The following is a 55,898-nucleotide window of genomic DNA, read 5'->3' as shown; positions in this document are numbered from 1 at the left end:
TCTTCAGGCGGAAGCGGACTTCCTTGAGGATCGTGTTCGCCTGGTTGCGGCGGGCTTCCTTCGCCTTCTGGGCAGCCTCGTACTTGAACTTGCCGTAGTCCATGATCTTGACCACGGGCGGCTTCGAGTTGGGTGCCACCTCGACGAGGTCGAGGTCGGCTTCCTGCGCAAGGCGCAGCGCCGCCTCGATGCGGACGACGCCGATCTGCTCACCCGCGGGGCCGACGAGGCGGACCTCGGGGACGCGGATGCGCTCATTGGTGCGGGGATCGCTGATGCGGAACTCCTTAGACGATGGTTTCGGCCACCAGGATGCTGTCGGCATCCTGGGCGAAATCAGACTCGTCTCCCACCCGCCGGCATTTCAGACAGCCGGCGGCACCCTGTCTACCGGCTCGTCTTTCGAACGGAGCCGGCGGAGTGCAAGACCCGGTAGCCTGGAACGGCAAGCGCGGGTGGGAAGTGAATCCTCTTTCGTACCGGAACAAAACGTTCCGGAGCCCGGCACAGTCTAACAGAAGGCAAGGCGAAGTGACGACTCAGGCAGCAGGCGACGACCACCGGCACGAGGAGTGGGCGAGGCAGGAGGACGCCGCCACCGCCGCATCCCGGGACATCGCCGATGTCCCTGCCGTCGAGGTCATCACCACCACCGCCGTGCACCTGATGAGCGCGGCGGCCGTCAAGCTCGGCCTCGCCGACGACCCGGACACCCAGCTCGACCTCGACGAGGCGCGCAAGCTCATCAACGCGCTGGCCGGACTCATCAACGCGGGGGCTCCCGAGATCAGCGATATGCACGCCCGCTCGCTGCGCGACGGTCTGCGCTCCCTGCAGCTCGCATTCCGCGAGGCCTCGGCGATCCCCGACCCGATCGGCAAGGGCCCGGGCGAGAAGTGGACCGGTCCGGTCACCTGAGACGCGCCTCCCCCACCCGCTCGTCGAGCGAGCCCCACCCGTTCGTGAGCGAGCGAAGCGAGCCGAAACGCTCCCACCCGTTCGTCGAGCGAGCCCCACCCGTTCGTTGAGCGAGCGAAGCGAGTCGAAACGTGCTCACCCGCGGACTCCGATTCAGCCGCCCAGAACGATGGGATCGGCGATCGAGGGGCCACCGCACGCCTCGGTCGAATGCGTCCAGTCGACGGCGTGTTCGGTCTCGTCGGTCAGCGCGCCCGCCCGATAGACCCGTACGGTGACGTTCTCCGGCGTGCTCAAGTCGATGAAGCCGAACGACCAGGTGTGCTCGTCCGTGGTGACCGTGATCGCCGGAGCATCCGCCTCACTCGAATCGGGCGCCGGCGAGCACGTCGCATTCACGCAGAGCTGCACGAACACGGCATCTCCGACTGCCGTGGCGTCCACCTCGACGACGCTGATCCAGCCGATCGCCGGACATGCCTGCGGTGCGCACCCCGTCGCGGCTGCGAGCATGCCGAGCCCCAGCATCCCGACGGCCATCGCCCTGCGCATGGGTCGACCATAGCGGTCGTCAGACGCTGCGGCGGAGCTTGACCGTCAGGGAGTCCGCGAGCACGGCGATGCGGTCATCGGCTGCCCATCGCTGCGCGAGCCGCGCCAGCACAGCGTCGAGGACCTCGCGCTCCAGTCCGTCCACGAGCTCGAGGATGACGACGAGCTCCGGACCCCGCAGTCGCGCATCCGGGTCGCCCGCGGCGACCGCGACGTCGATCACCGCGAGTTCGTGCGCGACGCTCTCCTGAAGAGCGGCGAACACCTCGGGCGACAGGAAGCTCGGCTCCCACCGCTGGCCCTGCGCCACCGCCCACACCGCCGGTCGCCGGAGCACGAACTCGGTGTCCGACGTCGGGTCCAGCACGATGAGGTCGGTGTCCTCGGCCGACGCCGCCAGCGCCGCCCGGACCGCCTCGACCGGGATCGGCCGTGCCGAGGCATCCCAGTTCCGCATCGCCTCGACCGAGGAGAACACCGGCTGAACGCGGCGGCCGTCCGGTGCCGCGACCGTGACGATGGACAGTTCCTGGGTCTTGTCGACGGTCAGCCCGCTCGGTGCCGTCCCCTCCTCGCCCTTCTCCGCGATGAGGGGGATCAGGACGCGGGCCCGGCGGAACGCGTCGACGACCTCCGCCTGGCTGCCGTCGCCGGCACGGAAGCGCACCAGCGCGTCGAGCAGCGCGGGGTCGGCGGACCCGTCATCCGCGACGTGCGGATTGGCCTCGAAGCTGCGCCCCTCCCACGGGACCCCGGCGGAATCGCCGGACCCGGACGGAGACGGTCGACCGGCGGGGGCGCCGTGATCGCAGGGGTCAGTCTCCTGCGACATCCAGTGCCTCGGCCAGCGTGAAGGCGCCCGCGTAGAGCGCCTTGCCCACGATGGCGCCCTCGACGCCCAGCGGCACCAGGTCGCGGAGCGCCGCGATGTCGTCCAGGCTCGAGATGCCGCCCGAGGCGACGACCGGCTTCGGGGTGCGCGAGGTCACCTCGCGCAGCAGATCGAGGTTCGGACCGCGCAGAGTGCCGTCCTTGGTGACGTCCGTCACCACGTAGCGGCTGCAGCCGGCCTCCTCGAGGCGGTCCAGCACCTCCCAGAGGTCGCCGCCTTCCTTCGTCCAGCCGCGCGCTGCGAGCGTCGTGCCGCGCACGTCCAGACCGACGGCGACGGCCTCGCCGTACCGGCTGATCACGTCGGCAGCCCACTCGGGGTTCTCCAGGGCTGCGGTGCCGAGGTTGATGCGTGCGGCGCCGGTCTCGAGCGCGGCCTCCAGGCTCGCATCATCGCGGATGCCACCGGAGAGCTCCACGTTGACCGAGCGGAACTGCTTGATCACCTTGCGCAGGATGCCCGCGTTCGATCCTCGGCCGAACGCGGCGTCGAGGTCGACGAGGTGGATCCACTGCGCGCCCTGATCGACCCACTCGCCCGCAGCGTCCAGCGGGTCGCCGTAGCTCGTCTCGCTGCCGGCCTCACCCTGGGTGAGCCGCACCGCCTTGCCGCCCGCCACGTCGACGGCCGGGAGAAGGGTCAGACTGGGGGTTGACGCGAAGTCGTTCATGTCGTCCTCGGGTGGGATGGAGGTGCTCCGTTCGCGGGCACGAGACACGAGACTAGTCCGCCGGGCCGTACGGTTCAAAACGATGACGCCGGAGTGACGTCGCCCGACGGTGGATCAGAGGCTGCCGACCCAGTTGCGCAGCAGCTGGATGCCCGCTTCTCCGGATTTCTCGGGGTGGAACTGCGTGGCGGACAGCGGGCCGTTCTCGACGGCGGCGAGGAAGGGCGAGCCGTAGGTGGTCCAGGTCAGCCGTGGCTCGGGGAACGGAGGCATGACCTCGAGCTCCCAGCGCTGAGCGGCGAAGGAGTGCACGAAGTAGAACCGTTCCTGCTCGATGCCGCGGAACAGCACGCTCCCCTCGTCCGGGGTCACGGTGTTCCATCCCATGTGGGGCAGGACCGGGGCGTCGAGCTCCGTGACCACGCCGGGCCACTCCCCCAGCCCTTCGGTGTCGACACCGCGCTCGACGCCGTGCTCGAACAGCACCTGCATGCCGACGCAGATGCCGAGGACCGCGCGGCCGCCGGCGAGCCGGCGTTCGATGATCTCATCGCCGCCGTGCGCCGCGAGCGCCTCTCGAACCGCAGCGAACGCTCCCACCCCGGGGACGACCAGCCCGTCGGCCTCCAGCGCCGCCGTGCGGTCGCCGGTGAGCACGGCGTCGGCACCCGCGGCGACGAGCGCCTTGACGGCCGAGTGGACGTTGCCCGACTCGTAGTCGAAGACGGCGACGCTCGGGCGGTCGGTCACAGCGCGCCCTTGGTGGACGGGATGCCCGAGACCAGCGGATCCAGGGCCTTCGCCTGACGGAACGCACGGGCGAACGCCTTGAACTCCGCCTCGGCGATGTGGTGCGGGTCCCGACCGCCGAGCACCCGCACATGCACGGTCAGGCCGGCGTTGAAGGCGATCGCCTCGAAGCAGTGGCGCACGAGCGAGCCCGTGAAGTGCCCGCCGATCAGGTGGTGCTCGAACCCGGCAGGCTCTCCCGAGTGAACGAGGTACGGTCGGCCGCTGATGTCGACGACCGCCTGCGCGAGCGCTTCGTCCAGTGGCACGAGCGCATCGCCGTAGCGGGAGATGCCCGACTTGTCCCCCAGCGCCTCCCGGATCGTCTGGCCGAGCACGATCGAGATGTCCTCGACGGTGTGGTGGGCGTCGATGTCGGTGTCCCCCGAGGCGCGGACCGTGAGATCTGTGAGCGAGTGCTTCGCGAACGCCGTCAGCAGGTGGTCGAAGAACGGCACCGAGGTGTCGATCTGGCTCGCGCCGGTGCCGTCCAAGTTCAGGTCGAGTTCGACGGAGGACTCGGACGTGCTGCGGCTGCGGCGGGCGGTGCGACTCATGTGGCCGATTCTATCGAGGCCAGCGCGTCCAGGAACGCCGTGGTCTCGGCCTCGGTCCCGGCCGTGACGCGCAGGTGCCCGGGGATGCCCACGTCGCGCACGAGGATCCCCTTGTTGTAGAGCGACTGCCAGGTCGCCTTCGGATCGGCGACGCCTCCGAACAGGACGAAGTTCGACCACGACTCGTGCGGCTGATAGCCGAGCGCTTCGAGCGTCGCCGTGATCCGGTCGCGCTGCTCGACGATCTCGTCCACCATCGCGAGCATCGTGTCCGCGTTGCGCAGCGCGGCCACCGCGGCAGCCTGAGTGAGCGCGCTCAGGTGGTAGGGAAGGCGCACGAGGCGCAGGGCGTCGATGAACGCCGGATCCGCCGCGAGATACCCGACCCGGGCGCCGGCGAACGCGAACGCCTTGCTCATGGTCCGGGACACGGCCAGTCGCGGTCGGCCCTCGAGAAGAGTCAGAGCGGACGGCGCGTCGCGGGGGGCGAACTCCTGATACGCCTCGTCCACGACGACGATCCCACGAGCCGCGTCGTAGACGGCTTCGACGACATCGAGTCCGAGCGGGGTCCCGGTGGGATTGTTCGGGGTGCAGAGCAGGACGATGTCGGGATCCGCGGACCGGACCTGCTCGGCGGCCTCCTCCGGGCTGATCGTGTGGTCCGGGTGCCGGGTGCCCGCGATCCAGGTGGATCCGACTCCCTGCGTGATGAGCGGATACATGGAGTACGTCGGCGCGAAGCCGAACGCCGTGCGCCCCGGTCCGCCGAAGGCCTGCAGGATGTGCTGCAGCACCTCGTTGGAGCCGTTACCGGCCCAGATCCCGTCAGCCGCGAGGTCGTGGCCCAGGTACTCGGCGAAACTCTCCCTGAGAGCGGTGAACTCCCGATCCGGATAGCGGTTCACATCTCGGAGTGCGACGGCGATGTCGTCGAGGATGTCGCTGGCCACGGCATCCGGAACCGGGTGGGTGTTCTCGTTGACGTTCAGCGCGACCGGCAGCGGGGCCTGAGGGGCTCCGTACGGGGTGAGACCGCGCAGATCGTCGCGGAGGGGAAGGTCTTCGAGGGAAGTCACCCTCCCCATGCTAGCGAGGGCGCGCGAGGCGGAGCGCCGCGGGTCAGCCGGCGTAGGCCGCGGGGATCGCGAGCTCCTCGCCGACCATGAGCACGCCGCCGTCGAGCAGGTTGAGCTGCCGCAGTGCGTCGACGACCTCGCGGGGATCGACGCCCGGGGCGACGTCCTCGGCGATCGACCACAGCGTGTCACCGGGCATGACCGTGACCGTCTCGAACGACGCGGTCACCTCATCGCCGCCGGCGTAGGCGGATCCGCCGCTGAGTGCGGCGAAGGCCAGGCCGATCGCGAGCGGAAGCGCGGCCAGGGCGAGCAGCACGCGACGACCGCGCGCCGTCAGACGCAGGCGCGTGGCGGCTGCGGGGCGACGGATGGACGGTGCCGTGACGGTGATGCTGCTCATGATGCTGCTCCTCGTGCTCTTCTCCCCGGTGGGGCTTTGGCGTAGCGTTCGCATTCCCCGCTCGGCCGGGAGCGGGGGATGCGAAGCTACGTACCGAATGTATCTTCGATTTCGAATCGATGTCAAGTCTTCTTCGAAATCGCATCCTCGGATCCTCCGACACGCTCGAACAGATCTTCCGCAAGCCCGGATTCTCGGATACGGTTTCGCTGTAGACACCACACCACGGGCCTCCGACATCGGCGCGGGAGCACCGGACCGGCCCACGAAGGAGCAGCCATGAGCGACGCAACAGCCCCCGGCAGCGAGGCACCGCGCACTCGTCGACGCAAGAGCCTCAGCGCCAAGCAGATGGCGATCCTCGAGGTCATCCAGACCTCGATCGCGCGGCACGGCTACCCGCCCAGCATGCGCGAGATCGGCGACGCCGTGGGTCTCAAGTCGCTCTCCAGCGTCACCCATCAGCTCGGCCAGTTGGAACTGAGCGGCTACCTGCGACGCGACCCGGGCAAGACCCGCGCCATGGAGGTGCTGATCGATCTGCCGGGCACGGGTGTCGAGAACCCCGCGGACGCCGCCCCGCCGGTCGGGGACGCCGCGCTCGTCCCCCTGGTCGGACAGATCGCCGCCGGCGTGCCGATCACGGCGGAGCAGCAGGTCGAGGAGATCTTCCCGCTGCCACGGCAACTCGTGGGCAAGGGCGATCTGTTCATGCTGAAGGTCAACGGCGAGTCGATGATCGACGCCGCTATCTGCGACGGCGACTGGGTCGTAGTGCGCACCCAGAACACCGCCGAGAACGGCGAGATCGTGGCCGCCATGCTCGACGGCGAGGCCACCGTCAAGACGTTCCGCCGCCGCGACGGCCACACCTGGCTTCTCCCCCGCAACTCCGCGTTCGAACCGATCCTCGGTGACGACGCGACGGTCCTCGGCAAGGTCGTGGCGGTGCTGCGCGCCGTCTGATCTCCCGCGAACGACGAAAGGTCCCTCCCGGGCGGGAGGGACCTTTCGTCGTGTAACAGCCGTCAGGCCGGGACGGACACGTCCTCGCGCACGTGCCGGGTCGCCTCGACGATGTTGCGCAGCGACGCGGTGGTCTCGTCGTACCCGCGCGTCTTGAGGCCGCAGTCCGGGTTCACCCACAGCTGCCGGTTCGGGATCGCGGCGGCCGCACGTCGCAGCAGCGATTCGATCTCATCCGTGCCGGGGACGCGCGGCGAATGGATGTCGTAGACACCAGGGCCGATGCCGTGGTCGAACCCGACCTCGGCAATGTCGTCCACGACGTCCATGCGGCTGCGGGCCGCCTCGATCGACGTGACGTCCGCGTCGAGGGCCCGGATCGCGTCGATCACGACACCGAACTCGGAATAGCACAGGTGCGTGTGCACCTGGGTGGCGGCCGCCGCTCCGCCGGTCGCGAGTCGGAACGAGTTCACCGACCAGTCCAGGTAGGCAGGCTGATCGGCCTTCTTCAGGGGCAGCAGCTCGCGCAGCGCCGGCTCATCGACCTGGATGATCGCGATGCCGGCGTTCTCGAGATCCGCGATCTCCTCGCGCAGGGCCAGGGCGACCTGATTCGCCGTCTCCCCCAGGGGCTGGTCGTCGCGCACGAAGGACCACGCGAGGATCGTGACCGGTCCGGTCAGCATGCCCTTCATGTGCTTCTCGGTGCGCGACTGCGCGTACGTCGACCAGGCGACCGTGATGGGCGCGGGGCGGGACACGTCTCCCCACAGGATCGACGGGCGCGTCGCCCGCGAGCCGTAGGACTGCACCCAGCCGTTCTCCGTGACGGCGAATCCGTCGAGGTTCTCGGCGAAATACTGCACCATGTCATTCCGCTCGGGCTCGCCGTGGACGAGGACATCCAGGCCGAGCTCCTCCTGCAGCGCAACGACACTGTCGATCTCGGCCCGGAGGAAGTCCTCGTACTCGGCCTCGGTGATCTCCCCGCGGGTGAAACGGGCACGGGCACGGCGGATGTCGCCGGTCTGGGGGAAGGACCCGATTGTCGTCAGCGGCAGAGCCGGCAGTCCGAGCGCCGCCTCCTGAGCCGCCTCTCGTTCCGGATACGAGACCCGCGCGAAGTCGGCATCCGAGAGCGAGCGCTCGCGCACGGCGCCGTCGCGGACGCCCGGAGCCGACAGCCGGTCGGCGAGCGCCGCGGATGCCGCGTCGAGGTCGGCTTGGATCGCTGCGCGTCCTTCGCCGAGACCTCGTGCGAGCGTCACGACCTGCGCGACCTTCTGGTCCGCGAAGGCGAGCCACGACACCAGGCGCTCGTCCAGCTTCGACTCGTCGGCGACGTCGTGCGGGACGTGCAGCAGCGAGGTCGACGTGGCGGCCGCGACCCGAGCGGCACCCAGGGCGCGCAGCTCCTCGAGCGTGCTGAACGCCGCAGCGAGGTCGCCGCGCCAGATGTTGTGGCCGTCGATCACGCCGCCGACGAGGATCTTGTCCTCCAGCCCCGCCGCGGCGGCCGGAACCGAACCGCGCACCAGGTCGACGGCGATCGCCTCGACCGGCGCAGCGGCGAGGACCGGGAACACGGCGTCCAGGGCGGCGTAGGGCGCCGCGACGAGGATCGACGGGCGGTCGGCCGCCCCTCCCAGGACCGCCAGTGCGCGCTCCGCCGCGGCAGCCAGCTGGTCGGTGGATGCGGGCAGCGACTCGCTGACGAGCGCGGGTTCGTCGAGCTGGACCCACTCCGCTCCGGCTGCGCGCAGGCGGCCCAGGAGCTCGACGTAGACGGGAAGCACGTCCTCGAGGCGCGACAGCGGGTCGAAGCCCTCCGGCGCGTCGTCCGACGCCTTGGCGAGAGCGAGCAGCGTGACCGGACCGACAACGACGGGGCGGGTCACGAACCCGGTGGATGCGGCCTCGGCGACCTCTCGGACGAGACGGTCGCTGGAGAGGGAGAAGGACGTCTCCGGTCCGATCTCGGGGACGAGGTAGTGGTAGTTGGAGTCGAACCACTTGGTCATCTCGAGAGGGGCGCGGTCTCCCTCGCCTCGGGCGACCGTGAAGTACGCGGGCAGCCCGATCGTGCCGTCTGTCTCACGGAGGTCCTCGAAGCGCGCCGGGATCGCGCCGACCGTGATCGCGGCATCCAGGACCTGGTCGTAGTACGAGAACGACTCCGGGATCGCGGAGTCGTCGCGCCCCAGTCCCAGCGACGCGAGGCGCTCACGGGTCGCGGCACGCAGGTCCGCGCTCGTCGCCTTGAGCTCCTGCTCGTCGATCCGGCCGGCCCAGAACGCCTCGACGGCCTTCTTCAGCTCGCGACGGCGCCCGATCCGGGGGTAGCCGAGGATGGTGCCCTCGGGGAATGCGGTCATGGTGGGTCCTTTCAGAGGGGGCTAGCGGTGAAGCGCGGGAAGGATGTCGGCGGATTCGAGGACGTCCAGCACGGTCTCGTGCTGGTTGAACGCGTACAGGTGCACGCCGGGGGCTCCCCCGGCGACGACCTCGCGGGCCAGATCCGCCGCCCAGTCGACGCCGATCCGCCGGCGTCCTTCGACGGTCGGCTCGACTTCGAGGGCGACCTGGAGCTCCCCCGGGATCTCCTCTCCGGTCAGCTCCAGCACACGCGCCAGCCGGGCGGGCGAGGTGATCGGCATGATGCCGGGGAGGATGGGGATCGTGACGCCGGCGCGCCGGGCGCGCTCGACGAACGCCAGGTAGTCGTCCGGGTGGAAGAACAACTGCGTGATCGCGAACGTGGCGCCGGCCGCCTGCTTGGCCAGCAGGGCCTCGACGTCCTGCGTGCGGTGCGTGGAACGGGGGTGACCCTTCGGGAAGGCTGCGACGGCGATGCTCACCTTGCGCCGGGGCGCAACGCGGGCGGCTCCCGGGATGCCGGGGACGGGCGACTCCTCGTAAGGGGCGCGCTCCGCCTGCACGCGGTCGATCAGCTGCACCAGCTGGGCCGCGCTCTCGAGGTCCCCGAGGAACGGCTGCTCCTGCCCGGCGGGCGGGTCGCCGCGCAGTGCGAGGAAGCTGCGGATTCCGGCATCCAGGAACTCGCGGATCAGCCGGCCGGCGCCCTCATAGGTGTTGCCGACGCAGGTGAGGTGCGCGAGCGGCTCGACGTCGGTGTGCTCGCGGATGTAGCGGAGCACTTCGAGCGAACGCCCTCCCGTGGATCCCCCGGCCCCGTACGTGACCGACAGGAACGCGGGTCCCGCGGCCGCCAGGCGGCGCACGGTCTCGTGCAGCGCGTCCTCGCTGGACGGGGTGCGAGGCGGGTACAGCTCGAAGGAGAACGGCACGCGCGAGGCACCGGCGGTGGTGGAGTCCTCGGAGGACATGTTTCTCTCCTGTGACAGGGCGGACACGGGGCGGCCGCGAAAGGCGCTGCGCTTCGCGGGCGGATGCCGGGCTCGGCTGTCGCTCCACGCTCCAGTGCGAACGGGGCGTTTCCATGACGGTAGGGCACCCCGCGCTCCCGGCGCATCTGTGTGACGCCATGTGTCGGGGCCGGTGGCCGCGCAGATCCCGCATCGACCGGGCCCATCTCCTAGGCTCGAGAAATGCCCCAGCCGTTCGGTACCTGGCCTTCTCCGTTCCACGCCGTCGACATCGCGGGTGCCGCACCGAGGATCGACGGCGCGCGCTTCGTCCGCGACGAGGTCTGGTGGGGCGAGTCCGTGCCCGCCGAAGGAGGACGCATCACGGTGCGCAGCTCGGCAGGACACGAAGTCCTCCCCGCACCGTGGAGCGCTCGATCCCGCGTTCACGAATACGGCGGCGGGGCTTGGACGGCGGACGCGCACGGCATCCTCTACTTCGTCGAGGCCCGGGACCAGCGTGTGCACCGGCTCGTCCCCGGCGGCGAGCCGGAACCGCTGACGGCGGCCGGACCCGCCCACGGTGGACTGCGCGTGCAGGACGGACGTCTCCTCGCCGTGCGGGAGGACCTCACGGCCGAACCGCACCGGCGGGCGATCGTGGAGATCCCGCTCGACGGTTCGGCGGCCGGGGACGCTGCTGCGACGATCGTCCACGCCGAAGGGCCGGGGTTCTTCGCCCACCCCGCGCTCTCGCCGGACGGCACACGGATCGCCTGGGTGCAGTGGTCGGGAGAGCGGATGCCGTGGGAGAGCGCTCAGGTGCATGTCGCCTCCGTCGGTGCGGACGACGACGCCGTGCTGCCTTCGCACGCCGCCCTGCAGCCGGAATGGGCGGACGACCGCACGCTGCTGTACTCGGACATCCCGGACGACCGCTGGACGCTGCATCGGATCGCGCTCGATGGCGTCTCACCCGCCGGAACCGCTGCACCGGTCGGCCCGAGCGACGCGGACACCGGGTACGGCCTGTGGGTGCTGGGCAACCGCTGGTACCGGCCGCTCGCCGACGGTCGCATCGTCGCGGTGCGCACGAACGGGCGGGATGAGGTCGTGGTGATCGATCGCGACGGGGATATCCGCCCTCTGGGCCTGCCCTGCGACGGACACGTCAGCATCGACGATGTCTCCGGAACCCGCGTGCTGGTCACGGGCAACGGCTCGACCGTCGCGCCCGGCGTGTGGTCCGTCGAGGTCGATTCCGGCGAGACGGTCGCCGTCGTCGGAGGCGGACCGGTCGACTCCGCCTGGATGCCGGCGGCGATGCGGATCGTCGTGGACGGAGCGTCGGGCCCGGTGCACGCGTTCGCGTACCCGCCGGCGAACCCGGAGATCGCCCCGCCCGCGGACGAGCTGCCGCCCTACATCGTGTTCGTGCACGGCGGACCGACCGCGCACGTCACGGGAGCAGCGTCGGCGGCCATCTCCTACTACACGAGCCGAGGCATCGGCGTCCTGGACGTGAACTACGGCGGATCGACCGGATACGGACGCGCCTATCGCGAACGCCTCGACGGGAAGTGGGGCATCGCGGACGTGGACGACGTGCTGGCGGCGGCGCGCGGTCTCGCGGAGGCCGGCCTCGCCGACCCGGACCGCCTGGCCATCCGAGGCAGTTCGGCCGGAGGCTGGACCGTGCTGTGCGCGCTCGTGCGCGGCGGCGTGTTCGCCGCGGGGATCAGCCGCTACGGCGTCACGGACCTGCGCGCTCTCGCCGCGGACACTCACGACTTCGAGAAGAACTACCTCGACGGACTCGTCGGTCCCCTCCCCGAGGCCGAGGCCGTCTACGTGGAGAGATCGCCGCTGACGAACGCGGATCGGATCGACGTCCCCGTGCTGCTGCTGCAGGGCGCGGACGACCCCGTGGTGCCGCCGTCGCAGTCCGAGGGCGTCCGCGACGCCCTCGCGGCACGCGGCATCGATCACGAATACGTGCTGTATCCGGGCGAAGGACACGGTTTCCGCAGTGCGGAGACGATCGTCGACGCTCTGGAACGAGAACTGGGCTTCCTCGGCCGGGTGTTCGGCTTCACTTCGACTCGCTGACGCGAGCGACCGTCCTACTCCCCCAGCCGGTTGCGCAGCCGCATGGCGCGCTCGGCCTCGCGGCTGTCCTGACGCTCGCGCAGCGCCTGACGCTTGTCGTACTCGCGCTTGCCCTTGGCCAGCGCGATCTCGACCTTCGCCCTGCCGTCCGAGAAGTACAGCTTCAGCGGTACGAGCGTGTACCCGCCGGCCGACACCGCGTGCTGCAGCTTCTGGATCTCCTCGCGGTGAAGCAGCAGCTTGCGCACGCGCTTGGCGGCGTGGTTGGTCCAGTGCCCCTGGGAGTACTCCGGGATGTGCACGGCGTCGAGGAACGCCTCGTTGCCCTTGATGAACGCGTACCCGTCGGTGAGGTTCGCCCGCCCCTGGCGCAGCGACTTCACCTCGGTGCCGGTGAGCACGAGTCCCGCTTCGTACGACTTCTCGATCGTGTAGTCGTGACGTGCGCGACGATTGGTCGCGACGACCTTCTCCCCGCGTTCCCTGGGCATGGTGCTCTCCTGACTCCCCGCCGTGCGGGCGCACGGCAGCCTGTCAGCCTATCAGGTGCGCAGCCAGCGACGGATCGCGAACCCGGCGGACAGCGCCGCCAGCACGACGCCGATCGCGATGAGGATCGGCACCACCAAGGCGGCATCCTGCATCGTCACCCAGGTCGTGATCGAGGGGACGCGACCCCGCAGATAGCCGTTCACCCCGAAGTGGACGCCGGCCACGACCGCTGCGCTCGCGAGCGCGGAGCCCAGGAAGGCCGCGAAGACGCCCTCCAGCACGAACGGCGTCTGGATCACCCGGTTCGACGCGCCCACCAGGCGCATGATCCCGATCTCCTTGCGCCGCGCGTACGCCGACAGTCGGATCGTCGTCGCGATGAGCAGCACGGCGGCCACGAGCATGAGCACGGCGATGCCGACCGCGATGTACGTGGCCACGGTCAGCGCGGAGAAGAGCGGATCGAGGTACTTCAGCTGATCGACGACCTCCTCGACCCCCTGCACGCCGGTGAACGACTCGGCGATGACGCGCGACTGCGCGGGATCCTTCAGGGTCACCCAGAAGCTCTGCTGCATCTGATCCTCGGTGAGCACGCTCGCCTGGTCGTCGCCGAGCAGCTCAACGAGGTTCGCGTAGGCCTCGGCCTTGTCCTCGAAGCGCACGCTGCTGATCAGGGGCGACAGCGCGTCGCCGTCCAGCTCGGCCTGCACGGCATCCAGCTGATCCTGCGTCGCCTCGCCCTCGGTGCACGTGCCGGTCTCGGAGACCGGGGAGCACATGTAGACCGCGACCTGCGCACGCTCGGACCAGTAGGCCCGCATGGTGGAGATCTGCTCCTGCATCAGGATCGCCGCGCCGACGAAGGTGAGGGACACGAAGGTCACCAGCACGACGGAGATGACCATGGAGGCGTTGCGCCGCAGGCCCACCAGGGCCTCGGTCAGAATGAGTCCGATCCTCATGATGTCGGCCCCACTTCGTCGTCGTCCTTGTCCACGAGCCCGAGACGATCAGCCACCCCCACCTCGGCGATGTCGACCTCGGGGAGGGCGATCGGGTGGGTGCGGGGCGTCTCGGGCGTCGGGCCGGTGTCACCGGATGCCGCGGAGACGGGCGCCTGTGCGGCCCCTGCGCCCGCAGCGGGCGGCGTCGTCAGTGCCGGGGTCGCGGCGGCGCGTCCCTTGGCCTCCTGCATCCGCGCGATCGTGGCCGAATCCAGCGGCGGGATCGACGCCGTCTCCCGCTGGACCTCCTGCACGGCGGTGAGGGCCGCGGCCGCGGCCGCGCCGCGCTCCTGCTCAGGCGTCAGCAGCGGGATCGCGGAGGTGTCGCCGTATCCGCCGTGCACCTCGTCGCGGACCATCTCGCCGTCGCGCAGCTCGATCACGCGACGCTGCATCTGGTCGACGAACGCCGCCTCGTGCGTCGCCATGAGCACGGTCGTCCCGCCGGCGTTGATGCGGGCGAGCAGCTGCATGATGCCCACCGAGGTGGCGGGGTCGAGGTTTCCGGTCGGCTCGTCCGCGAGAAGCACCTGCGGCCGGTTCACGATGGCGCGCGCGATCGCGACGCGCTGCTGCTCACCACCCGACAGCTCATGCGGCATCCGCTTCTGCTTGCCGTCCAGACCCACCAGGGCCAGCGCCTCCGGCACCGCCTGCTGGATGAAGCCGCGCGACGAACCGGTCACCTGGAGCGTGAACGCGACGTTCTGGTACACGGTCTTGGACGGCAGCAGCCGGAAGTCCTGGAAGACGGAGCCGATGTGGCGCCGGAAGTACGGCACCTTGCGGTTCGCGAGCGAACGGAGGTCGCGGCCGAGGACGGCGACGCGACCCGTGGTCGGAACCTCCTCGCGCAGGATGAGGCGCAGGCAGGTCGACTTGCCGGAGCCCGAGGCGCCGACGAGGAAGACGAACTCCCCGCGCTGCACTTCGAAGTCGACCCCCGACAGGGCAGGGCGTTTGGTGCCCCGATAGCGTTTGGTGACGTTCTCGAACCGAATCATGGCGCTACGAGCCTAAGCGCGAGGAGCGCGCGCCCCGCGAGCGACACCCCTCCCGGGGCGCGCTCGCCCGCACTCACAGATGTCTCATAGGACTGGTATAGATGAGGGAGGGCGCCCGGGAGGGGCGAGCCCTGCGTCCGTGCCGCGCACAGCAACCGGCGCGAGAACTCGAGGAGACATGAGCACCCCTGCAGGCTGGTACGACGACGGTTCGGGCCGTCAGCGCTGGTGGGACGGCACGCAGTGGACGGAGCACTTCGCTCCGGCTGCCGAGACCGCCACGGGCACGGATGCCGGGCTGACGCCCGCGGCTGCGGCGCCGGCTCAGCCGGCCGACGCGCCGGCGTTCGCGCCGCCGACGATCCCGGCTTCGCCCGACGGCGGCCTGCCGCCGTACGCCGCGCCCGCGGCCCCGGCCGCCGCACCCGCGCAGGCCTACCCCGCCGCGGCGCCTGCGGAAACCGCTCCGAAGAAGAAGCCGCACGTGCTCGCGTGGATCGCGCTGGCCGTCTCCGTGATCGGATTCATCTTCGCGTGCATCCCCGGTGCACTCGTCGTCGGTTGGGTGCTTCTGCCGATCGGGCTCATCCTGTCGATCGTCGCCCTCTTCCTCAAGGGCGCGAAATGGCCTGCGATCACGGGTCTGATCCTCGCCGTCGTCGGCGCGATCGTGGGGGCGATCGTGTTCTTCAGCCTGCTGTTCGCGACCGCGCAGGAGGCGTTCGACGAGTTCACCGACTCGTCCGTCACGGAGGGTCCCGTCGACGATGCCGACGACGCCGACACGGATGACTCCGACGCGGGCGACTCCGACGAGGTCGGAAGCCGCGAGAACCCGGCCGCCCTGGGCAGCACGATCTCGGGCGAGGAGTACGACGTGGTCATCAACAGCGTCGCGCTGGACGCGACGGCGGACGTCCTCGCTGCCAACCAGTTCAACGAGCAGCCTGCAGAGGGCTACGCCTACGCCGTCGTGAACGCCACCGTGACCTACACCGGAGACGAGTCCGGCTACGCGCTCATGGCGATGATCGACTACGTCACGAGCACCGGAGAGGTGATCTCGAGCGCCGACTCTCTGGCGGTGCCGCCGGAGCCCGCGATCGGTCTGCAGGAGCTGTACACGGATGCCTCGGCGACCGGGAACATCGTCCTCGAGGTGCCGGTGGGAGATGACGGACTGCTCCGCGTCACGCCGGGGATGTTCGCGGACGAGGTGTTCGTGGCGGTGCAGTAGCAGCGCCCTGAGACGACGAAGCGGCCCCCGGTGGATCACCGGGGGCCGCTTCGTCGGCGACGTGTCAGTCGTCGTCATCCTTGCGCTTGCGCCAGCGGATGCCCGCCGAGATGAAGCCGTCCAGGTCCCCGTCGAACACCGAGGCGGGGTTTCCGGACTCGTAGCCGGTGCGCAGGTCCTTCACGAGCTGCTGGCCGTAGAGGAAGTACGAGCGCATCTGGTCGCCCCAGCTCGCCGTGATGTTGCCGGCGAGCTCCTTCTTCTTGGCCGCCTCCTCCTCCTTCTGCAGCAGCAGCAGGCGGGTCTGGAGCACGCGCATGGCGGCGGCACGGTTCTGGATCTGCGACTTCTCGTTCTGCATCGACACGACGATGCCCGTCGGAAGGTGCGTGATGCGCACGGCTGAGTCGGTCGTGTTGACCGACTGGCCGCCGGGGCCCGAGGAACGGAACACGTCGACGCGGATGTCCGCCTCGGGGATGTCGACCTCGGTGGCCTCCTCCATGAGCGGGATGACCTCGACGGCGGCGAAGGAGGTCTGGCGCTTGTCGGCGGAGCCGAACGGGCTGATCCGGGCGAGGCGGTGAGTGCCGGCCTCGACCGAGAGCGTGCCGAACGCGTACGGGGCGTCGACCTCGAAGGTGGCCGACTTGATCCCGGCGCCCTCGGCGTAGGACGTGTCCATGACCTTGACCGGATACTTGTGCTGCTCGGCCCAGCGCAGGTACATGCGCAGGAGCATCTCGGCGAAGTCGGTGGCGTCGTCGCCTCCCGCACCGGAGCGGATGGTGATGATGGCCGCGCGCTCGTCGTACTCGCCGTCCAACAGGGTCTGCACCTCGAGCTGGTTGATGATCTCCGTGAGCGCGGAGAGCTCGTTGCGCGCCTCGAGCGCGGAGTCCTCGTCGCCCATCTCGTTGGCGAGATCCACGAGGACCTCGAGATCGTCGAGGCGCTGCGCGATGCCGGTGATGCGCGCGAGCTCGGACTGGCGATGGCTGAGGGCGCTGGTCACCTTCTGAGCGCGCTCGGTGTCGTCCCAGAGATCCGGCGCACCCGCCTCTTCACTGAGCCGCGCGATGTCCTCGCGGAGACGGGAGACATCGACGACCTCGCTGATGTCGCCGAAGGTTTGCCTGAGCGCCTGGATTTCGGCGGAGAGATCGAGTTCGAGCATGACACCTCAGCCTATCCTGCTTCGCGCCGCGGCGAAGGGCCGCCGGGCAGCGCGCGAGTAGAGTGGCGGCGATGAGCAGCGCGTCCACGGTCCTGAGGCGGTTCGGGCCGATGGTGTACCTGCCGACCATCCTCTTCTCCCTCGGTGAAGGTGCTGTGCTCCCGCTGATCCCGGTGATCGCGGCGAACATGGGGGCCGACGTCGCCTCGGCCGCGCTGGTCGCCTCGGCCCTCGTGGTCGGCCAGCTGTGCGGCAACCTCCCGGCCGGCTGGGCTGTGGCCCGCATCGGCGAACGGTTCACGATGGTGATCGCCGGGCTGGTGTCGATGGTCGCCGTGATCGGGATGATCCTGTCGCCCTCGCTCGGTGTGTTCGCCGCGGCCGTGTTCCTGCTCGGGTTCTGCGCTGCCGCGTTCGGGCTCGCCCGGCATGCGTTCATGACGACGCGCGTGCCCGTCGACTTCCGGGCCCGAGCCCTGTCGCTGCTGGGTGGCAGCTTCCGCCTGGGCGTGTTCATCGGTCCGTTCGTCACGGCGGCCCTGCTGCAGATCTTCGCGGACGAGGTCGCCGCCATCTGGTTCTTCCTCGCGTGCCTCGCGGTCATGGTCGTGCTCGTGCTGTTCGGGCCGGATCCGGAGAAGACCACGCCGGTCGCGAACGGCACCCTCGCGGAGGACACCGGCGAGGCCGTCTCGGGATCGATTCCGACGATCGAGCGGGCCGGGGTGTTCCGCACCATGTGGCACCACCGCGGGGTGCTCGGCCGGCTCGGGCTGGCCGCGGCATCCCTGTCGGCCGTCCGCTCGGCCCGGCAGGTCGTGCTGCCGCTGTGGGGCGTGTCGCTCGGCCTGGATGCCCAGACCATCGCTCTCGTCGTCGGCGTCTCCGGGGCGATCGACTTCGCGCTGTTCTACGCGAGCGGGCAGGTCATGGACCGGTTCGGGAGGCTGTGGGCGGCCATGCCCGCGATGGTGCTGATGGGCAGCGGATTCCTCGTGCTGTCGTTCACGCACGACGGCGACGCCGCTGTGCTGTGGTTCGGGATGCTGGCGGCCGTGCTGGGCGTCGGCAACGGGCTGTCCAGCGGCATCCTGCTGACCCTGGGAGCCGATGTCGCCCCCAAGACCGAGCCCGCGGCGTTCCTCGGGTCCTGGCGGACGCTGACGGATGCCGGGGGCGCCGTCGCTCCGCTCATCGTGTCGGGCGTGACGGCCGTGGCGTCCCTGTCGGTCGCGACCGGGCTCATGGGCGTGGTCGGGCTGGTCGGTGCCCTCGGGTTCCTGCGCTGGATCCCCCGGTTCAGCCCACGGCAGCGGGACTGAAACTACTGCAGGGCGGTGCGGCTCGTCGCGGTCGCCTGCAGCTCGACGCCGTCGGGGACGAAGGGCGAGAACAGCGGCGGATGCCACGTGCCCGCGACCGTCACCCTGGCCGTGACGCCGTCCGGCGCATCGGCGGAGACGAGCCTCGCCCCGCCGGGCATCGCCGCGACGACGGCCTCCGCCTGCTCGAGGACCCCGTCGCCGGTGATCTCGGCGCGGACGTCCTCTCCCTCGACGACGAGCGTGAAGCCGTCGGAGCCCGCGAGCGCCGCGGCATCCGCCAGCGAGTCCAGGCGCTTCTGCGCGATGTACAGGTCGGTCGCGCACACGCACGCGAACACCACGGCGATCGCCAGCACGACGTATCCCAGGATCAACGGCAGGATGCTGCCGTCCTCGTCCGCCGCGATCGCACGCACGCGCCTCACCCGGAGCCCCACAACCGCGACATCTTCTGCGCCGCCTGCGCCTCGACAGGGATCGACGCGATCGTGTCGAGGCCGAGAACGGGCGGGACGAACGGCAGGGACACCCGCGTCGCGACCGTCACGATCACGGTCGCGCCCGGCGCCGGGCACTCCGCGGATGCCGGCCGGCACGAGATCGACACCTGCACGGATGCCGGATCCATGCCGTACTCCTCGACCACGCTCGTCAGAATCGCTTCGCTGCGAGCTGCGGCCGTTCCAGCATCCGGGGCCTGGCCCATCGCACGGGCGGAGTGACGGGCCGCCGCTTCGACGCCCAGGGTCTGCTCCTGCACGGCACCGAGCGTCAGCACGAGGTACACCAGCGGGACGAGCAGGATCACGCCGACGACGATGAACTCGAGCGCGGCCGAGCCCTCATCGTCCCTCGCCCAGCGATTCCAGCGGCGCATCCGCCTCCACCTCCAGCCCGAACGGGATTCCGATCAGCCCGAGCACCGGCAGCGTGGTGCGCACGCGCACGACCACGGCCTCGTGTCCGGACTCCGAGCGCCGGGACACGGTGATGTCCTCGGCGTAGTCGCTTCCCACCGCGGTCGTGATGACCGAGGCGGCGCGCGCGGCGCCGGCCTCCGGACCGGTGTCGGCGAGCGCGGCATAGTGCGCGCCCTCGGCGGCCGCGTCGTGCACGACGTTCCGGACGTACATCGCCAGGCCCAGCTGCAGCACGGCGAGCGTGAGCACGGTGAGGAGGGAGCCGACGAGAACGAACTCGACCGGACTCGACCCGCGCTCATCGCGCACGACCCGCCAGGACACGGCTCAGATTCCGGAGACCCGGGCGATCGCCTGTTCGAACAGCGAGGTGAGCGCCGGGCCGGCGACCGCCCAGATGAGCACCACGAGGCCCGCGGTCATCAAGGTCACGAGCACCCAGCCGGGCACGTCGCCGGTCTCGTCCTCGACGAGCGCGCGGGCCTGTGCATCCAGTCGGGCGCGCCACTGTCGCAATCGGGTCATGTCGGTTCCTTTCGTATCGGATGGGTCGCGGCTCAGCCGAGGCCGAGCCGGAGGATGAAGAGGCCGGGGAAGATCGCGAACAGGACGGACAGGGGAAGGATCAGGAAGACGAGGGGCAGGAGCATGAGGATCTCCTTGCGGCCGGCCTGCTCGATCAGTCCGCGCTTCGCGTCCTCGCGGGCATCCGCCGCCTGCGCGTGGAGGACGGCGGCCAGCGGCGCCCCGTGCTCCAGAGCAGCGATCACCTGATCGACCGCGCGCGACAGTCCGGGCAGCTGCAGCCGGGCGGACATCTCGCCGAGCGCGTCGGCGAGCGGCGAGCCCGTGTTGACCGCGAGGACGACGTGGCGCAGCTCCTCGGTGAGCTCCCCCGAGCCGACGCCGGCGACGCGCCGGATCGCGTCGAGAAGCCCCTCCCCCGCCGACAGGCACAGCGCGAGGAACTCGAGAGTGGTCGGCAGTTCTTCGCTGAGCCGGGTCATCCGGGCCCGGGCACGCGTGGTGAGCAGCATGTCGTAGCCGATCGCCGCGGCGGCCCCGCCCAGCACGGGAAGGAGTGCCGCCGGCGCCGTCATCCGGCCGCTCACAGCGAGCGCGATGACGACGAGAGCGCCCGCCGCGGCCCCCGCGAGACCCCAGCCGAGCTGCCGACCGCGGAAGGCGCCGGGCTCGAGAGGGCTGCCGGCCTGCGCGAGCCGCATCCGCAGGGCGTCTCCCCCGCCCAGCAGGCGATCGAACGCGTCGCGCGCACGGTCCCACGCCGATCGGCCGCTGGCGGAGAGCGCACCGGCGCTCGGCAGGATCCCGCGCGGCAGGAGCGCATCCGGCACGACGTCGCGCACGTAGGGCGCGATCCGCACGCTCAACGACGCGGCACGCCACCGCGGCAGGGACGCCAGCACGAACAGGATGCCGGCGGCGAGCAGGCCGCCGAGCAGAACCGCGATCGCGATGTCGGTGATCGCGGTCATCCGAACCACCGCTTGGGTTCGGGCAGGCGTCCGATCCGGATCATGATGCGGAACGCGACGACCGTGACGACGGCCCCGCTGACGATGACGAGCACGCCCTCGGGCGTGCCGTACGCCTCGGCGCCCTCCGGACGCATCGCCAGCAGGGCGAGGATCACCCACGGCGCCACGGCCCCGAGGACGGCGGCGCCGTGGATCCAGGACTGCTTCGCCTCGACCTCTCCGCGCAGAGCCGCGTCCGCCCTCACCGAGGACGACAGCGCCCTCAGCACCCCCGTCAGATCGGTTCCACCCACCTGGCGCGCCATCCGCAGCGTCTCGATGATCCGATCGGCGATGGGGTCGGCGAGCGTGGCCTTCAGTCGGTCGAGGCTCGTCTCGAAGCGGCCGGTCGCGCGCAGGTCGCGCGCGAACACGGCGAAGGCGGGTCGCACGGCGACCGGCGCGGACTCCGCGAGGCCCGCCACGGCGTCCGGGAGCGACAGCCCCACCCGGATCGCGGCGATGAGCAGATCGCACACATCAGGCCACAGCTGCCGCCGCGCCTTGCGCAGGCGCAGACGCCTGCCCCGCAGGTAGGCGACCGGCGCCGCGGCGGCGGCCGCGGCGCCGACGAGGGCGAGGGCCGCGAGCCCGGTCAGCAGCCACACCCCGCTGGCCGCGACCACGGCGGCGGCCAGCATGACGATCCCGAGGGTCCGCGCCCGCACACCGCCGAGACCGGCCTCCTCGAGCAGGCGGGTCAGCGCTCCGCGGCGCGGGGCGGGTTCCGCCGGGCGCTCACGCGGCGGCCACAGCCACGGCGACGCGCACAGCAGCAGTCCCGCGGCGAGCGCGACTCCGAGCAGCAGGGTCATGCGTGCACCTCCGCGCGCAGCACGGCCCGGGTGAGGATCCGCCCTTCGACGACCTCTCCGGTGGGTGCGAGGACCTCGGTGACGCGCCGCTCGCCGCCTGCATCCCGCGCGCAGTGCACGACGAAGGCGATCGACGACGCGATCGCGGGAGCGATGAAGGAGCGGTCGATGTTGCGTCCGGCCAGAAGAGGCAGGATGCTGAGCTTCTCGAGGGCCTCCGCCGCCGAGTTGGCGTGGATCGTGGCTGCACCGGGCACACCCGTGTTGAGCGCCAGCACGAGGTCGAGCGCCTCGGCATCGCGCACCTCGCCGATCACGAGCCGATCCGGCCGCATGCGCAGCGCCTCCTTGACGAGCCGTCGCAGCGTGATCTCCCCGACGCCCTCGAGGCCGGCCTGCCGACCCTGGAGGGCGACCACATCGGGGCCGTCCACGGCGAGCTCGAACGTCTCCTCCGCCGTGATGATGCGCTGCTCGTCCGCGCACGACGCCAGCAGAGCGCCGAGGAGCGTCGTCTTGCCGGCATGCGTCGCGCCGGAAACGAGGACGCTCCGGCCGGTGCGCATCGTCTGACGGAGCAGATCCGCGACGTCCGGCCGCATCATCCCCTGGGCGACGAGCGCATCCAGCGTCCGGTACCGAGGCAGGAACTTCCGGATGTTCACCGCCCAGCCGCCCCGCACCACGTCGGCGATCGCCACGTGCAGGCGCGAACCGTCCGGCAGCGAGGCGTCCACGAACGGCTGACTGACGTCGACGCGGCGCCCGGTGGTCTGCAGCATCCGCTCGACCAGGTCGCGGATCTCGGCGTCGGACAGCCGCACCGGCACCCGCTCGGCGACGCCGCCCCGGGCGACATGCACCCGATCCGCAGCATTGATCCAGATCTCCTCGATGGTGTCGTCCTCGAGAAGGGGCTGGAGCGGTCCGTAGCCGTGCACGGATGCGAGCACCTCTCGCACCAGCGCGCTCTCGTCGTCCACCATGGCCTCGCCGCGGGACAGCGCGAGATCGTTGTGCCGGCGCACCTCGGCCTGCGCGACACGACGAGCCTCGACCGGGTCCACGGACGGATCGGTGCGCTCGGCGCGCAGTCGCCGTCGCACGCGCTCGGCGACGACGGATGCTGGCTGGCTCACGCGAGCATCCTGTCAGGAATCCGTCAGCGGCCTCGGAAGTTATCCACAGGCTCGGGCAGCGCATCATCCGATCGGCCATCGAGCCGGCGCCGAGTGGACGATGCGCGCCTGTCGGCGGCGCGCCACGATCGAAGGACGCCGATCCCGGAGGTCCTCATGCGCCGCACCCCGTTCCTGCTCGCCGTCGCCGCGACCGCATCCGTCGCGCTCGTCGCCTGCACGGCGCAGACCCCGGATGCGGACCCGACCCCTGCCGGCGAGGCGTCGCCACCGCCGGCGCTCCGTCCGATCGACGAAGCGCTCATCGCCGCGGCGTGGGCGGACGACGTCGAACGCGCGACCCGGCTGATCGACGACGGCGCCGACGTGAACGCGCAGGACGACACGCAGCAGTCCGCGTTCCTCGTCGCGACGAGCGAGGGTCACCTCGACCTGCTGCATCTGGCTCTCGCCGAAGGCGCCGACATCACCGCCACCGACAGCTGGAACGGGACGGGCCTGATCCGCGCTGCGGAGCGCGGGCACGGCTATGTCGTCGGAGCACTGCTGCAGGCGGGCATCGACCGCGACCACGTGAACCGAATCGGATACCAGGCCCTCCACGAGGCGATCTGGCTCGGCGACGACACCGCGGAGTACGCCCTGACCGTGCGCGCTCTGGTGGCCGGCGGCGCGCAGCTCGATCGTGCGTCCGGATCCGAGGGCCTCACCCCGTTCGAGATGGCCAGGCAGCGTGGGCACGACACCGCCCGGCGCACGCTCGAGCGGGCGCTGTCGTCGCCGGAGCCGACCGATCCGGACGCGGCTCTGCGGGCAGCCGCCGAGGCCGGGGACGCGGATGCCGCAGCCCTCGCGATCCGCGCCGGCGCCGGCCTCGAGACGCGGGACGCCGACCAGCGCACCCCGCTCATGCTGGCCGTGCTCGCGGATCACGTCGCGCTCGCCCGACTCCTCGTGGCGATGGGCGCCGATCCGGACGCCCTCGACGCCCGGCGGGACACACCATGGGTGATGACCGGCGTCACCGGCAGCGTCGCGATGCTGGAGGCGCTGCTCCCCGGCCGACCGGATCTCACCATCCCGAACCGGCGCGGGGGAACGCCCGTCCATCCGGCATCCGAACGCGGTCACGTCGACTACGTCCGCCGGGCCGTCCAACTGGACATCGACCTGGACCGCGTGAACCTCAACGGGTGGACGGCGTTGCTCGAGGCCGTCGTGTTCGGGGACGGCGGTGCCGCCCAGCAGGAGATCGTGCGCCTGCTGCTCGAGGCCGGCGCGGATCCCGGAATCCGGGATGCGGAGGGACGCACGGCGCTCGATCACGCCCGCGATCGCGGGTTCCACGAGATCGCCGCTCTGCTGGGCGGATGATTCCGGAAACCCCGAACGGATCGCGGCGGCTGACCCGCCAGCGCGGATCCCGGTGCCGCGGCTAGACTGGCAACGCTCAGCGCGGGAGTGGTGAAACTGGCAGACACGCAGGATTTAGGTTCCTGTGCCCTCGGGCGTGTGGGTTCAAGTCCCACCTTCCGCACGAGCGGCGAGGCCGTGGTCCGAAGATCGCGGCGTCGGCGCTCACGCAGTAGACCGGCTCCTTGCAGCGCCGGGCCCCGCCGGCCCGGAGGCTCCGCGCGCCGCGCAGAGGCGCGTGGAGGGGGCCGGTGGGACTCAGGTCCCACCTTCCGCACACGGAGTGCGCACACGCGCACTCGACCGCCGATCGATCCGCACGACGGGACACCATGCATCACATCGCGCTCATCCCCTGGCTCGACCCCGCCACGATCATCGGCGCCGCGGGCCCCTGGGCCCTGCTCGTCGTGTGCTTCATCATCTTCGCCGAGACCGGGCTTCTCGTCGGCTTCCTCCTCCCGGGCGACACGTTGCTGATCATCGCCGGTCTGCTCACGCACACCAGCAATGTGTTCGGGGTCAACATCTGGTTCGTGTCGCTCCTGATCGCGTTGGCGGCGTTCGTCGGCGGTGAAGTCGGCTATCTGATCGGCCACAAGGGCGGACCGGCCGTCTTCGAGCGCAAGGAATCGGGACTGTTCAGCAGGAAGAACGTCGAGCGCACGAATGCCTTCTTCGAGCGCTACGGCGGGCTGACGGTGATCCTCGCGCGCTTCGTGCCGATCGTGCGCACCTTCGCACCCGTGGCCGCCGGCGTCGGACACATGCCCTGGCGCCGGTACTCGCTGTACAACCTCATCGGTGCCATGATCTGGGGTTTCGGACTCACCATGGTCGGTTACCTGATCGCCTACATCCCCTGGGTGCGTGACCTCGTCACCGAATACATCGACCTCATCCTGCTCGTCGCGGTCGGGGGGACGGCCCTGGTCACCCTCTGGCACTACTTCTCCGAGCGTCGGAAGGTCCGCAAGGAGCTGGCCGCCGGCGGCGACCCCGACACGGATGCCGCAGAGGCTGCCCAGCTCAGCCTGAACCCCGAGGTGTTCGACCGCGCTCCCGACCTGGACGGCGACGGCAAGCACTGACGCCGACGTCCTCACCAGGGCTCAGCCCGCGTCGCGCTTCTTGGCGCGGGACTTCTCGACGCTGGCGCGCAGCGCCTCCATGAGGTCGATGACCTCGCCTCCCTTGGCCGCCTCCTCGCCCTCCTCGCCGAAGGTCTCGGCGACGTCGAACGTGTCTCCGGCCTCGATCTTCGCGTCGATGAGCGTGCGCAGCTCCTTCTGGTACTCGTCGACGAACGCCTCGGGGTCGAAGTCGCTCGAATAGCTGTCGACGAGGCTCGCCGAGAGCTCGAGCTCCTTCTTCGAGATCTTCACGTCCTCATCCAGCGAGTCGAACGACGCCTCGCGGACCTCGTCGGCCCACAGCAGGGTCTGCAGCACGAGCACGTCCCCTCGCACGCGCAGCGCCGCGAGACGGGTCTTCTGACGCAGCGTGAATCGCACGATCGCCGTCCGGTCGGTCTGCTCCAGGGTCTTGCGCAGCAGCACGTATGCCTTCGGGGACTTCGAGTCCGGTTCCAGGTAGTACGCCTTGTCGAGGGTGAGCAGGTCGACCTGCTCGCTCGGGACGAACTCCACGACGTCGATCTCGCGGCTGCGCTCCGCCGGGAGGGCGTCGAGATCGTCCTTCGTCAGCACGACGCGCTGGCCGTCCTCCTCGTAGGCGCGATCGATGTTCTGGTACGGCACCACCTCGCCGCACACCTCGCAGGTCCGCTTGTAGCGGATGCGTCCGCCGTCCTCATCGTGCACCTGATGCAGCGGCACGTCGTGGTCCTCGGTGGCGGAGTACACCTTCACCGGGACGTTCACGAGCCCGAACGTCAGGGCGCCTTTCCAGATCGACCTCATGACACCAGTGAACACTGCAATGGCCCGTCGGTGCCAGGGGCTTGCGGCTACGCTTTCGGCATGCCCAGCAACGCGCAGATCGTCGAGGTCGACGGTCGCCGCGTGCGCCTGACGAACCTCGACAAGGTCCTCTACCCGGCCACGGGCACGACGAAGGGCGAGATGATCGCCTACTACTCAGCCGTCGCGCCGCGGATGCTGCCGCTGCTGTCCGGCAGACCCGTGACGCGCAAGCGCTGGGTCGAGGGCGTCGGTACGGCGGAAGCCCCGGCCGATGCGTTCTTCACCAAGCAGATCGAGCAGGGCACTCCCGACTGGGTCGCACGTCGGAGCATCGAGCACTCGGACGGCCCGAAGGACTATCCGCTGATCGAGGACCTCCCTTCCCTCGTGTGGTTCGCGCAGATCGCCGCGATCGAGCTGCACGTGCCGCAATGGCGCTTCGCCCCGGACGGAGGACGAGGGCTCCCCGACCGCCTGGTGATCGATCTCGACCCGGGACCGGGCGCGGACCTCGCCGCCTGCGCGCACGTGGCGGGCCTCGCACGCGACATCCTCACCGACATCGGTCTCGAGCCGGTGCCGGTCACCAGCGGCAGCAAGGGCATCCATCTGTATTCGCGGCTGGACGGCACCCAGACGAGCGATCAGGTCTCCGCTCTCGCGCGGGAGCTCGCCCGCGCAATCGAGGCCGATCATCCGGACATCGCCACGAGCGTCATGGCGAAGGCCGCGCGCGGCGGCAAGGTGTTCCTGGACTGGAGCCAGAACAACGCATCGAAGACGACCATCTCGCCCTACTCGCTGCGGGGTCGGGAGCGGCCGACGGTCGCCGCGCCGCGGACGTGGGAGGAGCTGGCGGACCCCGCTCTGCGTCACCTCGAGCTGGACGAGGTGCTGGCGCGCATCGCCGACGGCGTCGATCCCCTGTCCGCCTTCGCGAATGCCGCTTCGGCGGGACAGCTCGCCCCCTACCTCTCCAAGCGAACAGCCGGGCGCACTCCGGAGCCGATGCCGGAACTGCACGCCGTCGAACCGTCGCCGCCCGGTGCGCTGCCCCGTTTCGTCATCCAGGAGCACCATGCACGACGCCTGCACTACGACCTGCGCATCGAGCGCGACGGGGTCCTCGTCAGCTGGGCGGTTCCGAAGGGCGTCCCGGAGCGCAGCGATCGCAATCACCTCGCGGTCATGACCGAGCCCCACCCGCTGGAGTACCTGGAGTTCCAGGGCGACATCCCGCACGGACAGTACGGCGCGGGGCGCATGAGCATCTGGGACACCGGGACCGTCGACATCGAGAAATGGCGGGACGACGAGGTGATCGCCACGTTCCGCGGACGAGGTCCGCTCGGGCGGGCTCGTCTGGCGCTCATCCGCACGGAGGGCAGCGGGGAGAAGTCCTCCTGGCTGCTGCACCGCATGAAGGACGCCACGGCGCATCCCGCACCGCGGCATCCCGCTCCCCCGGCGTCCGGGCCAGAGGGATCAGACGCTCCGGATGCCGGGGCTGCCGTCCCCCCAGCGCAACCGAAGGCGACGGCCACCGATCCCGAACCCGTCGCCGAGACCATGACCGTCGCCGAGACCATGACCGTCGCCGAGAGCACGACCGCCCCCGAGCCGATGCTCGCCGAGAACGGCACCGCCGGGCTCGCACGGGGACTCGGCTCGGCGTGGGCGGAGATCAAGTGGGACGGCATCCGGGCGCTCGGCGTGTGGCAGGAGGGACGGATGCGCCTGTATGCCCGCAGCGGCACGGACATCACCGCCCGCTACCCGGAGCTCACGGCCGACGGTGCACCGCACCTGGCCGTCTCGGAGGCGATCGTCGACGGCGAGATCGTCGCGATGGACTCCTCCGGCCGCCCGAGCTTCACGCGCCTTCAGAACCGGATGCACCTGACGAAGCCGCGCGACATCGAACGCGAGGTCGTCCGCACCCCGATCGCCTATCACCTGTTCGACCTGCTCCGCCTGGAGGGGCACGACCTCACCCGCACTCCGCTGCGCGATCGCCGCCGGCTCCTGGAGACGCTGGCCGAGAGCGCCGACGGACCCGTCGTCGTGCCGCCCGTCTTCGATGACATCGACGCCGCGCTGCAGACGAGTCAGGATCTCGGACTCGAGGGCGTCGTCGTCAAGGACGCCCGTTCGACGTACCGCCCGGGGACGCGCTCGGGCTCCTGGCTGAAGATCAAGAACACGCGCACGCAGGAGGTCGTCATCGCCGGCATCCGCCCCGGGAAGGGGAACCGTTCAGGATCGATCGGGTCGCTGCTGCTCGCGATCCCGGAGAACGGGGCGCTGCGCTACATCGGCCGGGTCGGCAGCGGGTTCACCGATCGCATCCTGCGCGACCTCACGTCCCGTCTCGATCCGCTGCGCGTGGCGAAGCGACAGGTCGAGGGCGTTCCGGGTCCGGACGCCTCGGATGCGCTGTGGGTGCGTCCCGAGCTCGTCGGCGAGGTGGAGTTCGCGAACTGGACCCCGGACGGCATCCTGCGTCACGCGCGCTGGCGGGGCCTGAGACCGGACAAGCGCGTGGACGAGATCGTCGTCGAGTCCTGATCCTGGTCCGGTGTGCTCGCGCTCTCGGCGGCGAACGCGAAGGCCAGGGCGACGGCGGGCGTGAGCGCGATGAGTTCGCCGCCGTCTTCGAGCACGGTGAAGAACAGATCGCCCGGCGAACCGAGCGCGAACAGGCTGTGCGCGGTGTCCACGACGAGCGCGAAGAAGCCCACGGCGACGAAGAACACGGCGATGCTCAGAGCGTCCCGACGATCCACGGGGCCGGCCCGCAGGAACGACACGACGAACAGCACGACGATCGTCACGCCGACCACGCCGAGCCACAGCAGCTCGCCCAACTGGACCGACAGGATGCCGAGTCCGGCGAGCGCGGGCAGCGCGTCGAGGACGCCCTCGTTGAGATGCCACCCGATCCGCTCGTGCAGGATCAGCGCGTCCTCGAGCAGGAGCAGGAGGCTGCCGGCGGCGATCGCCCCGAACACGGCCGTCCGTCGTCGTCGAGCCAGCAGGATGCCCAGGACCGTGATCCAGCCGAGCTTGACGTACATCAGCATCTCGCCGTAGGAGCGGTCGACGCCGAGATCGAAGGCCTCCCCCGCGGGCGTGCCGAAGACCTTCAGCGACAGGTGCAGCGCCACGATCGCTGCGTCGACGAGCAGGAACAGGACGAGCAGCAGCGCTCCGTCCGACCGCCGCAGGGCACGGAAATCGAGCAGGCGGCGGCGTTCGGGCATCCCCTCAGACTAGGGGACGCGTCTAAGAGGGCTCACGCGTGGGTCTGCTCGCAGTGCGAAGAATCGGACGGCTCGATCTGGAACGTGGAGTGCTCGACGTCGAAGTGATCGGCCAGGCAGTCCTGCAGCCGTGCGAGCAGTGCCGCCGACCCGCCTGTCGCGAGCACGCGCGGATCGGCGCTCACGTGCGCCGTGAACACCGGCGCGCCGCGCGTGAGCTGCCAGACGTGCACATCGTGCACCCCGGTGACGCCGTCCATGGCCAGCAGATGGGTGCGGATGTCGGCGACCGTCATCCCCTTCGGGGCGGACTCCGCCAGCACAGACACCACTTCGCGCAGCAGGGTCACCGCCCGCGGGATGATCATGGCCGCGATGAACAACGATGCGATCGCGTCGGCGGGCATCCACCCCGTCGCGATGATGACGACGGCGGCCACGATGACCGCGGCCGATCCGATGAGATCTCCCAGGACCTCGAGGTAGGCGCCGCGCACGTTGATGCTCGTGCGCTGCGCGGCGCTCAGCAGCCACATCGCGACGCCGTTGGCGAGCAGACCGACGACCGCGACGACGAGCATCAGGGGCCCGGCGACCTCGGTCTCGGCGGGCTGCAGCAGGCGGGACACGCCCTCGACGGCGACGATCGCCGCCAGGACGATGAGGATGATCGCGTTGATCAGCGCACCGAACACCTCGGCGCGCTGGTAGCCGAAGGTGCGCCGGTCGTCGGCCGGGCGCGCCGCGACCACGCTGGCGATGAGCGCGATGACGAGAGCCGAGGCGTCCGTGAACATGTGGGCGGCGTCGGCGAGCAGGGCGAGGGATCCGGTGAGCCAGGCTCCGACGACCTGCACGACCATGATCGTGGCCGTCAGGCACAGCGAGATCGTCAGCAGCTTCCGGCTGCTCGCTCCTCGGATCCCGGGGGTGTGGGCGTGGTCGTGCATGCCTCCAGCGTACGAGCGGAATCGGCCGTCAGAGGCGAATTCCGCCAGTCGGGAATGGTGACGATTCTCAGTTGCGACAGCGCGTCCGCCTGCGGCGGCTCAGAGCGCCTCGAGCAGCGGGATGAGGGCCTCGAAGGCCCGGGCCCGATGCGACTGCGACTGCTTCTCCTCGGGCGTGAACTCGCCCACGCTGCGGGGAGTGCCCTCCTGTCCGTCCGGAACGAAGATCGGGTCGTAGCCGAAGCCGCCCTCGCCGGAAGCGGCTCGGGCGAGCCGCCCCGGCCAGATGCCCTGGACGACGTGCTCGTCGCCGTCCGGCGTCACCAGCGCGATCGTCGACACGAACTGCGCCGCGCGATGGTGATCGGCGATGTCCGCGAGCTGGTCGAGCAGCAGCTCGAGGTTCGCTCCGGCGTCCTTCTTCTGACCGGCCCAGTACGCCGAGAAGACGCCCGGCGATCCCCCGAGCACATCGACGCAGATGCCGGAGTCGTCGGCGAGCGCGGTGAGGCCGGTGTGCTCGGCCGCGGCGCGGGCCTTGATGAGCGCATTCTCGGCGAAGGTGACGCCGTCCTCGACGGGTTCGGGGCCGTCATAGCCGACGACCTCGAGATCGGGGCGCGCGCGGGCGACGATCTGGGCGAACTCGGCGACCTTGTGGGGATTGTGGGTGGCCAGGACGACGCGCACGCTCACTCCCCGGCGAGAGCCGTCAGCTGATGGCCCGTGAGGTCGGCGCAGCCGGCGACCCCGAGGTCGAGCAGGGCATCGAGCTCGCGCTTGTCGAACGGCGCCCCCTCGGCGGTGCCCTGCACTTCGACGAACAGCCCGCGGCCGGTCACGACGACGTTCATGTCGGTCTCCGCGCGCACGTCCTCGACGTAGGCGAGGTCCAGCATCGGCTCGCCATCGACGATGCCGACCGAGACGGCCGCGACGGAGTCGAGCAGCGGCTTGGCGTTCCTGCCGATGAACTTCTTGTCGCGGCCCCACTCGATCGCGTCCGCCAGAGCGACGTATGCGCCCGTGATCGCCGCCGTGCGGGTGCCGCCGTCGGCCTGCAGCACGTCGCAGTCGATGACGATCGTGTTCTCGCCGAGCGCCTTGGTGTCGACCACGGCGCGCAGCGCCCGGCCGATCAGACGCGAGATCTCGTGCGTGCGTCCGCCGATGCGGCCCTTGACGCTCTCGCGGTCGTTGCGGCTGTTCGTCGCGCGCGGGAGCATGGCGTACTCGGCGGTGACCCAGCCCTTGCCCTTCCCCGTGAGCCAGCGCGGGACGCCGTTGGTGAACGATGCCGTGCACAGCACCTTCGTTCCCCCGAAGCTGACGAGGGCCGACCCTTCGGCCTGCGCGCTCCAGCCGCGCTCGATCGTGATCGGGCGGAGCTGATCCGCGGAACGGCCGTCGGCGCGGACGATGTCAGACATGAGTCTCCTTGGTTTCCAGGGATTGTGCTTCGGGGAGCGTGATGACGCCGGTCTGCACCAGCTGCACGTCGCGCACCTCACGTCCCATCAGCCGGTTCGCGAGCGCGGTGAAGTCCTCGGCCGAGTCACCGGTGGCCTCGTAGACCGAGGTGGCGACGGCATCCGGCGGCGCCAGCAGATCGTCGCGCACGAGGTGACGGTACACGTCCGCGGCGGTCTCGTCATCGCTGGAGACGAGCGAGACGCCCTCCCCCATGACGTAGCCGATCGCGCCGCGCAGGAACGGATAGTGCGTGCAGCCCAGCACGAGGGTGTCGACGTCCGCCTCGCGCAACGGGGCGAGGTACTCCTCCGCCGTCGCGAGAACTTCGGGTGTACCGGTGATGCCCGCCTCGACGAACTCGACGAAGCGCGGGCAGGCGGCCGTGAAGACGTCGAGGCGCTCGTTGACCTCGAGCATGTCCTGATAGGCGCGGGATCCGATCGTGCCGACTGTCCCGATCACGCCGACGCGTCCGTTGCGCGTGGTCGACACGGCCCTGCGCACGGCCGGCCCGATGACCTCGACGACCGGGACGTCGTACCGTTCCCGCGCATCGCGCAGGACCGCCGCGGAGGCGGTGTTGCAGGCGATCACGAGCATCTTCACGCCCTGCTCGACGAGAGTGTCGAGGACCTCGAGCGAATAGCGGCGCACGTCCGCGATGGGTTTGGGACCGTACGGGGAGTGCGCGGTGTCGCCGATGTAGACGAAGGACTCCCGCGGCAGCTGTGCGCGGATCGCCCTGGCCACCGTGAGCCCGCCGACGCCCGAGTCGAAGATTCCGATGGGTGCGTCGTTCATGACTCACCAGCCTACCCGCGCCGTCGGGCGGGATGCGCCGCCGCGCTCACTATGCTGAGCGCATGACCTCGTCGACGGCGCTGCTCACCGACCGATACGAACTGACCATGCTGAGCGCAGCGCTGCGCGACGGCACCGCCTCCCGGCCGTGCGTCTTCGAGCTGTTCTCCCGCCGCCTATCCGGCGGCAGGCGCTTCGGCGTGGTCGCCGGCACCGGACGTCTGCTGTCGCTGCTGCGCGACTTCCGATTCGGCGAGGACGAGCTGCGCTTCCTGCGCGACGAGCAGATGGTGGATGCCGCGACGATCGCCTATCTGGAGGATTACCGGTTCACCGGCTCCATCAGCGGCTATCGCGAGGGTGAGCTCTACTTCCCCGGCTCCCCCCTTCTGACCGTGGAGGGGTCGTTCGCGGACGCCGTCGTTCTCGAGACGCTCGCGCTGAGCGTGCTCAACCACGACTCCGCGGTGGCCACGGCCGCGTCGCGGATGAGCATCGCCGCCGGCGAGCGCCCGCTGGCGGAGATGGGTTCGCGCCGGGCGGCCGAGCAGTCCGCCGTCGCCGCAGCCCGCGCCGCGTACATCGCGGGCTTCGGCGCCACGAGCAATCTCGAGGCCGGACGCCGATGGGGCATCCCGACCATGGGCACGGCAGCGCACTCCTGGACGCTGCTGCACGAGAGCGAGGAGGAGGCGTTCCGCGCGCAGATCTCGAGCCTCGGCACCGACACGACGCTGCTCGTGGACACCTATGACATCCGCACGGGCGTCGAGACGGCTGTCCGGGTCGCGGGAACGGGTCTCGGCGGCGTCCGGATCGATTCGGGCGACCTGCCGATCGTCGCGGCAGCCGTGCGCGCTCAGCTCGACGACCTCGGCGCCACGGGCACGCGCATCACCGTCACGAGCGATCTCGACGAACACGCCATCGCCGCTCTGGCCGCGTCACCGGTGGATGCGTACGGCGTGGGGACCTCGGTCGTGACCGGCTCGGGATACCCGACGGCGAGCATGGTCTACAAGCTCGTCGCCAGACAGGATGCCGACGGCGGCTGGGTCTCGGTCGCCAAGGCCTCAGCGGACAAGGGGTCCCAGGGCGGCCGGAAGGCGGCGTTCCGCACGCTGTCCGACGGTGTCGCGGTCGCCGAGACGATCGTCGTGTCCGACGGTTTCGAGGAGCTGGACACCCCGTCCGAGCATCCGGACGCCCGACCCCTGCAGGTGACGTTCGTGGACAACGGCGAGATCGACAGCTCCTACGAGGGGCCGGAGGGAACGGCATCCGCCCGCGCCCATCATCTCCGGGTGCGCGAAGAGCTGCCCGTGCGTGCGCTGGCGCTCAGCAAGTCGGATCCGGCGATCCCCACCGTGCTCGTCGACGCGGACTGAGGTTCAGCCGACCATCGACTCGTAGATCTCCTTGCAGGTGGGGCAGATCGGGAACTTCTCGGGGTCGCGTCCCGGTGTCCACTTCTTGCCGCACAGGGCGCGCACCGGCTTCCCGGTGATCGCGGACTCGAGGATCTTGTCCTTCTTCACGTAGTGGCTGAAGCGCTCGTGGTCGCCCGGCTCGACGTTCTCTTCCTTGAGGAGTTCTTCGAGTTCGCGATCAAGCGTTGCCACGCCGCCCTGATCGGGGCTGTCCAGGGGAGTGCTCATGCGCCGATTCTAGTCGCGCGCCCGCTCGCGCGGGCGTCGATCACGCGGTCTCGACGAACTCCATCAGGCGCTCGCCGCTGCGCTCGAAGATCCGCCCGCCGATGACGGCGCCCAGGATCAGGATGCCGACGCCCGTCCCGATGCCGGTCCAGAACGCGGCCGGGGCGTGCGCCTCGCTCCCGGCGACTGTGAGGGCGAACAGCCAGATCGTCGGAATCGACACGAGCAGCGTTCCGAGGAAGACTCCGGCCTGGCCGAAGGCGCCTCGCGACACCGAGCGCTGCGGCTGCTGGAAAGGGCTGTCGCCGGGCCGCGACACGGCATACGGGGCGATCACCGAGACCACGCTGGAGAGGCCGAGGCCGGCGAGGAACAGACAGGCCGCCAGGCCGGTGAACGGCAGCAGCAGACTCCAGTGGCCGGTGAGGGCGAGGGTGACCGGGACGGCGATCGCGAGGATGGGGAGCGACACCAGGAAGATCGGCACCAGCCGGCCGAGGCGGTCGGGAAGCCCGCGCACCCCCGAGGCGACGTGGACCCAGAAGGCGGTCGAGTCGTAGGCGATGTCGTTGTGCGGAAGCCAGCCGAGGAACAGCGCCATGACCGGCACCGGGATGAGCACCGCGACGGCGAAGGGCACGCCGGCGACCAGCAGAGGGAACACCGTCAGGACGCCCGCGATCGGCACCACGACGATGTTGACGATGTAGCGGCGGTCCCGCAGCCAGTAGACGAGGCTGCGGGCGGCGATCGCGCCGAAGGGGGTCGAGGGCAGCAGCCCGAACCAGCCGAGTCCGGTGCGCTCCCGCGCAGCGATCGGACGCTCGGTCGTGGTCAGCTGGTGCCGGACGAGCCCTGCCCAGATGGCGGCGAGGCCGGCGAGGGTGAGGACAGCGACGACGCCGCTGATCCACGCGGCGGCGGCGTCTTCCGCGGCCAGGGCGAACAGGAGGCCCACCGGGGCGGCGAGCGGAGTGGCGCCGACGATGCCCGTCGCCGTGGCGACCGCGGCGGGCACGCGACCTTCCCATTCCAGCGATGCGAGGAAGATCGCGACCGGGAACGCGACCACGACGACGGCCAGGGTGAACAGGGCCGTCAGTTCGCGCGAGCGGCGCTCCGGCAGCCAGATGGCGCTGATCGCCATGCCGACGCGGGCGGCCAGCACCACCGTCAGGACGCCCAGGACACCGGCGATCACGGCCGCAGGCCAGGGGACGCCAAGCCGGATGCCGACGATCGAGACGCATACGGTGACCGCGATGAGGGCGAACGTGGGCACGCTGATGAGCGAGGCGAGCGCCAGCACCCACGGCATGCTGCGCTCGTCGACGCCGAACACCGCGAACCGTCGCGGATCGAGCTGGTCCACGGCCCCGGTGAGCATCGGCCCGACGAGGAACGCGAGAAATACGGCTGCCGCGCCGAGCACGATGACCGTGCGCGCCACAGCGGTCTCGGCCTCCGCGAGGCTGAGCACGGCGATGCAGACGACGACGGTGGCGATGATCAGGCCGACCAGTCCGAACAGCGTCCGGGAAGCGCGTGCGCCGCGGAGGGAGCCGAACAGCAGGGCGACCCTCAGTCGGAGAACGTGTGCAACCACTCCAGCCCCTCCACCTCGCTGGTCGATCCCGCGAGCTCCACGAACCGGGACTCGAGGGTCTGGCCGGCGCGCACGTCGTCGATCGTGCCTTCGGCGAGCACGTCGCCGCCGACGATGATCGCGACACGCGAGCAGACGCGCTCGACGAGGTCCATGCCGTGACTCGAGAGGATGACCGTTCCGCCGTGAGCCACGTAGGCGCGCAGGATGTCGAGGATGACGCCCGACGAGACCGGGTCGACGGCCTCGAAGGGTTCGTCGAGCACGAGCACGCGCGGCGAGTGGATCATGGCCCCGGCGAGCATGATCTTCTTCGTCATGCCGGCGGAGTAGTCCGACACGACCCGGCTCAGCGCGCCGGTGAGGTCGAAGGCGCGCGCGAGATCCGCGGAGCGCTTCTCGATGACATCCGAGTCGAGGCCGCGCAGCAGCCCGTAGTAATGCAGAAGCTGACGGCCGGTGAGGCGGTCGAAGGTGCGCAGGCGATCCGGGAGGACGCCCATGACGCGCTTCGCGCCGAGCGGATCGGCCTTCTGGTCGATGCCCGAGACGTGAACGGTGCCGCCGTCGGCGCGCAGCAGCCCGGCGATGATGGAGAGGGTCGTCGTCTTTCCCGCGCCGTTGGGACCGACGATCCCGTAGAAGGAACCGGCCGGCACCGTCAGATCGATCGCGTTGACGGCGCGCTGGTCGCCGAAGTCCTTGATGAGGCCGCGCACGCGGAGGGCGTCCGCGGACGTCGGGCTCTCGACGTCGGCGAACGCCTCGTCAGCCGCTGCCGCGGTGGCGAGCGCGTCGGAGCCTCCGGACACGGAGGTTCCGTCGGAGGGCGCCGTGGGAGGCTCCTCGTCGGAGATCGCGGTCGCGGACTCCTCGTCGGCGGACACGGTCGCGGACTCCGACGAGTCGGAGTCCGAAGAGGCGTCGACAGAGACGACGTCGCCGACCGGATCGGCGGCAGGCGCGGCTGCCTCAGTAGTGGCCGGCTCGTCCGCGGCCTGGACGACCGGCGGATCGGCCGGATCGTCGGGTCCGGCGGCGCCGGACGCATCCTCGGTCGGGGGCGCGGGCTCGCTGGAGATCTCCGACTCCCCCTCAGACGGCGCGGCCTGCGCGACGTCGGCCTCAAGCGCTTCCTCGCCGGCCGTGGACGCCGGGCTCCCTTCAGGTGCGGAAGACGGCGGTGCGGCGTCGGCGGGGCTCGTCTCCGCCACGGGGTTCGCGGGAACACTCGCGTCCGCCGGACTCTGCACGTCTTCCCGGGGTGCCGGAGGCGCGACGGCCTCGACGACCGATGCCGCGGACTCGGCCGCGACGGCCCGCGATGCGCCCGACCGGCTCTTGCGAGGAGCCGCGCGCTTGGCAGCCGTGCGCTTGTTCGGCGTGCGGGCGGGAGTCCGCGGTCCGGTCGCGTCCTGGTCAGGGCCGGCCGCGGCATCCGGCTGTGCTGCTGCCTCCGCCTCCTTCGCGGTCTTCGCCGCCGCTGCTTTCGCCGCCGCTGCCTTGGCTGCCGCCGTCTTCGCGGCCGAAGTCTTCGCGGCCGTCGTCTTCGCAGCGGCCTTCGCGGCTGTCGTCTTCGCCGCCGCTGCCTTGGCCGCCGCCGTCTTCGCCGCGGAAGCCTTCGCGGCCGAGCTCTTCGCCGCGGCCGGCTTCGCGGAGGTGGACTTCGTCCCGGCCGCCCTCGCCTTCACGGCCGCGGTCCGCACCGCAGCATCCTTTGCGGGTGTGCGCGCCGGACGCGCCTTCTTGGCCTGAGCCGTGGCGGTCGTCTCGTCCAGCTGGTCGTCAGGGGAAGGAGTCACCGTCTTACGGTATCAACGGGGACGGACTTTGCCCGGTTCCGGCGCAACATTCCGCAGGATCCGTGCGCAGGCCCCCGGCTACCTGAATAATAGGTGTGCACTCGATCACGAAATGGCAACGGCGGCGGCACGGACCAGGGCCTTTCCAGGTGCCATGGCTAGCATGAGGTCGGCACGAAGAGGTGTCTGGTCGGTGAACCGGCCGTGAACACAGATTCTTTTAGGAGCTTTCGTGACTCTTCAGACCGTTATCCTCGCAGCCGGCATGGGCTCGCGCCTCGGACGTGCACTCCCCAAGCCGTTGACCGAGCTGAGCGACGGCCGCACGATCATGCAGCAGCAGCACGAGAACATCCGTGCCGCGTTCGGCAGCGATGCCCGCATCACGGCCGTCGTCGGCTACCGCGCCGAGACGATCATCGAGGCGTTCCCGAACGTGAACTACGTGCACAACGAGCGCTACGACGAGACGAACACGTCCAAGAGCCTGCTGCGCGCTCTCGGCGCCACCGGCAAGGGCGGCGTGCTCTGGATGAACGGCGACGTCGTCTTCGACCCGCGCATCCTGGGCCGCGCGGTCGAGTACATCGAGCGCGACCAGTCCTTCGTCACCGTGAACACCTCGAAGGTCAGCGACGAAGAGGTGAAGTACACGGTCACGGCCGAGGGCTACATCGACCAGTTGTCCAAGACGGTCGTCGGCGGCATCGGCGAGGCCGTCGGAATCAACTACATCTCCTCCGTGCACAAGAAGGCGTTCATGCGCCAGCTGCAGCGCGTCGAGGACCAGGACTACTTCGAGCGCGGTCTCGAACTCGCGATCGCCGAGGACGGACTGCTGCTCGAGCCGATGGACATCTCGGACCTGTACGCCGTCGAGGTGGACTTCGCCGAGGACTTGGAGCGCGCGAACCTCTTCGTCTGAGGATGTGTCTCATCGAAAGCCCGGCCGCCTCGGCGCCGGGCTTTCGGCGTTCTCGCGGCCTGCGTCCCTAGGATCGGGTCATGGCCGACAGGGTGCACAAGATCCACTCCCTCCCGGACGACGCTCCGTGGGACAAGGGCGTGCCGCCGGCCGGATCGTCCGAGCATCCCTTCGCGATCCGCGGCATCGACCGGGTGCTCGCGATCCAGCGTCCTCTGGTGCTCGCGCACATCCGCAGCATCCGGTTGCGCAACCCGGAGGCGACGCCGGCGCAGATCGTGCGGATGCTCGAGCAGAGGTATCTCGCGGCGGTCACCGCCGGAGGGGCGACGGTCGGTGCGACCGCGGTCGTGCCGGGCATCGGGACCGGCGTGACGTTGGCGCTGTCCGGAGTGGAAACGCTCGGCTTCGTGGAATCTACGGCGCTGTTCGCGCAGTCCGTCGCCGAGGTTCACGGAATCCCCGTCCAGGACCCCGATCGCGCGCGGGCGCTCGTGATGACGCTCATGATGGGCAAGGAGGGCGTGGATCTGATCTCACAGCTCGCCGGACAGGCTGCGGGGCGCGGCGTCTCACGCTCGGCGCACTGGGGAGAGCTCGTCACCAAGTCGCTGCCGCGCGCCGCCGTCGGACCCATCGTGGACCGGTTGAAGAGCATGTTCCTGAAGCAGTTCGCCGCGGCGGGCGGAGCGTCGTTCCTCGGCAAGGCGCTTCCGTTCGGGATCGGTGCGGTGATCGGCGGAGCGGGCAACAACATCCTCGGGCGGCGCGTGCTGGTCACGTCGCGACGTGCGTTCGGCGCGGCTCCCTTCGAGTTACCCGCGGAGTTGGAGCCGGTGACCGGAGCCGAGCGGATCGAGACCCGGGTCGCACGCGGCGCCCGGTACGCCGGATCCGCGATCGCCGCTGCGGCGGGGACGACCGCTCGCGGCGTGGGATGGGCCGGGCGGCGGATGGCCGAGATCGGCCGGGCCAGGCATCCGAAGACGGACGCCAAGGAGTCGGCGATCGAGGGCGACCCGGGTCGCTAGCGCGTCGCCGGCGGCCAGGCAGCCCATCCGGCGGGCAGGGCACGGAGATGGGCCCTGCCTCCTTGAGGCAATCCTCAGGGAGGTCCGGCGCGAGGGATCGTCCCGACGACGCACCGTCGGGGAGCGTGAGCGCGTATGCGACCCACTGACCCTCGACTCCCTCTCGGTAATGGCCGGTCACGACCGCGAGGACCATGCGCTCCAGCTGATCGACCTCTGCGTGCCAGGTGGAGTCGCAGGCGTCGCACCCGCAGACCGGAAACGGGAAGTCGTGCAGCAGTCCCGCGTGCACCACAAGGCCCGGGTGCGCCGTGTAGATGAAGGTCAGGGAGGCACCCGACGGATGGTTCGGCCGCACCCGGACGGCACGCACCGCACCGAAGTGGGCAGGACGGAGCAGATCCGACGCGATCGCGTCGCCTTCAGAGATCTCGACGTCATACGTGTCGCGAAGATGTGCGATCAGCGCATCGGCGACGGCATGGATCGGGGCGAAGCGCTCCAGGTGCGTCTCGACCGAGTACGTCTCCTCCGGGGGCGAATCGGGCCACCGGTTCCCGAAGTCGATGACACGACCGTCGGGATCGCGGAAGAACTGTTCCTCCACGATGGGTCTCCGATACGCACTCACCTGCTCAGTCTGTCGGATGGGCGCGACGTGCACGAGGTTCTGCCCTGCACAGGCAGTGGCCGGCGGTTGGTTGTACACAGGGTCTGAGGCATCACTCCGATCACGGGTTCTGAGCGTCGGACGCCGTTCCTAGCTTCTGTCCCATGTTGCGACCGATCGGACCCGCCGAGCTTCCGCCTCCCCTCGCCTATCGCGTGCCCTGGACCGTCGACAGGACAGATGCGGCCCATCCCGGCGTGACGAACGAGGGTCGTGATCCCGCCGACTTCGTGCGCGTCTTCCACGCCGACGCCGACGGCCAGGAGCGCACGCAGCTGTGGGGGCAGGTGCTCCCCGGCGAGCGCGTGGAGCTCTGCCTGTGCACGGCCGATCTCGAAGAGGTCGTCGTGACCGTGGCCTGGTTTCGGCAACAGGACGGGCTGGAGTACGTGTGGCGGTTCGTGGTGTGAGCGGCGCCGGTCCGGATGCAGGACTCAGGCGCCACCGCGTCGGCGCAGCTCGCGACGGAAGTCGGCTTCGGAGTACGGCTTGAGGTTCTCGGGAAGATCGGCCGATGTGAGGCCCTTCACGAAGGTCTCGGGTGCGACGTCAAGCGCGGTGGCGAGCTGGATGAGCACGAAGAGAGTCGGATCGCCGTCTCCTGCCTCGTTGCGGGCGAGGTGCGAGACGTCCATGTCGGCACGATCGGCAAGACGAGCGCGGGCGATGCCGGCCTTGGCGCGCAGGTCGCGGATGAGCATTCCGACATGCTCGGATGCGCGAGACCGGGGCGCTTTCATCCCTCCAGCATCCAGCCGATGCCGCGATCTCACATGCGTGTTCATGCTTGGGCTTAGATGCCAGGACAATCGGCGCAGACCCACACGCGCGTCGAGTTGATCCCCTCCCCGTATTCGGTCGGATATCCCAATGTCCGAGGCCAATGCGACCATGAAGCATGGCACTTTTCAACGAGGTCGCGACTCTGATTCCCGCGCTGCGGGATAGGGTCGGTCCGAGTGCCGGCGACTCCGACGTCCGCGCTGTTCTCGAGCGGATGCCGGGCGACACGCTCGTCGAGGCTCTGCGGCAGGCCGACACCGTCGTCCGCGAAGCCGAGCGGTTGCGCCTCCTCCTCACGGGTGCGATCGCGGCTCGTTCCCGTCGCGAGAACGGACATGACGGGCTTGCACAATCTCACGGGCATCGCACCTCGACCACCCTGATCCAGGAGATCACCGGGAGCACCCAACGCGAGGCCGCGCGCACGGTGCGCGTCGGCGAAGCGCTGTTCGAGCACGCGGCGGCCGTCGGGCAGGGAACCGATCCCAGCGCCGATCCGACACCGATCGTCCCCACCGCACCTGACTGGCACACCCCGATCGATGATGCGCTTGTCACCGGGGCGATCAACTCCGCCCAGCATGACGTGATCCGAAGATGCCTCGGCGAGCCGCCGGTCGGAGATGACCGGATCGCTGTGATCGGCGGCGATGTGGGCGAAGGCACCGAGGCCGATCTCGCAGGGGACGCCACCGCATTGAGGACCGCGTCGATCACGCAGGCCTGGTCGGTCGCCGCCGCGCAACTCGTCGACGAAGCCTCGCACCGCACCGTCGAGGAGCTCGGCCGCGCTGCGCGCACGATCCGCGACAGACTCGACCCCGAGGGCGCCGCCGAACGGTTCGCCGCGCGCTACGATGCCCGCTCGTGGCGCGACTACCGCGACCAGGACGGCCGACTTCACGCCCACATCGTGTGCGACGACGAGGGCGCCGCCTGGGTGGAGTCCGTGTCGAAGTCCGTGTTCCGTCCGCGCCGAGGCGGGGTGCGCTTCGTGGAGGATGAGGAGCGGATGCGCGCCGACGCGATCCCGCTGATCCGCGCACCGACGAGCAACTCGCCTACGATCTGTTCCTCGACCTCATCCGCGCCGGAACCCTCGCCGACGCCAAGACCGTGTTCGGCTCCCGACAGGCCGGCGTGCGCATCGTCTCGGTGGTCGACAGCCCGCAGGCGCTTCTCGAGGACGAGGGTGTCGCCGTTCCCGCGGCCGCCGCTGAGCAACTGGCGTGTAACGCAGGCCGGATCGCCGTCACCGTCGACCGACGCGGAGACCCCCTTCGTCTCGGTCGGATCGAACGCCTCTTCACCTCCGCGCAACGGCTCGCACTCGCGGTTCGCGACGGCGGATGCCGCTGGCGCGGTTGCGACAGACCTCCGTCCTACTGCGAAGCGCACCACATCGACGAGTGGGCCGACGGCGGAAGCACCGACATCGACCGCGGCATCTTGCTCTGCCGCTTCCATCACATGCAGTTGCACCATGGCGAATGGCGCATCACCCGCGACGGTGTCGAGGACTTCCTGCTGCACTCTCCGCGCGGCGAACCGCCCGCCATCCTGAAACCTCGCCTCGCGCTCGGCTACACGTGGGCGGACCTCGCCCCGCCAACTGGTGTGCAGGCCGCATCATGATCGAGAGGAATGATCGAGAGGATGATCGAGAGCACGACCGTGCATCCGAGCACGCGACCGGCTCACACGGATCCCCCAAAGGATCCGCCGACCCGTTGTGCGAGGCATCCAACGTCGACCCGCATCGCGCCGCTAGGGTGGAATCCGTGACGGACACGCCTGACCTCTCCACGACCGCCGGCAAGATCGCCGACCTCCGAGCCCGCTATCACGAAGCCGTGGTGGACGCCGAGACGAAGGCGAAGGACAAGCAGCACGCCAAGGGCAAGATGACCGCCCGCGAGCGCATCGAACTGCTCGTCGATCCGGGCAGCTTCGTCGAGTTCGACGAGTACGTGCGCCACCGCACCACCTCTTTCGGCATGGACCGCAACCGTCCCTACGGCGACTCCGTCGTCACGGGCATCGGCACGATCCACGGTCGCACCGTGGCCGTCTACTCCCAGGACTTCACCACCTTCGGCGGCTCGCTCGGCGAGGTCTCGGGCGACAAGATCATCAAGATCATGGAGTTCGCCCTCGCCGGCGGCATGCCGATCATCGGCATCCTGGACTCCGGAGGGGCGCGCATCCAGGAGGGCGTGCTCGCCCTGAGCAAGTACGGCGAGATCTTCCGCCTCAACACCCGCTCTTCCGGCGTCATCCCGCAGATCTCGATCATCATGGGCCCGGCCGCCGGCGGAGCCGTGTACGGCCCGGCCCTCACCGACTTCGTCATCATGGTCGACAAGACCAGCCAGATGTTCGTCACCGGCCCCGACGTGATCAAGACGGTCACCGGCGAAGACGTCGGCATGGAGGAGCTCGGGGGCGCCCTCACCCACAACACCCGATCCGGCGTCGCGCACTACCTCGCCGAGGACGAGGACGACGCGATCGACTACGCGCGCACACTCCTCGGCTTCCTGCCGGACAACAACATGGCAGAGATCCCCGGGTACGAGAGCGACTTCGAGTGGGAGACCACGGATGCCGACCGCACCCTGAACGCGATCATCCCGGACTCCCCCAACCAGCCCTACGACATCCACACCGTGATCGAGCACGTGGTGGATGCCGGTGACTTCATCGAGGTCCAGCCGCTGTTCGCGCCGAACATCGTGATCGGATTCGGACGCGTCGAAGGACGCTCGGTCGGCATCATCGCCAACCAGCCCTCGCAGATGGCGGGCACGCTGAACATCGAAGCCGGCGAGAAGGCCAGCCGATTCGTCCGCTTCTGCGACGCGTTCTCCATCCCGATCGTCACCCTCGTCGACGTTCCCGGGTACCTCCCCGGCACCGACCAGGAGTGGACCGGCGTGATCCGCCGCGGCGCCAAGCTCATCTACGCCTACGCGGAGGCGACCGTGCCGCTCGTCACCGTCATCCTGCGCAAGGCGTACGGCGGCGCGTACATCGTGATGGGCTCCAAGCAGCTGGGAGCCGACGTCAACCTCGCCTGGCCGACCGCCGAGATCGCGGTCATGGGCGGCCAGGGAGCGGTCAACATCCTGTACCGCGGGGAGATCAAGAAGGCCGAGGAGAACGGCGAGGACGTCGCCGCCGTCCGCACCCGCCTCGCCAATGAGTACACCTACAGTGTGACCAGCCCGTTCCTCGCCGCCGAGCGCGGGGAGATCGACGGCGTCATCGAGCCTGCAAACACCCGGGTGTCGATCGCCAAGGCCCTGCGCGCCCTGCGCGGCAAGCGCGCGGAGCTTCCGCCCAAGAAGCACGGGAACATCCCGCTGTGACCGAGCAGCAGCAGGCCCCCGCGATGGACATCGTGCGCGGCCACCCCACCGAGGAGGAGCTCGCGGCCCTCATCGCCGTCCTCGGCGACGCGTACGCGCAGGAAGCCGCCGACGCCGTGGCTGAGGAGCCGCACGTCTCGGCGTGGCAGCGGACGCAGCGGTCGCTGCGCAAGCCTTTGCGCCGCGACATCCCCTGGGGACGTTTCGCGGGCTGAGCTCGCTCAGGGACGGGACCGCAGGCGAGCGCTGCTCGACTCGACCGCGTTTCGACTCGCTCCGCTCGCTCAACGAGCGAGGGGTGGGGCGCGCTCAACGAGCGAGGAGCGGTGGCACGCTCAACGAGCGAAGAGCTGTGGCACGCTCAACGAGCGAAGAGCTGTGGCACGCTCAACGAGCGAAGAGCTGTGGCACGCTCAACGAGCGAAGAGCTGTGGCACGCTCAACGAGGGACGGTAGCGCGCTCAACGAGCGAGGGCCAGCAGGCACCGGACGCCGCTCAGTCGACGAGATGCGGCGAACGGAACCGCAGCGTCACCAGCTGGAACGGGCGCAGCGAGAGCTCGACGGCATCCCGTCTCGAACCGGCCACGGCCGACGGCGCGATCTCGCGCTCCAGCAGATCCGTCTCGACGACCGACGCGAAACCGAAGGACGGCGAGACGGTCGCGAGCGCGCGCCCGCCGTGCGCCTCGTACAACCGCACGATCACGTCCCCGCTGCGATCCTCGGCCAGCTTGACCGCCTCGACGACGACGGCGTCCGAGGAGACGGTGACGAGCGGATCGACCGGTCCCGCGCCCGACACCGCACGCGGAGGAACATTCAGTCGGTACCCTTCCCGCACCGCATCCGCGATGCCGGAGTCGGGACGGATGCTGACGCGGAAGGTGTGCTCGCCCTGGTCCGCCTCCGGATCCGGGAACAGCGGCGCACGCAGCAGGGACAGGCGAACCGAGGTCGCCGTGCCGCCGCCTTCGCGCGGCACCCGCGTGATGTCGTGCCCGTAGGTCGCGTCGTTGGCGATCGCGACCCCGAACCCGGCCTCCCCCACGTGCACCCACCGATGCGCGACTGTCTCGAAGCGCGCCGCGTCCCACGAGGTGTTCGCATGCGTCGGCCTGTGCACATGACCGAACTGGATCTCGCTCGTGGCTCGATCCGCGTGCACGTCCAGCGGGAAGGCCAGCTTGAGCAGCTTCTGCCGCTCGTGCCAGTCCACCACGGTCTCGATGTCCAGCGCTCGCGCCCCCGCCGCGAGCGTGAGGGTCTGCGTGATCCGCGATGCCCCCCATCCACGGACCACGCAGACGACAGCGGCGGTGGGATGCGGAACGACCTCGATCGACTCCACCGCCGTCACGTCGGCCCCGTGACGGCGATAGTGCTCATCGATGTCCCACGCATCCCACCGCGTCGGTGTGTCGCGATGCACGCTGAGGAGGTTCCCCTTGCCTCCTGGCGCGATCGCCTCACGGCCAGTCGCGCGGACGACGAGTGACGTCAGCAGACCCGAACCGTCCACGAGCACGCGCACGTGCTCGTTCGACAGCTCGAATCCGCTCGCCGTCCGCACGGCCGTTGCGGGTGCCGGATCACCCTCTCCCGCGACAGCGATCCCCGACGCCGCCGCTCCCTCCCACGCATAGGGTCCCGCATTCGCGACAAGCGGAGTCGCCCCCTCCCCGGCGACCACCCCCAGAGCCTGCGCGATGATGCGCTCCGTCGAGGCCAGCACCTCGGCGTAGCGACGTTCTGCCTCCCGGTGCACCCAGCCGATCGAGCTGCCGGGGAGGATGTCATGGAACTGCTGGAGCAGCACGGTCTCCCACGCCGCCTCCAGCTCGTCGTACGGGTACGCCGCACCGCGCAGCGCAGCCGCGGTCGCCCACAGCTCTGCCTCGCGCAGCGTGTGCTCGCTGCGCCGATTCCCGCGCTTCGTGCGCGCCTGCGACGTGTACGTGCCGCGGTGGAACTCGAGGTAGAGCTCCCCCGTCCACACCGGCGGATCCCGATACTCGGCCTGGGCCGCCTCGAAGAAGCGCTCGGGAGACGACAGCTCCACGGTCGGCGACCCCTCGAGAGAGCGCAGTCGCGCGGCGGCCGCGAGCATCTCTCGGTTCGGACCGCCGCCTCCGTCGCCGTACCCGAACGGGACGAGCGACGTGTTCGCGAATCCCTTGTCGGCGAACTGCCGCTCCGCGCGCGCCAGTTCCGAACCGCTGAGCATCGCACTGTAGGTGTCGACCGGCGGGAAGTGCGTGAAGATCCGCGTGCCGTCCAGCCCCTCCCACCAGAACGTGTGGTGGGGCATCGTGTTGGTCTCGTTCCAGGACAGCTTCTGCGTCAGCATCCACCGCGAGCCCGCCGCCTTCGCGATCTGCGGCAGCGCAGCCGAATAACCGAACGAATCGGGAAGCCACACGTCCTGCGGCTCGACGCCGAACTCCTCCAGGAAGAACCTCTTGCCCCGCACGAACTGGCGTGCCAGCGCCTCCCCGCCGGGAAGGTTCGTGTCCGACTCGACCCACATTCCCCCGGCCGGCACGAACCGCCCCGCTGCGACGGCCCGACGGATCCGCTCGTAGAGTTCGGGCTGGAAGCGCTTCATCCAGGCGTACTGCTGCGCGGAGGATGCCGCGAACACGAAGCCGGGTTCCTCCTCCTGCAGCGACAGCACATTGGAGAACGTCCGCGCGACCTTGCGCTGCGTCTCGCGCACCGGCCACAACCAGGCCGAGTCGATGTGGGCGTGGCCCACGGCATGCACGCGATGCGCGGACGCGGATGCCGGCAGATGCAGCGCCTCGGCGAGCGCGGCGCGCCCGTCTGCGGCGGTCCCTGCCACGTCGTCCGGATCCATGACGTCGGCCATCCGCTCGAGCGCCCGCAGCACACCCGCGCGGCGCGGAGACTGCTCCGGCAACTGCCCCCACAGCCCCAGCAGGACTTCCGCGTCCTGCACCAGCTCCCAGACGGTCACGTCCCGCACGCCGACGTCGGCCTGGCGGAACACGTAGTGGGGGTCGTCTCCGGCGGTGTCCCACTCCCCCAGCGACGTCGGACGGAAGTGCACGAAGCCCTCTCCGACGTCCGGATTGGCAGCCGCCTCGAGGTACAGCTCGAACGGCTCCCCCGGTGCCGCCTCGAGCGGCACATGCGCGTTGCGCGGCTCCACGGCCTTGATGATCGTCCCGTCCGGCCGGTACGCGGTCCCCTCGGCCTGGAAACCGGGCTGCGCCGCACTGAACCCGAGGTCGAAGACGAGCTCCGCGCTCTCACCCTCCGCCGTCTCGGGCGCCGTGCCGCTCACACGCAGCCACATCGTCCCCCACGGTCGTCCCCACGCCTCGCCCACCACGAAGGGACGGAACGTCTGCGCCACGGCCTCGGAGAACGGCACCGGCTCTCGGGGGGCATCCCAGCTCTCGAGCCTCAGCGGAAGGAACCGGCGGTAGACCGCGGGGCGGAGTCGCTCGTCGACGAAGCGGCGGACACGCGCTTCGACCAGGGCGGAGTTCTCGTGCATGGATCGACGGGCTCCCGAGGAGGGCTGACGAGGGATGCGCCAAATATTAAATCGACTGGAATAACCCTGTCAAGCGTTTCCGCGCACGTGCTGTCACGCAGTGGCGCCGCCCTCCAGCAGCAGTGTGGAGGCGCGAGGCGACAGCACGTCCGCGAGGATCACGCAGGCTGCGCCGACCGCCCCCACGTCGTCGCCGACGACGGACCCCGCCACCGGCAGAACCCGCACCGCCCTGGTCGCACTCTGCCGATCCAGCAGCACGGGCAGCTCCCGCAGGTGCACCCACGCGACTCGCTCCCAGAACGGGCCGCCCAGCACGACCCGGTCGACGTCGAGCATGTTCGTCAGCGCCGAGATGAGCACGGACAGGTGCTCGGCTGCGCGCACCAGCACTCCCAGAGCCGCGGCGTCTCCGCGCCGGGCCCGCTCGCACAGCTGCCCGAATCGTTCGTCGACCGACTCGGCGTCGCTGCCGACGCGATCGTCGGCGAGCACGCCCGCGCGCTCAGCGCGCTCGACGATCGCCTGGGGCGTGCACACGACCTCGACGCAACCGCGCTTGCCGCACCCGCAGAGCGGACCGTCCGGGTCCACGATGATGTGCCCGACCTCCCCGACGTTGCGCGAGCGTCCGCGCACCACGTCTCCGTCGAGCACCAGCGCGGTGCCGATGCCGGTGCCGAGATACACGAACAGCAGCGACACGTCCGGCGGATCGTCGCCGGTCCAGATCTCCGCGAACGCCGCAGCGGTGGTGTCCTTCTCCAGCGCCACGGGAAGCCCGACCGCATCGGCCAGCGCCGAGCGCAACGGCACCCGGTGCCACTGGTGCAGCTTCGGCGGGTCGATCACCGTTCCCCGTTCGGCATCCAACGGACCGGGCGCGGCGACGCCCACCCCGGCGATCGCGTCGCGGGCGACGCCGGAGCGCACGATGAGACCTTCGATCGCCTCCGCCATCGCAGCGATCACGTGCAGGGGATCGTTCGCCGGGGTGCGACGGATGCTGCGCGCGATCACCGCTCCGCTGAGATCCAGCAGGACGGTCGTCGTCACCGCTGGATCGAGGTGCACCCCCAGGGACAGCCGGCTGCGCGGGACGAGCCGCAGCGTGGTGCGCGGCTTGCCGGGACCGTTGATCGTGCGCCCCGCCTCCTCGATCAGCCCCTCGTCGAGCAGCCGGCGCGTGATGTTGGTGACGGTCTGGGCGGACAGCCCCGTGGCCTCGACGAGCTCGATACGGCTGAAGCCCTCGCCGGAGCGGCGGATCGCCTCGAGGATGACCGATTGATTGAAGTCGCCCATCCTCGGCAGGTTCGTCCCTCGCCGCAGCACGCTCATCGCTCCATCTTCACGCATCCGACGCCGATCGCGGGAGGTGAGGCGAGGAAATCCTTGTCCCCCGAAATACCTACAGACAGACTTCTTGCGGCCCGCAAGACTGTAGGGGACGCTACGCGTTCGGCCGGTCTCTCTGCCCCAGGGTAGGCAGACGCCGACCGGCCCACAGCGGACAGTTTTCGGGTAACTGGGCCGCACATGGCGAGGGGCGGGCGGCTTCGCCGCCCCTCGCCCTTCTCCTCACCTCGCCTCCGAAGTGAGCGGGACTTCAGGTTGTCCGTTCCCGTGGGATCTCGTGCCAGAGGGCGACCGAGTCCTCGTCCGAGGAGTCCCCCGCTCCCGCCCTGCCCACGACGGTCACCGCGATCGCGGGGTCGTGCGCTGCGCGGATGATCACGCGTCCCGCCGTCGCCTCGGCGAGCACGACGGCCAGCTCGTCGCGGATCTCACCGCGTCGCGTCTCGGCGACGCCGTCCAGGCCGCCCTCGTCGAAGACGGTCACCGCCACCCCGCGCCGCCGGGCCGCCTCGATCGCGGCACGCACCGCGTCGTTGAGCAGACTCGCCCCGCGCAGTTCGTCGCGCAGCCGACCCTCGGCCAGACGGGCGCTCAGACGCTCCTCCTCCGTCAGCATTCCGTGCGCGGCGACCGTCCGGGACAGCACAGGCCCGGCGACCGCCAGGGCGAACTGCGTGCGCAGGCGGCGCTCCTTCTGCCGCACCTGCTGCGTGGCGTGCCAGGCGGAGACCGCCCGCTGGATGCCCGCGAGCCGTTCGGTGTCGGCCACGGCACGATCCCAGAACAGCACGAGCAGCTGCGCGACGACGACCCACATGATCGAGCCGACGAGGCCCAGCTCCAGCGCGACGAACACCCCGAGGAAGGACGAGGACGCGATGGCGAGCTCTCCCAGGACCACCCAGCCGATCACGTAGCGACGACGGACGATGCAGACCACGGCCAGCAGCCCCAGAGCACCGATGTACCAGGTCGCGAACGGTGCGGCGCGCATCCCGGGTTCGAACGCGATGCTGACGGACGCCGGGATCGCGAAGGCGGCGACGAGCGCGAGCACTCCCACCCACATGGGCATCCGGACCTCTCGCCCGGCATCCGCGAGAACCGCGATGACGACGACCGCCAGGTACCCGACGATGGCGGCGATCACGAGCAGCGGCTGCACGGGCGTCTCGACCCACCACACGGCCCTGGCCGCGAAGTACACGGCGAAGCCGAGGGCGAGACCGGTCGCCACAGCACGGACGGTGAGCCTCATTCGCGCTCCCAGCTCAGTTCCACCACGGTGCCGGACTCCCCCGACTCGATGCGCGCCATCCCGGCCACGGCCGCCATGCGCGCCATGATCGACGCGCGGATGCCGAGGCGATCCGCGCCGACCGCGTCCGGATCGAACCCGGGCCCCGCGTCGCTGACGGTGACCGTGATCCCTTCGTCTCCGTGTGCCAGCGCGACGATGTGCAGGCCGCGCCCGCGCGCGTGGGCGACCGAGTTGCCGATCGCCTGCCTGGCTGCCAGCACCAGGGCCCGCGCGGCGCGACCGGGGATCAGTCCGACGCCGCCGTGCTCCTCGACCACGGCATCGGCCCCGGTCTCGGACAGGGCTCGTCGCAGCTCCGCCACGATCTGCGCAGAACCGACCGGGTCGTCGCTGCCCTCCTCGAGTACGGCGGCCTCGGTGTTCGCCAGGCGGGTGAGCGCCTCGCGCGCCATCCCGACGGCGAGATCCCGTGCGCGCGGACTCTCGGCCCGCTCGGCAGCGATGAGCGCCGCCAGCACGCTGTCGTGCATGAGAGCCGCGACGGCCACGCGCTCCTCCTCGGCCGCCGCCGCGGCGGCCGCGTGCGCGTACGCGGCCACCGCACGACCGCGCACGTCGTCGACACCGGCGGCCACCGCGCGGAACATCCACCCCAGTGAGACCAGGACGAGTCCGAGGATGATCGTGAACGACACGTCGAAGGCGGTCGTGATCCAGAACTCGCGTTCGAAACCGCCCTGCATGAGCCGCACGAAACCGTACCCGAGCGGAACCCCGATCGCCCAGACGTACTGCATCCGCAGCGAGAAGGCGAGCATCGCCGCGACGACGCCGACGTTCACCAGGAAGAAGATCCACGGCTGCTGCGTCGACGCATCGTCGGCGGGGTCGACCACGAACGGCCAGGCGATCAGCGCACCGACGTAGAGGAACGCGAAGGCCGCGGACGCCGCGCGCACACCGCGCCCGAGAACGCAGCACACGAGCATCGCAGACAGAGGCGCGAACACGACGACGATCATCGCCACGTGCGCAGCATCCATCACCCCCACCCCGGACAGCGCCGCGAGCAGCGCCTGCGCGCCCGTCACGAGCGAACCGATGGCGACGACGGTCTGCAGGATGCGCTCCATGCGCTTGCCCGTGAAGCGCTCGAACTCGGTCTCCGCCGACCCCGGCGACGGGATCTGGGTCCAGGCGTCGCGGATGCTCAGCGGCTCAGCCGACACTCGCCGTTCCGTCCGCCGGGACGATGCCGTCCTCCATCGCGCGACGCAGCAGGTCCACCTTGGTCGGGGCGGGACGTCCGACCTCGACGTACTTCACCCGGACGCGGGTGATGTTCTCCTTCGCGGTCGAATAGGCGACGCCGAGACGCTCCGCCACGACCTTCAGGGGAAGACCCGTCGCATACAGCCGGAGCACCTCCCGCTCGCGGGAGGACAGCTGCGCATCGGCGAACTCGCGGTCGCCGTCGACGGCGCTGGCCCATTCGACGTTGTTCAGGGCCTCGCCGCGCGCGACCGTGCGGATCGCGTCCAGCACGTCGTCCAGCGCGGACGACTTGCTGATCACGCCGGCCGCTCCCGCCGCGAGCGCCTCCCGCACCGCGGCAGGCCGGTCGGCCACGCTGTGGATCACGACACTGGCGCCGTCGCCCACGAGTGCGGTCACGTTCTCGGTGACCGTCGTGCCATCACCCAGGGTCAGATCCAGCACCACGACGTCCGCGGGCGGGGCTGCGCTCGTACGGCGCCAGTCCAGATACGACCCGACCGTGCTCCCGGAGAACACCACGGTCTGCGAACGATCACGACCGCACGCGGCCTCGAGCCCGAGGCGGACGGACTCGTGATCATCGATGAGGGCGACCGTGCTCATCCCGTCAGCCTATCGATCAGCGCGCCGACTCCGTCACCGCGACAGCAGCGCGACGACCTCGAAGTGATGCGTGTTCGGGAACAGATCGAGGGCGCGCAGCAGAGCGGGCTCCCATCCGTGCTCCCGGAAGGTGCCGAGATCGCGCGCCAGGGCGACCGGATCGCAGGCGACGTACACGACGGCGTCCGGTTCCAGCGCGGCGACAGCGTCCACGACCCCCCGCCCCGCTCCGGAGCGCGGCGGGTCGAGCACGACGGCACCCACCCTCGTCTGCGGATCCAGCAGAGCCGTCTCGGGGGCACGTCGCGAAGGACGACGGCCTCGCACGCGGCGCGTCTCGCGCACCGGTGCGCCCAGGAAGCGGTCGACGCGCGCGGTCACCGCGGTGACCTCGAGCGGTGCGAGGTTCCGCGCGGCGTGCTCCGTCGCGCGGCGATCGGACTCCACCGTGACGATGTCGCGCGCTCCCGAATCGGCGAGGCTCGCCGCGAACAGCCCGACGCCGCCGTAGAGGTCCAGGTGCGTCGCATCCGGATCGACCCGGCCGGCCAGCAGCGCGCGGACCACCTCGTCGAGGGCGGATGCCGCGCTGTGATGCACCTGCCAGAAGCCGGTCGCATCGACCGCGAACGACCGATCTCGCACCCGTTCGGTGAGCACCTCCGGTTCACCGCGCCGCGTCCCCTCGGGCAGCGGCAGCACGCGCACGTCGCCGTCGGCCGGCTCGACGAGCTCGATCCGCCCCGCGCGCGCCGCGCCGATCCGGGCGGCGGCCTCCGCGACCGCCGGGCGCGCCAGCGGATGCGATGAGACGGGGACGACCCGATGGCTGCGGGCCGCGAAGGGTCCGGCGACGCCGTCGTCGTCCACGTGCAGCGTCACCCGCGTCCGCCAGCCGGTGTCGTCGCCTTCGGCGAGGGCAGCCACCTCGGGCGCCTCGATGCCCGCTCCCGCGAAGCGGTCAAGGGCCTCGGCCAGAACCTGTCTCTTGAGCGCCCGCTGGTGGGCCGGCTCGATGTGACCGAGGTCGGCACCGCCGGGGCGCTGGGCGGGGTCGCGCGACACGTCCGCCTCCGGCCACACGTGCGCGCGCCGATGCGGGGACGCCTGGAGCACCTCGACCGTCTCCGCCCGCCAGAAGCGACGCGTGTCGGTCGCGCCATCCGACGGCGCGTCGCTCAGCCGCGCCCGCACGCGCTCCCCCGGCACGGCATCCGACACGAACACGACTCGTCCCTCGTGACGGGCGACGAAGGTGCCGCCGTGGGCGATTCCCGTGATGTCGAGGTCGAGCAGAGCGTCGCCGGAGGAGGTCATCTCCCCAGGATCCCACGCCGCAGGCTAGCGTGAGTGCATGCGCGTCTGCCTCGCCTCCACCTCTCCCGCTCGTCTCATGCTGCTGCGCCAGGCCGGCATCGAGCCGCTCACGATCGGCCCGGAGGTGGACGAGGACGCCGTGGCGGCGGCCGCGGCTCAGGCGCGCGGCGGAGACCTTCCGTCCGGCGAGCTGGTGCTGCTGCTGGCCAGGGCCAAGGCGGCCGATGTGGTGCGGCGTCTCGCGGCCGAGCATCCGGACTTCGACGGGCTCGTGATCGGCGGCGACTCGATGTTCGCGCTCGGCGGGCGCGTGTACGGCAAGCCCTACACGCCGGAGGAGGCGACTCGGCGCTGGCACGAGATGCGCGGCGAGACCGGCGTTCTGTACTCCGGCCATTCCGTGCACCGCGTGTCGCCCGGCACAGACCCGCAGGAGGCCACGGCGGTGGCCGAGGCATCCGTGTCTTTCGCCGCCGAGATCTCCGACGCGGAGATCGCGGCCTACGTCGCCTCCGGCGAGCCGCTGCACGTGGCCGGAGCGTTCACCGTGGACAGCCTGGGAGGCGCGTTCATCACGCGGGTGAACGGCGACCCGTCCACGGTGGTCGGCATGTCTCTGTCGACCCTGAGACGACTCGCCTCGGATCTCGGCGTGACCTGGACGGACCTCTGGACGGAGCGCTCGTAGGCTCTCCGACACGATCTCGGGATTTTCTTGTGGAGGGTCGTCAAAGGCGACGGCTTCGTTCTCGCTAGGCTGGCAGTCATGCCCATCGAGAAGGTGCTCATCGCCAACCGCGGAGAGATCGCCGTACGCATCATCCGCGCCGCTCGCGATTCGGGGATCTCCTCGGTCGCCGTCTACGCCGATCAGGACCGTGAGGCCCTGCACACCCGGCTCGCCGACGAGGCCTACGCCCTCGGCGGAGCGACGAGCGCCGAGACGTACCTGCAGATCGAGAAGATCCTCTCGATCGCCCGCCGCTCCGGCGCCGACGCCGTGCATCCCGGATACGGCTTCCTCGCCGAGAACGCCGAGTTCGCCCGCGCCGTCATCAACGCCGGCCTGATCTGGATCGGTCCGTCCCCCGAGGCGATCGAGGCGCTGGGCGACAAGGTCACCGCCCGGCACGTCGCCGAGAAGGTCGGGGCGCCGCTCGCCCCCGGCACCCCCGGCCCGGTCGGCGGAGCGGAGGAGGTCGTCGCCTTCGCGCAGGAGCACGGTCTTCCGATCGCCATCAAGGCGGCGTACGGCGGCGGCGGCCGCGGCCTGAAGGTCGCCCGTGAACTGGACGAGGTCGCCGAGCTGTTCGAGTCCGCGACCCGCGAGGCCGTCGCGGCGTTCGGCCGCGGGGAGTGCTTCGTGGAGAAGTACCTCGACAAGCCCCGCCACGTCGAGACGCAGTGCCTGGCGGACGCCGCCGGCAACGTCGTCGTGATCTCGACGCGCGACTGCTCGCTGCAGCGCCGTCACCAGAAGCTCGTCGAGGAGGCCCCGGCGCCGTTCCTCACAGAGGAGCAGAACCGTCAGCTGTATGCGGCGTCCAAGGCCATCCTCAAGGAGGTCGGCTATGTCGGCGCCGGCACCTGCGAGTTCCTCATCGGCGCGGACGGCACGGTCTCGTTCCTCGAGGTGAACACGCGCCTGCAGGTCGAGCACCCGGTCTCCGAGGAGGTCACCGGCATCGACCTGGTCCGGGAGCAGTTCCGGATCGCCGCCGGCGGCACGATCGACTACGACGACCCGGCTCCGCAGGGGCACTCGTTCGAGTTCCGCATCAACGGCGAGGACCCGGGACGCGGCTTCCTCCCCCAGCCCGGCCCGATCCACGTGTTCAAGACCTTCGGCGGTCCCGGCATCCGCCTCGACTCCGGCGTCACCGCCGGCGACGCCGTCTCCGGCGCGTTCGACTCGCTGCTGGCGAAGATCATCGTGACCGGCAAGGACCGCGCCGAGGCGCTGGA

55 protein-coding genes, 1 tRNA gene and 1 pseudogene (2 of these 57 cut by a window edge) are annotated in these 55,898 nt (G+C 70.3%); 18 read left to right on the top strand and 39 right to left on the bottom strand.

Going from position 1 to position 55,898, the window contains the following annotated elements; all coding sequences use genetic code 11:
* Window positions 1-325 carry the beginning of a translation initiation factor IF-3 gene (gene infC, locus KYX17_RS28665; protein ID WP_243232619.1) on the bottom strand. It extends 335 nt beyond the left edge of the window, so the window shows 325 of its 660 coding nt (coding positions 1-325); the start codon lies at window positions 323-325; its stop codon lies off the left edge, out of view.
* Window positions 326-531: 206 nt separating this feature from the next.
* Here infC and KYX17_RS28660 point away from each other — a divergent pair, with 206 nt between their 5' ends.
* Window positions 532-918, top strand: a complete 387-nt coding sequence (locus tag KYX17_RS28660) for a DUF1844 domain-containing protein (protein WP_243232617.1) — start codon at window positions 532-534, stop codon at window positions 916-918.
* A 153-nt stretch (window positions 919-1,071) separates the two neighbouring features.
* Here KYX17_RS28660 and KYX17_RS28655 read toward each other — a convergent pair whose 3' ends face one another.
* From KYX17_RS28655 to KYX17_RS28625, 7 genes are all read right to left on the bottom strand, one after another.
* The gene (locus tag KYX17_RS28655) at window positions 1,072-1,470 is read right to left on the bottom strand and encodes a hypothetical protein (RefSeq protein ID WP_243232615.1); all 399 of its coding nucleotides are present in this window, start codon (window positions 1,468-1,470) and stop codon (window positions 1,072-1,074) included.
* 19 nt (window positions 1,471-1,489) lie between these two features.
* Window positions 1,490-2,302 carry an SseB family protein gene (locus KYX17_RS28650; RefSeq protein ID WP_243232612.1) on the bottom strand — a complete coding sequence of 271 codons (813 nt, stop codon included), beginning with the start codon at window positions 2,300-2,302 and terminating at the stop codon, window positions 1,490-1,492.
* Complete coding sequence (priA, locus tag KYX17_RS28645) at window positions 2,286-3,032, bottom strand: bifunctional 1-(5-phosphoribosyl)-5-((5-phosphoribosylamino)methylideneamino)imidazole-4-carboxamide isomerase/phosphoribosylanthranilate isomerase PriA (protein ID WP_243232610.1); 747 nt, start codon at window positions 3,030-3,032, stop codon at window positions 2,286-2,288. Before priA ends, KYX17_RS28650 begins: the two co-directional genes overlap by 17 nt.
* 114 nt (window positions 3,033-3,146) lie before the next feature.
* Window positions 3,147-3,782, bottom strand: a complete 636-nt coding sequence (hisH, locus tag KYX17_RS28640; RefSeq protein ID WP_243232608.1) for an imidazole glycerol phosphate synthase subunit HisH — start codon at window positions 3,780-3,782, stop codon at window positions 3,147-3,149.
* Window positions 3,779-4,378 carry an imidazoleglycerol-phosphate dehydratase HisB gene (hisB, locus tag KYX17_RS28635; protein WP_249224358.1) on the bottom strand — a complete coding sequence of 200 codons (600 nt, stop codon included), beginning with the start codon at window positions 4,376-4,378 and terminating at the stop codon, window positions 3,779-3,781. The genes hisH and hisB overlap by 4 nt, the downstream gene beginning before the upstream one ends.
* Entirely contained in the window at window positions 4,375-5,466 is a 1,092-nt protein-coding gene (locus KYX17_RS28630; RefSeq protein WP_243232607.1) for a histidinol-phosphate transaminase, read from the bottom strand. The genes hisB and KYX17_RS28630 overlap by 4 nt, the downstream gene beginning before the upstream one ends.
* 34 nt (window positions 5,467-5,500) lie before the next feature.
* Entirely contained in the window at window positions 5,501-5,860 is a 360-nt protein-coding gene (locus tag KYX17_RS28625) for a LysM peptidoglycan-binding domain-containing protein (protein ID WP_243232606.1), read from the bottom strand.
* A gap of 279 nt (window positions 5,861-6,139) precedes the next feature.
* On the opposite strand from KYX17_RS28625, the gene lexA reads away from it, so the two are divergent.
* Window positions 6,140-6,826 (top strand): transcriptional repressor LexA, encoded by a 687-nt coding sequence (gene lexA / locus KYX17_RS28620; protein WP_243232605.1) that lies wholly within the window; start codon window positions 6,140-6,142, stop codon window positions 6,824-6,826.
* A 62-nt stretch (window positions 6,827-6,888) separates the two neighbouring features.
* Here lexA and metE read toward each other — a convergent pair whose 3' ends face one another.
* A complete protein-coding gene (gene metE / locus KYX17_RS28615) occupies window positions 6,889-9,204 on the bottom strand; it encodes a 5-methyltetrahydropteroyltriglutamate--homocysteine S-methyltransferase (RefSeq protein ID WP_243232604.1) in 2,316 nt (771 codons plus the stop codon).
* 21 nt (window positions 9,205-9,225) lie between these two features.
* Window positions 9,226-10,176 carry a methylenetetrahydrofolate reductase gene (locus KYX17_RS28610; RefSeq protein ID WP_243232603.1) on the bottom strand — a complete coding sequence of 317 codons (951 nt, stop codon included), beginning with the start codon at window positions 10,174-10,176 and terminating at the stop codon, window positions 9,226-9,228.
* Window positions 10,177-10,398: 222 nt separating this feature from the next.
* Between KYX17_RS28610 and KYX17_RS28605 the strand changes: the two genes are divergently transcribed.
* Complete coding sequence (locus KYX17_RS28605; RefSeq protein WP_243232602.1) at window positions 10,399-12,264, top strand: prolyl oligopeptidase family serine peptidase; 1,866 nt, start codon at window positions 10,399-10,401, stop codon at window positions 12,262-12,264.
* 14 nt (window positions 12,265-12,278) lie between these two features.
* Here the strand turns inward: KYX17_RS28605 and smpB are convergent, their stop codons facing one another.
* Genes smpB through ftsE form a run of 3 tightly spaced genes read right to left on the bottom strand, consistent with a single transcriptional unit; the run spans window position 12,279 to window position 14,767 of the window.
* Window positions 12,279-12,755, bottom strand: a complete 477-nt coding sequence (gene smpB / locus KYX17_RS28600) for an SsrA-binding protein SmpB (protein WP_243232601.1) — start codon at window positions 12,753-12,755, stop codon at window positions 12,279-12,281.
* 51 nt (window positions 12,756-12,806) lie between these two features.
* The gene (gene ftsX, locus KYX17_RS28595) at window positions 12,807-13,721 is read right to left on the bottom strand and encodes a permease-like cell division protein FtsX (RefSeq protein ID WP_243232595.1); all 915 of its coding nucleotides are present in this window, start codon (window positions 13,719-13,721) and stop codon (window positions 12,807-12,809) included.
* Complete coding sequence (ftsE, locus tag KYX17_RS28590) at window positions 13,718-14,767, bottom strand: cell division ATP-binding protein FtsE (RefSeq protein WP_243232594.1); 1,050 nt, start codon at window positions 14,765-14,767, stop codon at window positions 13,718-13,720. Before ftsE ends, ftsX begins: the two co-directional genes overlap by 4 nt.
* 178 nt (window positions 14,768-14,945) lie before the next feature.
* Between ftsE and KYX17_RS28585 the strand changes: the two genes are divergently transcribed.
* On the top strand, window positions 14,946-16,004 hold the full coding sequence (locus tag KYX17_RS28585; protein WP_243232593.1) for a DUF2510 domain-containing protein: 1,059 nt from the start codon (window positions 14,946-14,948) through the stop codon (window positions 16,002-16,004).
* 64 nt (window positions 16,005-16,068) lie between these two features.
* Here KYX17_RS28585 and prfB read toward each other — a convergent pair whose 3' ends face one another.
* On the bottom strand, window positions 16,069-17,181 hold the full coding sequence (prfB, locus tag KYX17_RS28580; RefSeq protein WP_243232592.1) for a peptide chain release factor 2: 1,113 nt from the start codon (window positions 17,179-17,181) through the stop codon (window positions 16,069-16,071).
* A 71-nt stretch (window positions 17,182-17,252) separates the two neighbouring features.
* Between prfB and KYX17_RS28575 the strand changes: the two genes are divergently transcribed.
* Window positions 17,253-18,503, top strand: coding sequence for an MFS transporter (locus tag KYX17_RS28575; protein ID WP_243232591.1), 1,251 nt, complete (start codon window positions 17,253-17,255; stop codon window positions 18,501-18,503).
* Window positions 18,504-18,505: 2 nt separating this feature from the next.
* Here KYX17_RS28575 and KYX17_RS28570 read toward each other — a convergent pair whose 3' ends face one another.
* The 7 genes from KYX17_RS28570 to KYX17_RS28540 are packed head-to-tail and all read right to left on the bottom strand — an operon-like array spanning window position 18,506 to window position 22,918.
* Window positions 18,506-18,922: a pilus assembly protein TadG-related protein gene (locus KYX17_RS28570; protein WP_243232675.1), complete on the bottom strand. Its 417-nt coding sequence runs from the start codon at window positions 18,920-18,922 to the stop codon at window positions 18,506-18,508.
* A gap of 5 nt (window positions 18,923-18,927) precedes the next feature.
* Window positions 18,928-19,383, bottom strand: coding sequence for a TadE family protein (locus KYX17_RS28565; protein WP_243232590.1), 456 nt, complete (start codon window positions 19,381-19,383; stop codon window positions 18,928-18,930).
* Window positions 19,349-19,750, bottom strand: a complete 402-nt coding sequence (locus KYX17_RS28560; RefSeq protein ID WP_243232589.1) for a TadE/TadG family type IV pilus assembly protein — start codon at window positions 19,748-19,750, stop codon at window positions 19,349-19,351. The genes KYX17_RS28565 and KYX17_RS28560 overlap by 35 nt, the downstream gene beginning before the upstream one ends.
* 3 nt (window positions 19,751-19,753) lie before the next feature.
* Complete coding sequence (locus tag KYX17_RS28555; RefSeq protein WP_243232588.1) at window positions 19,754-19,951, bottom strand: hypothetical protein; 198 nt, start codon at window positions 19,949-19,951, stop codon at window positions 19,754-19,756.
* Between the two features lie 32 nt (window positions 19,952-19,983).
* On the bottom strand, window positions 19,984-20,922 hold the full coding sequence (locus KYX17_RS28550) for a type II secretion system F family protein (RefSeq protein ID WP_243232587.1): 939 nt from the start codon (window positions 20,920-20,922) through the stop codon (window positions 19,984-19,986).
* Complete coding sequence (locus tag KYX17_RS28545; protein ID WP_243232584.1) at window positions 20,919-21,779, bottom strand: type II secretion system F family protein; 861 nt, start codon at window positions 21,777-21,779, stop codon at window positions 20,919-20,921. Before KYX17_RS28545 ends, KYX17_RS28550 begins: the two co-directional genes overlap by 4 nt.
* Window positions 21,776-22,918, bottom strand: coding sequence for a CpaF family protein (locus KYX17_RS28540; RefSeq protein WP_243232581.1), 1,143 nt, complete (start codon window positions 22,916-22,918; stop codon window positions 21,776-21,778). The genes KYX17_RS28545 and KYX17_RS28540 overlap by 4 nt, the downstream gene beginning before the upstream one ends.
* Window positions 22,919-23,074: 156 nt before the next feature.
* Here KYX17_RS28540 and KYX17_RS28535 point away from each other — a divergent pair, with 156 nt between their 5' ends.
* The 3 genes from KYX17_RS28535 to KYX17_RS28525 all read left to right on the top strand — a co-directional run bounded on the left by KYX17_RS28535 (window position 23,075) and on the right by KYX17_RS28525 (window position 25,422).
* Complete coding sequence (locus tag KYX17_RS28535) at window positions 23,075-24,292, top strand: ankyrin repeat domain-containing protein (protein ID WP_243232579.1); 1,218 nt, start codon at window positions 23,075-23,077, stop codon at window positions 24,290-24,292.
* An 81-nt stretch (window positions 24,293-24,373) separates the two neighbouring features.
* A tRNA-Leu gene (locus tag KYX17_RS28530) sits at window positions 24,374-24,455 on the top strand.
* Window positions 24,456-24,663: 208 nt separating this feature from the next.
* Window positions 24,664-25,422 carry a DedA family protein gene (locus KYX17_RS28525; protein WP_243232577.1) on the top strand — a complete coding sequence of 253 codons (759 nt, stop codon included), beginning with the start codon at window positions 24,664-24,666 and terminating at the stop codon, window positions 25,420-25,422.
* A 21-nt stretch (window positions 25,423-25,443) separates the two neighbouring features.
* Here KYX17_RS28525 and KYX17_RS28520 read toward each other — a convergent pair whose 3' ends face one another.
* Entirely contained in the window at window positions 25,444-26,253 is an 810-nt protein-coding gene (locus KYX17_RS28520) for a Ku protein (protein ID WP_243232572.1), read from the bottom strand.
* Between the two features lie 60 nt (window positions 26,254-26,313).
* On the opposite strand from KYX17_RS28520, the gene KYX17_RS28515 reads away from it, so the two are divergent.
* Window positions 26,314-28,824 carry an ATP-dependent DNA ligase gene (locus tag KYX17_RS28515; protein WP_243232571.1) on the top strand — a complete coding sequence of 837 codons (2,511 nt, stop codon included), beginning with the start codon at window positions 26,314-26,316 and terminating at the stop codon, window positions 28,822-28,824.
* On the opposite strand, the gene KYX17_RS28510 is transcribed toward KYX17_RS28515, so the two are convergent.
* The 5 genes from KYX17_RS28510 to murI all read right to left on the bottom strand — a co-directional run bounded on the left by KYX17_RS28510 (window position 28,761) and on the right by murI (window position 32,743).
* Window positions 28,761-29,519, bottom strand: a complete 759-nt coding sequence (locus KYX17_RS28510) for a hypothetical protein (protein ID WP_243232570.1) — start codon at window positions 29,517-29,519, stop codon at window positions 28,761-28,763. The genes KYX17_RS28515 and KYX17_RS28510 overlap by 64 nt on opposite strands.
* Window positions 29,520-29,551: 32 nt before the next feature.
* A complete protein-coding gene (locus KYX17_RS28505) occupies window positions 29,552-30,469 on the bottom strand; it encodes a cation diffusion facilitator family transporter (protein ID WP_243232569.1) in 918 nt (305 codons plus the stop codon).
* Window positions 30,470-30,568: 99 nt separating this feature from the next.
* The gene (rdgB, locus tag KYX17_RS28500; protein WP_243232567.1) at window positions 30,569-31,165 is read right to left on the bottom strand and encodes an RdgB/HAM1 family non-canonical purine NTP pyrophosphatase; all 597 of its coding nucleotides are present in this window, start codon (window positions 31,163-31,165) and stop codon (window positions 30,569-30,571) included.
* Window positions 31,162-31,899 (bottom strand): ribonuclease PH, encoded by a 738-nt coding sequence (gene rph, locus KYX17_RS28495; protein ID WP_243232566.1) that lies wholly within the window; start codon window positions 31,897-31,899, stop codon window positions 31,162-31,164. Before rph ends, rdgB begins: the two co-directional genes overlap by 4 nt.
* Window positions 31,892-32,743 carry a glutamate racemase gene (gene murI, locus KYX17_RS28490; protein ID WP_243232565.1) on the bottom strand — a complete coding sequence of 284 codons (852 nt, stop codon included), beginning with the start codon at window positions 32,741-32,743 and terminating at the stop codon, window positions 31,892-31,894. The genes rph and murI overlap by 8 nt, the downstream gene beginning before the upstream one ends.
* Window positions 32,744-32,775: 32 nt before the next feature.
* Between murI and KYX17_RS28485 the strand changes: the two genes are divergently transcribed.
* Window positions 32,776-34,131, top strand: coding sequence for a nicotinate phosphoribosyltransferase (locus KYX17_RS28485; RefSeq protein ID WP_283818248.1), 1,356 nt, complete (start codon window positions 32,776-32,778; stop codon window positions 34,129-34,131).
* 3 nt (window positions 34,132-34,134) lie between these two features.
* Here KYX17_RS28485 and KYX17_RS28480 read toward each other — a convergent pair whose 3' ends face one another.
* From KYX17_RS28480 to KYX17_RS31925, 3 genes are read right to left on the bottom strand one after another with little or no spacing between them, the layout of a single operon-like run.
* Window positions 34,135-34,401: a DUF3039 domain-containing protein gene (locus tag KYX17_RS28480; protein ID WP_147037533.1), complete on the bottom strand. Its 267-nt coding sequence runs from the start codon at window positions 34,399-34,401 to the stop codon at window positions 34,135-34,137.
* Between the two features lie 40 nt (window positions 34,402-34,441).
* Window positions 34,442-36,007 (bottom strand): hypothetical protein, encoded by a 1,566-nt coding sequence (locus tag KYX17_RS28475; protein WP_243232548.1) that lies wholly within the window; start codon window positions 36,005-36,007, stop codon window positions 34,442-34,444.
* Window positions 35,983-37,809, bottom strand: a complete 1,827-nt coding sequence (locus tag KYX17_RS31925; protein WP_308220978.1) for an ATP-binding cassette domain-containing protein — start codon at window positions 37,807-37,809, stop codon at window positions 35,983-35,985. The genes KYX17_RS28475 and KYX17_RS31925 overlap by 25 nt, the downstream gene beginning before the upstream one ends.
* 232 nt (window positions 37,810-38,041) lie before the next feature.
* On the opposite strand from KYX17_RS31925, the gene KYX17_RS28465 reads away from it, so the two are divergent.
* Window positions 38,042-38,734: an NTP transferase domain-containing protein gene (locus KYX17_RS28465; RefSeq protein ID WP_243232545.1), complete on the top strand. Its 693-nt coding sequence runs from the start codon at window positions 38,042-38,044 to the stop codon at window positions 38,732-38,734.
* Window positions 38,735-38,814: 80 nt separating this feature from the next.
* Window positions 38,815-39,765: a hypothetical protein gene (locus KYX17_RS28460; protein WP_243232542.1), complete on the top strand. Its 951-nt coding sequence runs from the start codon at window positions 38,815-38,817 to the stop codon at window positions 39,763-39,765.
* A gap of 118 nt (window positions 39,766-39,883) precedes the next feature.
* On the opposite strand, the pseudogene KYX17_RS28455 reads toward KYX17_RS28460, so the two are convergent.
* A pseudogene (locus KYX17_RS28455) lies at window positions 39,884-40,372 on the bottom strand (DUF6226 family protein); the annotation flags it as partial.
* Between the two features lie 167 nt (window positions 40,373-40,539).
* Here KYX17_RS28455 and KYX17_RS28450 point away from each other — a divergent pair.
* Window positions 40,540-40,845: a hypothetical protein gene (locus tag KYX17_RS28450; protein ID WP_243232527.1), complete on the top strand. Its 306-nt coding sequence runs from the start codon at window positions 40,540-40,542 to the stop codon at window positions 40,843-40,845.
* Window positions 40,846-40,869: 24 nt separating this feature from the next.
* On the opposite strand, the gene KYX17_RS28445 is transcribed toward KYX17_RS28450, so the two are convergent.
* Together KYX17_RS28445 and KYX17_RS28440 are read right to left on the bottom strand one after the other, a co-directional pair.
* Window positions 40,870-41,136, bottom strand: a complete 267-nt coding sequence (locus tag KYX17_RS28445) for a helix-turn-helix domain-containing protein (protein WP_243232524.1) — start codon at window positions 41,134-41,136, stop codon at window positions 40,870-40,872.
* A gap of 92 nt (window positions 41,137-41,228) precedes the next feature.
* A complete protein-coding gene (locus tag KYX17_RS28440; protein ID WP_243232522.1) occupies window positions 41,229-42,122 on the bottom strand; it encodes a hypothetical protein in 894 nt (297 codons plus the stop codon).
* Between the two features lie 212 nt (window positions 42,123-42,334).
* Between KYX17_RS28440 and KYX17_RS28435 the strand changes: the two genes are divergently transcribed.
* The 3 genes from KYX17_RS28435 to KYX17_RS28425 all read left to right on the top strand — a co-directional run bounded on the left by KYX17_RS28435 (window position 42,335) and on the right by KYX17_RS28425 (window position 44,804).
* Entirely contained in the window at window positions 42,335-42,853 is a 519-nt protein-coding gene (locus KYX17_RS28435) for an HNH endonuclease signature motif containing protein (RefSeq protein ID WP_243232519.1), read from the top strand.
* Window positions 42,854-42,990: 137 nt separating this feature from the next.
* Complete coding sequence (locus tag KYX17_RS28430) at window positions 42,991-44,589, top strand: acyl-CoA carboxylase subunit beta (RefSeq protein WP_243232516.1); 1,599 nt, start codon at window positions 42,991-42,993, stop codon at window positions 44,587-44,589.
* Window positions 44,586-44,804, top strand: coding sequence for an acyl-CoA carboxylase subunit epsilon (locus tag KYX17_RS28425; protein ID WP_308220977.1), 219 nt, complete (start codon window positions 44,586-44,588; stop codon window positions 44,802-44,804). The genes KYX17_RS28430 and KYX17_RS28425 overlap by 4 nt, the downstream gene beginning before the upstream one ends.
* A 281-nt stretch (window positions 44,805-45,085) precedes the next feature.
* Here KYX17_RS28425 and KYX17_RS28420 read toward each other — a convergent pair whose 3' ends face one another.
* The 6 genes from KYX17_RS28420 to KYX17_RS28395 form a co-directional block, all read right to left on the bottom strand.
* Complete coding sequence (locus tag KYX17_RS28420; RefSeq protein WP_243232513.1) at window positions 45,086-48,115, bottom strand: glycoside hydrolase family 38 C-terminal domain-containing protein; 3,030 nt, start codon at window positions 48,113-48,115, stop codon at window positions 45,086-45,088.
* Window positions 48,116-48,208: 93 nt separating this feature from the next.
* The gene (locus KYX17_RS28415) at window positions 48,209-49,456 is read right to left on the bottom strand and encodes an ROK family transcriptional regulator (RefSeq protein WP_243232505.1); all 1,248 of its coding nucleotides are present in this window, start codon (window positions 49,454-49,456) and stop codon (window positions 48,209-48,211) included.
* Window positions 49,457-49,724: 268 nt separating this feature from the next.
* Window positions 49,725-50,732 (bottom strand): hypothetical protein, encoded by a 1,008-nt coding sequence (locus KYX17_RS28410; protein ID WP_243232503.1) that lies wholly within the window; start codon window positions 50,730-50,732, stop codon window positions 49,725-49,727.
* A complete protein-coding gene (locus KYX17_RS28405) occupies window positions 50,729-51,964 on the bottom strand; it encodes an ATP-binding protein (RefSeq protein ID WP_243232502.1) in 1,236 nt (411 codons plus the stop codon). The genes KYX17_RS28410 and KYX17_RS28405 overlap by 4 nt, the downstream gene beginning before the upstream one ends.
* Entirely contained in the window at window positions 51,954-52,616 is a 663-nt protein-coding gene (locus tag KYX17_RS28400) for a response regulator transcription factor (RefSeq protein WP_243232499.1), read from the bottom strand. The genes KYX17_RS28405 and KYX17_RS28400 overlap by 11 nt, the downstream gene beginning before the upstream one ends.
* Before the next feature lie 33 nt (window positions 52,617-52,649).
* Window positions 52,650-53,933 carry a class I SAM-dependent RNA methyltransferase gene (locus KYX17_RS28395; protein WP_243232496.1) on the bottom strand — a complete coding sequence of 428 codons (1,284 nt, stop codon included), beginning with the start codon at window positions 53,931-53,933 and terminating at the stop codon, window positions 52,650-52,652.
* A 37-nt stretch (window positions 53,934-53,970) separates the two neighbouring features.
* Here KYX17_RS28395 and KYX17_RS28390 point away from each other — a divergent pair, with 37 nt between their 5' ends.
* Both KYX17_RS28390 and KYX17_RS28385 read left to right on the top strand, forming a co-directional pair.
* Entirely contained in the window at window positions 53,971-54,621 is a 651-nt protein-coding gene (locus KYX17_RS28390; RefSeq protein WP_243232494.1) for a nucleoside triphosphate pyrophosphatase, read from the top strand.
* Window positions 54,622-54,699: 78 nt separating this feature from the next.
* A protein-coding gene (locus tag KYX17_RS28385; protein WP_243232486.1) for a biotin carboxylase N-terminal domain-containing protein crosses the window boundary here: on the top strand, window positions 54,700-55,898 show its 5' portion. It continues 565 nt past the right edge of the window; only the first 1,199 of its 1,764 coding nucleotides appear in the window; it begins with the start codon at window positions 54,700-54,702; the stop codon falls past the right edge of the window.

The sequence above is a fragment of the Microbacterium sp. CIAB417 genome (assembly GCF_022788845.1).
The sequence above is the reverse complement of the archived record's forward strand: the minus strand, read 5'-3'. Positions and strand labels throughout refer to the sequence as shown.

Coding starts and splice junctions, on each gene's coding strand:
- KYX17_RS28655 (WP_243232615.1), bottom strand. CDS start 1,470: ATGCGCAGGGCGATGGCCGTCGGGATGCTGGGGCTCGGCATGCTCGCA.
- KYX17_RS28650 (WP_243232612.1), bottom strand. CDS start 2,302: ATGTCGCAGGAGACTGACCCCTGCGATCACGGCGCCCCCGCCGGTCGA.
- priA (WP_243232610.1), bottom strand. CDS start 3,032: ATGAACGACTTCGCGTCAACCCCCAGTCTGACCCTTCTCCCGGCCGTC.
- hisB (WP_249224358.1), bottom strand. CDS start 4,378: ATGAGTCGCACCGCCCGCCGCAGCCGCAGCACGTCCGAGTCCTCCGTC.
- KYX17_RS28630 (WP_243232607.1), bottom strand. CDS start 5,466: ATGGGGAGGGTGACTTCCCTCGAAGACCTTCCCCTCCGCGACGATCTG.
- KYX17_RS28625 (WP_243232606.1), bottom strand. CDS start 5,860: ATGAGCAGCATCACCGTCACGGCACCGTCCATCCGTCGCCCCGCAGCC.
- lexA (WP_243232605.1), top strand. CDS start 6,140: ATGAGCGACGCAACAGCCCCCGGCAGCGAGGCACCGCGCACTCGTCGA.
- metE (WP_243232604.1), bottom strand. CDS start 9,204: ATGACCGCATTCCCCGAGGGCACCATCCTCGGCTACCCCCGGATCGGG.
- KYX17_RS28610 (WP_243232603.1), bottom strand. CDS start 10,176: ATGTCCTCCGAGGACTCCACCACCGCCGGTGCCTCGCGCGTGCCGTTC.
- KYX17_RS28605 (WP_243232602.1), top strand. CDS start 10,399: ATGCCCCAGCCGTTCGGTACCTGGCCTTCTCCGTTCCACGCCGTCGAC.
- smpB (WP_243232601.1), bottom strand. CDS start 12,755: ATGCCCAGGGAACGCGGGGAGAAGGTCGTCGCGACCAATCGTCGCGCA.
- ftsX (WP_243232595.1), bottom strand. CDS start 13,721: ATGAGGATCGGACTCATTCTGACCGAGGCCCTGGTGGGCCTGCGGCGC.
- ftsE (WP_243232594.1), bottom strand. CDS start 14,767: ATGATTCGGTTCGAGAACGTCACCAAACGCTATCGGGGCACCAAACGC.
- KYX17_RS28585 (WP_243232593.1), top strand. CDS start 14,946: ATGAGCACCCCTGCAGGCTGGTACGACGACGGTTCGGGCCGTCAGCGC.
- prfB (WP_243232592.1), bottom strand. CDS start 17,181: ATGCTCGAACTCGATCTCTCCGCCGAAATCCAGGCGCTCAGGCAAACC.
- KYX17_RS28575 (WP_243232591.1), top strand. CDS start 17,253: ATGAGCAGCGCGTCCACGGTCCTGAGGCGGTTCGGGCCGATGGTGTAC.
- KYX17_RS28565 (WP_243232590.1), bottom strand. CDS start 19,383: ATGCGCCGCTGGAATCGCTGGGCGAGGGACGATGAGGGCTCGGCCGCG.
- KYX17_RS28555 (WP_243232588.1), bottom strand. CDS start 19,951: ATGACCCGATTGCGACAGTGGCGCGCCCGACTGGATGCACAGGCCCGC.
- KYX17_RS28550 (WP_243232587.1), bottom strand. CDS start 20,922: ATGACCGCGATCACCGACATCGCGATCGCGGTTCTGCTCGGCGGCCTG.
- KYX17_RS28545 (WP_243232584.1), bottom strand. CDS start 21,779: ATGACCCTGCTGCTCGGAGTCGCGCTCGCCGCGGGACTGCTGCTGTGC.
- KYX17_RS28535 (WP_243232579.1), top strand. CDS start 23,075: ATGCGCCGCACCCCGTTCCTGCTCGCCGTCGCCGCGACCGCATCCGTC.
- KYX17_RS28525 (WP_243232577.1), top strand. CDS start 24,664: ATGCATCACATCGCGCTCATCCCCTGGCTCGACCCCGCCACGATCATC.
- KYX17_RS28520 (WP_243232572.1), bottom strand. CDS start 26,253: ATGAGGTCGATCTGGAAAGGCGCCCTGACGTTCGGGCTCGTGAACGTC.
- KYX17_RS28515 (WP_243232571.1), top strand. CDS start 26,314: ATGCCCAGCAACGCGCAGATCGTCGAGGTCGACGGTCGCCGCGTGCGC.
- KYX17_RS28510 (WP_243232570.1), bottom strand. CDS start 29,519: ATGCCCGAACGCCGCCGCCTGCTCGATTTCCGTGCCCTGCGGCGGTCG.
- KYX17_RS28505 (WP_243232569.1), bottom strand. CDS start 30,469: ATGCACGACCACGCCCACACCCCCGGGATCCGAGGAGCGAGCAGCCGG.
- rph (WP_243232566.1), bottom strand. CDS start 31,899: ATGTCTGACATCGTCCGCGCCGACGGCCGTTCCGCGGATCAGCTCCGC.
- murI (WP_243232565.1), bottom strand. CDS start 32,743: ATGAACGACGCACCCATCGGAATCTTCGACTCGGGCGTCGGCGGGCTC.
- KYX17_RS28485 (WP_283818248.1), top strand. CDS start 32,776: ATGCGCCGCCGCGCTCACTATGCTGAGCGCATGACCTCGTCGACGGCG.
- KYX17_RS28480 (WP_147037533.1), bottom strand. CDS start 34,401: ATGAGCACTCCCCTGGACAGCCCCGATCAGGGCGGCGTGGCAACGCTT.
- KYX17_RS28460 (WP_243232542.1), top strand. CDS start 38,815: ATGGCCGACAGGGTGCACAAGATCCACTCCCTCCCGGACGACGCTCCG.
- KYX17_RS28450 (WP_243232527.1), top strand. CDS start 40,540: ATGTTGCGACCGATCGGACCCGCCGAGCTTCCGCCTCCCCTCGCCTAT.
- KYX17_RS28445 (WP_243232524.1), bottom strand. CDS start 41,136: ATGCTCATCCGCGACCTGCGCGCCAAGGCCGGCATCGCCCGCGCTCGT.
- KYX17_RS28420 (WP_243232513.1), bottom strand. CDS start 48,115: ATGCACGAGAACTCCGCCCTGGTCGAAGCGCGTGTCCGCCGCTTCGTC.
- KYX17_RS28415 (WP_243232505.1), bottom strand. CDS start 49,456: ATGAGCGTGCTGCGGCGAGGGACGAACCTGCCGAGGATGGGCGACTTC.
- KYX17_RS28410 (WP_243232503.1), bottom strand. CDS start 50,732: ATGAGGCTCACCGTCCGTGCTGTGGCGACCGGTCTCGCCCTCGGCTTC.
- KYX17_RS28400 (WP_243232499.1), bottom strand. CDS start 52,616: ATGAGCACGGTCGCCCTCATCGATGATCACGAGTCCGTCCGCCTCGGG.
- KYX17_RS28395 (WP_243232496.1), bottom strand. CDS start 53,933: ATGACCTCCTCCGGCGACGCTCTGCTCGACCTCGACATCACGGGAATC.
- KYX17_RS28390 (WP_243232494.1), top strand. CDS start 53,971: ATGCGCGTCTGCCTCGCCTCCACCTCTCCCGCTCGTCTCATGCTGCTG.